Consider the following 57,671-nt stretch of genomic DNA (forward strand, 5'->3'; position numbering starts at 1 on the left):
GATATGATGGATTACCTGCTTTCTAAATCCGCTGATCTTCAAACCACCATTCCTGGCCTCATTTGGGGCAAAGGCTATCCCTGGGAGACGCTTATTGCAGCGGTAAATCCGATCAGTTATGCAATGATGGGATTACTCCCGCAAATGCATAGGGAAGAAATAACAATTATGGATGTTGTTTGCAGGTTACTTAAAGCTGCGTATGGTATTAGTTATGTACCTGGTAACATCCCTAATGTCTATCTGCGTTAGGGTAATACATTTGGATTAACTTTAGTTTTTTCTACTTCCCATCACACTTATATTATACGCTATATCCAAAATTTAATTGATGAATTTGGTAATGGTTTCTTAGCCTTGCCTATTTCACAAACTTCAAATAATTGATATAAAATATTATTATGCCATCGATTCGCCTCAAAATAGCGACCGAGAGTTATAACTGCAAAAAGCCTTTTTTTGAGCGGGGGCTTATCAGCTTAACCTAATCGTCTCCTTGATTTAAAGCATAATGATATAAAAATAACAAGATAAAACTTGAATACTTAGAAGTTCTATGTATATTTGAATATGAAAGAGTTAAATAAGGATCTTATGGCAAGCTCCCTGGCCCCTTTGGTTCTATTGATTTTGAGAAGACAGGAAAGTTACGGTTATCAGATTATCCAGGATTTGAAAGAAAAGACTGGAGGTGGGCTTAATGTGGCTGAAGGCACGCTTTATCCAGTACTCAAAAAAATGGAATCCAAGGAATGGATAGCTGGTGAGTGGAAAAAAGGAATTGCAGGAAGGGAGCGCCGCTATTATTCGATTACCGAAAAGGGACTCCAGGAACTCAGTTCACAATATCAGCAGATCAGTTTTATCAACGAAATAATCACTAAATTATGGAATCTCCCCGTTTCGACCTCGGAAATGCTATCTCCGAGCACATTAGCTTGATCAAAGATCAGGGTAGCCTCACTCTTTCAGATTGCAGGGAACTTAAGGATCATCTTTTCGATTCTGTCGAATCCCTACAAAGGCAGGGTCTCTCCGCCGAGGAATCATTTATTGTTGCACGCAAAAGGATCGGTCATGCCGAGCTTCTAGGTGAGGAATATAGCAAGGTCAACCTTTCGCTTACCCATAATAAACTCTGGAGTTATCTATTGATTGGTTTTAATCTTTTTTATGGTGTCACTTCGTTGCTTTTAACCTTGATCAGTATAATTTATTTTATCATTTACAAGGAGTTTGGGACTTCCAGCCTAGCAAACACAATCGTCATTTCTCTTCATGCACTCTTGATTTTTATGCTTTACCGGATCCTAAAAGCAAAACACCAGATTGCACTTTTTATTGAAAAGCAAGTAAAACGGGGTCCTCTCCGACTGATATTCCTCTCCGCGCTACCGCTACTGGTTAATTCCTTAATGACCTCACAGCTTGGAAAATTGATGCCCGACAGAAGTGTGCTTGCACCTGTAAGGATGTTCGATAACTCTCTTACTGAGTTAAGCTTCAACTTAACCGGCATCTGCCTTATCGGTTTTATGGTTTGCCTGGTATTTAGTTTGCGTAATACCGACAAGCTTACATTAAAGAATTTATTCCGTTCGCCATCTATAACTTTCTTATTACTGCTTGGCTTACTTGTAGAGTTTATTGCGGCCTCTTCAAGGTTGATCCATTTTAAACATATTATCTTTCAATCTTTAAGCTTTGGCCTGGTATATTTTGCTTTTTCTTTTTTCATTGCACGATATAACCGGAAAGAGGAAGCAACCAAATATGTGTTAATTGCTTCCAGTATCGGGTTTACACTTGAAGTAGGTGTGGGTATCAGCGCAGACATCTCAAGGGGAAATACTTACTATACTGTCTATTTTGGTCTTGCGCTACTGTTGACGGCAGCCTTTGGGCGTTATTTTGGAGGATTGTTTCGCCAGCATGAATTAAAGCAGGCTTAATGCTACCTGACGGAAACGCTTATTGCAGCGGTAAATCCGATCAGTTATGCAATGATGGGATTACTCCCGCAAATGCATAGGGAAGAAATAACAATTATGGATGTTGTTTGCAGGTTACTTAAAGCTGCGTATGGTATTAGTTATGTGCCTGGTAATATCCCTAATGCCTATCTGCGTTAGGGTAGATTAACAATAAGCAAAATGCGGTACAATATAGCCGTTTAATACTGTGCTAATCATACTGGTACTTTCTAACAGTATTAGCTAGAATATCAAAAACAGGGAGATACCAGCATCTTTATGGCAAGCAGATGCATAGCATCTGGCATCATGATATACCATACATCCGTGGTAAATCCGTACTAAATCCGCATTTGAGTATAAGAACGCGGACTATATGCGGACTCACTACGGATTTACCCTTAACTTGTCAGCCAGATGGCAACACTTTAGGATACCTAAATATGGGCGCTGTTATGCATCTTGAATTTACTTGTCGTTTTTTGAATTCTGATACTAGAATTAGTTTACATCTGTTAACCCAATGGTGGATGAGGCCATAAGAGAGGGCTATACTTTGTCTTGAATAACACTGGTTTTGGAAAGCTTCTTACTATAAATCTGGTTATTCTTAAGCATTATCTTGGTAATAGCGCCATCTTAAAAAGAAGCTCTGAGTAAAAATACGGAATAAGATAGGTTATATTCAGGGTCAATAAAATCAGTAAAATTATATCTGAGGGTCTGTGAACTGTGATATTGTAAAATGAAAATTCAGTTCCTTTCATAAATACCATCGCGATGAGCAGGATACCAAGAATAACGCTTGCAAGACCGAGGATAATAATCAGTAAAACATTATCTAACTTATGGGATCCGAAAAAGCTTAAATAACCGCTCGCTAATATCATCAAAATTAGCAGCAAGCTTAACAACTCCGTGGAATAGTACCTGTAATCTGAAAAAAGTGGATAGCAAAAGGTAACTAAAGAAACAAAGAGAATAGTATCTCTGAATCTCAAAGGTGCAACACTGTTTCCCAAAAAGGCTATTAAATAAGTCATTCCAGAAAGAATAAAACTAACAATGAGCACTAGGCTTAATGGCCAGTTATTGGTTTCTAAAATGGTATTAACGTTCTCAACAGTTTCCTGAATACTGGTTAATTTTTCATCCATTGTCCCGCCTTCGGCCTGGTCAATGAGTCTATCGGTAAACAGGCTACCCTGGATGGAAAGCGAGTCGGCATATCGGTAACTTCCTGAGTTTTTATGCTGGTAGTAGTAAACTGTCAGGCGTACCGGCTTAGCTATTGAATCTAATGCAATAAATGAACGTGAAAACACTTCAGTTCCATAGCATTTAGCGTATGTTTTACTTTCAGAGAATTGATTGTAGTAAATTCTACGGATCTTCCCGATTTCCTTATTTTTCATGTAAGATACCGGCGAAACGCTGATCCATCCCTTAACGGGATTGGAATCAGGGTGACAGATACTGTAGTTTTCTTCCATGATATGCTCTACTAATGTTTTGTTACTAAGCTTAGTTGCGGTTACGAACCGGTAAGCGAATATCGAATCCGAACTTGAGGCGCTGACATCTGTATATTGCTCAAGGGTCGACAACTTTTTCTTTCCATATATGCTATATTTCTCAGGTCCAAGGCGGCGATTTTGGTTGATTTCTTCGTAGAACTGGGTTGTTTTGAGTTCTGGCAAATCTTTATCTATCAAACGTTCCTGGATACCTTGATTCAAAATTTTGTAGGGTACAATCTGTATGATGATCATAAAGATTAACACCAGGTAATACAGGGAGAAGACTTTTAGGAAATGAACTTTATCGATATCTACTTTTTGAAAGCTGTAACTGAGCATGCCCTGGCTATAAATCCAACCGATGAAAACGATAATCCCGGAAAGTGCTTGAAGGATTTTGATGTAGGTCATATCTGGAAGTATAGTTGTCCAGTAAGCGATTCCAATAGCTAGGCTTGTAGCAAAGAAAAAATATATTATCCCCCAGTAAAATATGTGATGAATTCTACTCGACCAGAGCAGTGGCTGATTCAAAAGCAAATACTTATCAAGAGATGCTAACTGTTGCTTAGGTATATCTATTATCTTATTCATTTTCAAAAAACAATCTACTTGAATTACTGATATTCCTGAAATACTTAAATTCAACTTTGGCGGCTATAATTGCTGTCAAAAGTATATCTTGCGTGAGTTTGTTTGTAGTTTGGATGATCTTTTCCTGTTGTTCTTCCTTAATCTGAATGATTTCTTCCGAAAGGTCTGAGAGGGCTGCACGAAGTTCTTCCAAACTGCAATTGGCATCAAGGAGATAACTCATAGATTCTCCTTTTGCACTTATCCCTTCTGCGCTACCATTATATACTGCTTGTCCATCATTTAGAAAGATGATATTATCTGATATTTTCTCAATTTCGTAAAGATTCTGAGAAGACATGATTATGGAGATGGGATATTTGATCGAGTCTGTGAGGTTGCGCAGGTCACTCAATAACATTGCTTGTGTCTTTACATCTAGATTAGCCAGAGGTTCATCCATTATCAAAAGTTTAGGACTCCAAACTAGCTGCCTGGCAAGTTCAAATCTAAATTTAAATCCGTCCGATAGAATTGTCCATGAACTATTCTGGTACTTGGAAAGTCCAAGGCGCTCCAGGATGTAGGCTACTGCCCGCTCATTTTCCTGTCCAAAGATCCCTTTACTGGAGGCAACGAAATGGAGGTGTTCTTTTAGGGAAATGACTCCTCCCAGATCGGGCAGGGATTGGGAAATGAATGCGATCTTACTTTTTATTTTTTTCCAGTCGAGACTTTGCTCACAAAATTCTGGGAAAGCCCACTTTCCTTCATCGATGGAGATGATTCCCGCAACCATTTTTAAGAGCGTAGACTTACCGTTGCCATTTTTGCCGATGACACTGGTTATCTCTCCCAATTTAAGTTCAAAAGAGATGGGCTTTATTGAAAAACTCGCTCTATCTTTTGTGATATTTTCTGCCCGATATATAACTTTCTCAGATTTCAGTGAAAGGAAGTACGCTCTTACGCTATGCTCTTTGGCTTTTATTTTAGCTAATTCGGCCTCGTTTATTTGTACTTCTGCAGCTGCATCCAGGATTGCAATGGCGCGCCGTGCAAGTTCTTGTTCAATTTCTTTTACGTCTGCGGGAGATTTCTCCAAATCAAAAAAATCGTTTACCTCAGATCCTAGCAACAGTGCCTTTAACATCAGATCCGGATCGGACATTTTTGTCCATACCAATGTCTGAAAAGTACTAAATGAGGTTCTAAAATCAGTTCTGAGCACTTCTTTTAGCTGTCCAATCTCGCGTAGCAAAATATCTCTCTCTTCCATATCTTAGTTCTGATTGGTGTTTTGATTAAATATTTCACGGATTAGCACTAGCATTGCTTTATACAATTCGGTTTTGCGTTTTGTGTACTCTTCCTGTTTTATGCGTTCTCTGCTGGTGGCGAGCTCGGTGCTCTCAGATGATAGCAGAATGGCCTCCATCACAAACTGTTCGGTAAGATCAAAATTCCATACGAAATCCAAAAACTTTTTGGCCAGTGAATCAAAGTTGTTCCTCATCATTTCTGTTTCGATTTCTCTGCGTTTTTCGAGGATGTCGGATTTGGAGTCTTCGTAACTGAAGTTTCTGAAATGCGATATATCGGCTATATCGCCTTCTGATTGATCCGGACTGATAATCTCTGGCTTGACTGCCTCTACTGGATTATGGTCTTTGATGAAAGCATGCGTGAATTCAAGGATTTTCCTTAAAGGCACATATTTCTTTTTATAACTTCGGTCCCCAACGCTTAGCGCATGATCCAGCCCTTCAGTGAACATGGTTATGTTTCTGGTGCCAATTATCCTAGCCCGCAAATCTTTCGAGCTTGCGCAGAGCAGGGTTACTCCTCTAGAGGGAAAAGCATCTTTGAATTCTCTGGACAAGCCTTCATCAGATTCGGACATAAATCCCATGCCTCCGGCTCCTGCGAAACAGCAATCCAGGATCAGGAATGTCCTGATGGATCTAGCTTGCTTGGAAATGGTTTGCCCCAAGGCTTTGATGGGCATGCTGGAAAAAAGTGGACTTTCATGTCTGGTCGTTTTTAAGGATAGATAGAAATCCTCTCTGCTGTATCCTCCATGGCCGACGTAGTAAATAAACAGGTCTTCGATTCCTGCAGGAATCTTTGCTTTAAGGAAGTCGATTATGGCAGAATCCTGCGCGTCAAAACCTCCTTCGGAATCAAAGAGATCGAGTATATTTTGCCTTTCGACTTTTAGCGTCGAGCTGAAATATTTCTCAATTCTGTTCTTTGCTTCTCTGAAAGCGGTATCAGGCGCAAAGTTTTTTGATTTGGGAAAAGACTCTGCTCCTATAAATATTACGGCTGTTTTGAAAGGATCGAGCGCCACTTAGAGAACTATTTTAAGCTGTCAAGGATATTTTTGATATCATCGCTGCTAAGATTTTCTCCTTTGATCTCTCCATCTTTTTTGATGGTTAGCTTTTTGTCTTGCTTTTTTATCATCCAGTTTAACAGGCCCTTTGTGAGCGCGGTAACTGCGGTTGAACCGAGAATGAGTACGATTGTTGCTCCGAAGTCTTGAGTATCTGCGTCATCTTTTTCGATATTAACGTGCAGGTTCTCTGTGGATAAAAGATAGGATTGTAGGTCTAGGGCTAACTTGCCTGCCTCGGCTGGCGTTTCGCCATCGAAGTTGATTGTTAATTTTTCTTGCATGAGATTGCTAATTCATTTTTCATCTACCAGCTCTATTACTGATAGAATAAATGCGAATGTAGTAAAAAAACAAAAGTTATGAAACGCTTGGTAGAGATTTTGATTTACTTACTTTTTGCTATGGTAAAAAACCGGCTTTATAGTAACAAATACCTGCTCCCATCACGGCCCCACTTAGAGTTTAACTGTTTTAATTTAAGTTTTTTTAACATAAATGAAATAGTTATCCAACTTTATCTCAATTTGTATTTGACATAAGACAAAAAAAACGGCTTACATAGATAATTTCTACTGCCCTTTTGGGATGCTGCTTTTAGGCAGCTAGTGTTCGGTAGTAACTTAGGAAATAGCTATATTCTTTGAAAAGTTTCCAAAGTTCGGGATTAATAAACTGCGGCAGAAGTACTTTGATGTCTTCTATTGTTGTAGTGGAATGACTGATGGCATTTTCTACAATATGTTCCTTTAAATTTGTTATCTCTTCACTGGTTATCTTCTCTTGGCTAAGATTAGAAAGGGAAAACAGGTACCATAATCTTCTGATATCTATCAGTATCTTTTTATTGAGGTTTAAGATCTCAAAGTAGCTACGCTCTTGTGGATTGGTGCCATATACGATAGTGCCGTCTGGCAGATAAGCTATAACATCTTTAATGAGATTGAAGGGTGGTACAAAATCATCCGCTCTCTCTCTATTACAACAGGTAAAGGATGCTGAGGTTTCAAATGTCCTTCCGTTACAGGAGGCAACTATATTATGGTATGCGATATGGTGGGGAAATGGAGGGCTATCCTTTTCTATAATTGCATTTTCGAAATCTGACTGTAAGACAACATTATTTTTCAAGGTATCGCTCAAATCATAATATTTACTCAAATCTACTATTTGTGTTACTGACCTAGGGATAACATGCTCGAGCTCGCAGGTATGATCGTCTACGATCTTCCTACTACAGTAACAACAGATATAATTTTGTTCGAGCACGAAGTAGCTTCGAAACCCGCCACGTTTGATGTCGCGGTACCCAATATTGATATATTTATATGCCCCTGATGCCGATACTAGCCAGTTCGCCTTTAGGAATTGAGAAATATGATCAATGGCCGCTTGGTTATTTTTTTCAAGAAAGATCATCTCGCAAGGTTATCTGTTTTTAGCTGTGCGGTTTTCAATCTCTTGTTCAATTAGTTTGTTGTCTTCCCCAACCATTTGCTTTAATTCACGAAGAACGTTATCTGCCTGCTCGTATTTTCCAAGCTTACGCAAGATGACAACTGAGTCTATCAGACTTTCTAGTTCGGTCTCACGGTAATTGGCACCCATGATTTCGGTAAGACCTGTGTTATAGTCTATTCCAAAGACGTTTTCCACTCTTTCGTTACTGTACTGGTTTCCTTCGTTTTCAAGTTTAATAAGCCTATTGTTTTCATCGGCTTTAAAGTTGCTTACGATTAAGGGCGAATGGGTGGTAACGATGAACTGGATATTAGGGAATGTTTTCTTTAGTCTTTAGAGGATGTCCTGTTGAAGGGCCGGGTGCAGGTGTAGCTCGATTTCATCGATTAATATAATACCGTGGCTTTCCTTATTTTCATTGAGGATATAGCAACGGTAGGCGATGTCGATTACCATAGAAAATACTCTGCGGTATCCCATGGGTAATGATTCGAAGGATATGATCCTTCCGTCTTCGAAACTAAATTCCAGGGTATCTGTTTTTTTGTCCTGCCTGTTGACTGCGATCTGGTAAAGCTGGAATTCTTTGTTGATGAAGTTCAGTGAATCAGAGACTGGTCTGGTAAATGTTAATAGTTTGTCCGTAATAAATTCTCTTTCTTTATTAAATGCTTTGGAGCGCTCATCTCCCTGCAAATAGTTTAAGCGCTCTTCCAGCCTAACAAGGTTACCATGGATTGTGTTTAGCTTGCTATCATCTCCCTGTTCTGCATCGGCTAGCCTTGATTTTGCTAGCTTAATCTGAGATTCAAGCGATCTGATATCGTCATGAAGGTTTTTCTCTGCGTTGGAAACTTTATAAAACCGATTCAGCCAAAGCTCTACGCAGTTGGTTCGCTCATCCCAGCCGTAGTAGGCCAGATCTCTGGGCAACAGGTCTTGGCTGATATTTTTTTTGACTTTTGCGCCGATGTTGATCTTTTCATGGGGAAAGGAGTCTGTTATTACAGAAATTACGGGAAGTTCCGACAATAGGTTTTTGTTGTAATATTCCAGAACACTAAACAGCGCATCTTTATAGCCATTGGTTTCATAACCACCCCCGGCTGTTTTCTTGCGCATCCCCCAATTTAGGTTTCCTGTCGGAAAGCTTGCCTGGAAAATATTGCTGATTGGGTAATTGTAACTTCGGGTTATTTGATCGAAATTGGCTTCATTGCGGCCAAATGATCTAACTTGTGCATTGTTAGAAGTGGCTAGGTTCTTGGCTAAAGTGCCTGGTCTAGAAAACATGAAACTTAGCCCCCTTCTGATAGCTGAGAGGACACTTGATTTTCCTGTTCCGTTTTTACCTATAAATATCGTGGTCTCTGTTCCATATTGTATTTTATACTCTTGGAAACAACGGAAATTGTTAAAAGTAGATTCTATTAACCTCATATTTATTTATCGATGCCTGTTATCCATTGCTCTTGGCGAGAATGAATAAGTTCTGATATTATCCTTTATCAAAGAAACTAGGCTTCTTAGCGGATTACCGTTCAAATATAATCTTCTTTATACAATTTTTTGTTTTGTTTAGATAATTATATTGTGCCTTTAATAATCCAAGCAGATGCAATTCGAACTGTAACCTATCTCTTCTGTCAGGCTCTAGTGTGATGAGGATTGTAATGTTATACTTGGGGACTTTACTAAAAGTGTGTGCTTATTCTCATTCCAAACTGTGCACCTCGTTTTTACACTTCTTTAAAGCTGAGCCAATCCTCCCGATTAATTATATATTTAACTAATTTTAAAATAAAAACACATGAAAGCGCTGATCATTGGAGCCACTGGTGCTACCGGAAAAGACCTGCTTGAGGTACTGTTGCAGGATCCTGCCTATACCGAAGTGACTATTTTTGTACGCCGTTCATCGGGAATATTACACCCAAAATTAACCGAAACGCTTACCGGCTTTGATCACCTCGAAACACTTTCAGTCCAGATTAAGGGCGATGTGCTATTCTGCTGCCTGGGCACTACCCTGAAAGCAGCCGGTTCTAAAGATAACCAGCTACATATCGATCATGAAATCCCGCTTCAATTTGCCAAAATGGCCCAAAATAACGGCATGCAAAGTGTTGTACTGCTCTCAGCTTATGGAGCTTCTGCTGCATCAAGGGTATTTTATTCCAGGATTAAGGGCATGCTGGAAGAGGATATCGCCAAACTTGGTTTCAACCAATACATTATATTCAGGCCGGGATTACTTTTACGCAAAAACACAGACAGGCTTGGTGAGCGCCTGTCAGCAAAGTTATTAAATCTGCTAAACAGTATAGGATTGCTCAGCAGGTTCAAACCACTGCCTACAGGATTGCTTGCAGAAAAGCTGGCAAAAGCACCTAAAGTTTTTTCCAGTGGTTCTCATGTGGTTGAGCTTAACGAAATCTTCAGCTTGTAGACCGTTTTCAGCGTTACAGCTAAGCCGGTAGAGCCCTTTTTGCCGGCTATCTGCTCTGGTGGAGAATACAGAACAAAAAACAGAATCCCTTCATTCAGTGCTTTCGAATGCTTTCAGCCTGGAAAATTCCTTTTGAAAAACCAGCAGGTCGTTATTTATATTGAAATGATGTTTCCTTGAAAGTAGCCTGCTTCCTAATCCATAACCAGTTCCGGCAACAAGGCCAGAGGCAGTACAGGCTGTCATCCAGAACAGCTGAACACTACCATCAAGATCGGTAAGGAAAGCGGTTGAACCGGCGGCTACTCCTATACCCGTTCCATAAAGTACACTTTTACCTAACGAAATTACCTTTTTACTTACAATTATCTTATCGATGGTTTTCGCCTTTACGGTAACCAAATTGCCCTTCAAACTTTTTATTGTAATTGCGTCTGACGAGAGTTCTTGCAAAACGCCTTTAATTTTGCCAATTGAGTCGGCATGTACAACAAACTCATACGAATGTACATATTGTCCATAAGCCAAATTGGTCAGCACAAGGAACAAAAATGATAGGTAAAGTTTTTTCATACCTGAATATAGGACATTAAAAGAATTGTTCAAATATAATCAGCCTAAACATCCAGTAAAACCGGTTTGAAATTGCTTCAGTCCGGCTTAATCCTGCCTTTGGAAGCGGCATTTATGGCTTTCCCTGCTAGCTTAGCCTCGGCGGCAAATCCCGTTATCGTTTTTTTGACAGCTTTTTTCACTTTGATCATGTGCCCGTAGGTCATACAATCGATATCCTGATCATCCACACATACTTGTCCGAATTTGCGATCCAGCTTTAAAAATTCCATTTCTTTTTATTTATAGAAACAAAATTCAACGGGATTGGTTTAGGTTGCCAAAAATTTAATTCATACCTCGCCTAAACGTCTGGTCAGTATAATAAGCTGTGGGAAATAGCTGCTAAAGTATGGTTTGAAAAGTATGATCAGATGAGCAACGCATATCTAATATTGACTGAATAAAATAAAAAAGTATTACCGGAGAACATTTTAGCGATTACAATGTTCAAGATCAATATATATTTTAAATGAAACGAGAATTTCCATTCTATATCAAAGCTCCAGCGATACTGCTTGGCATTTTAATTACGGTTTTTATCTTAAGTGTGCTTCGTGACATCCTGGTACCACTAGCTTTCGCAGCACTTATCGCGATACTGCTCAACCCGCTTTCTGTAAGACTTGAAAAACTTGTTCACAAGATAGTGGCCATCACTATTTCTATGCTTATTGCAGTTCTGGCCATTGCCGGCATCGCCTACTTTTTAAGCTCCCAAATCGCCCATTTCTTTGATAATGTAGATGCGATGAAACAAAAATTCTACGAGCTGTTAACTATCATCCAGAAATGGCTGGAACAAACCTTCGGAATAGGTGCCAGAAAACAGGCACAGATGATTAATGAAGCTGCAAACGGAAGCAAGGCAGTGATTGGGCAAACTTTGAGCGGGGCTTTGGGGATCTTAAGCGTGATTTTCCTGATTCCGGTATATACATTTTTGATTATGCTTTATAAAACCCTCGTCCTGAATTTTCTGTATGAGGTGTTTTCGGAGGAAAATCAGCAAAAAGTTGGTGAGATATTAACCGAGACTAAAGCAGCCATACAAAGTTACATTGTTGGCTTACTTATCGAGACAGGCATAGTTGCGGCAATGAATTCGTGTGCATTACTGATATTAGGTGTTCAGAACGCAATCCTGATTGGCGTAATTGGTGCAATATTAAACCTGCTGCCCTACATTGGCGGTATCATTGCAATTGCGCTGCCTGTGCTGATGGCAACGCTCACTACCGACGGTTTTACCACCCAGCTACTTATTATTGCCTCCTATGCGCTCATCCAGTTCATTGATAACAATATACTAGTCCCCAGGATAGTATCCTCCAAGGTTCAGATCAATGCCCTGATATCCATTGTGGTGGTATTATTGGGCGCTGCACTCTGGGGAATTCCAGGAATGTTTTTATCTATCCCATTTATCGCAGTACTAAAAATTGTTTTCGACAGGATTGATGGACTTAAGCCCTGGGGCAAGCTGCTGGGAGATAATATACCCACTGAGCATATGGGCCAGCTAAAAAGGTTACGTAGAAGAAGTTCCAGGAGTTCAGCCTCAGCGGCAAAAAAATAACCAATACAGCTCTCCTGTTCAAAAATGCCTAAGAGCACTTTCCGTGTAAACCAGTTTTACTGAAAAACAATGCCGCAGTTGGCTCAACGCCCTGCTGCATTGTTTTTAGTTCTGCTGCATCAGTCACTACAGGCCTTTGACCTTATTGTTTTTTTAACATCGATATATCAATCTCCTTAGCTAACAGAGTGGCAAAGTAAAATTAAAGGTGCTTCCTTCCCCTACTACACTTTCCGCCCAGATTTCTCCATGGTGCCCGTCGATAATTTCCTTGCAGAGATAGAGTCCTATACCAAAACCTGCAATCAGGTGGTTTCTTTCGCCCCTGTAATAACGGTCAAAGAGTTTAGATAGCTCATCCGGGGCTATCCCGCGCCCCTCATCCCTTACGCTCACCAATAAGAAATGTTCGAGGGTTTTGAAATGAATGTGTATCGTACTTTCGCGCCGGGCATATTTTACCGCATTATTAAGCAGGTTAACCAGCACCTGTGCAATCTTTTCCCGATCTGCCTCCACCATCACCTGCTGCGCCCCTGTAATTTCAAACTTGTGGGTGGAGTATAGTACTTTGATCTCCTCTTCCAGCTCGGTGATTAACAATCTGATATCAAAACAACTCTTTTCAAAAGCAAGTTGACCGGATTCCAAACGGGAAATATGGAGAAAGCCATTGATCATATTGGTCATCCTTCTGGTTTGCTTTAAGGATTGGATAATTGCTTTTTCAAATAACGGATCATTTTTTCCTTTTACCTGGCGCTCCATTAACTGCAGATAGGTGACCATGGAGGTAAGTGGTGTTTTGAGCTCGTGGCTCACCATCCCGATGAAATCATTTTTGCGATGTTCATTTTGCCTGATCTCGGTAATATCACGCGTAGTGCCTGCCACCGCCTCTACTTCGCCATTCTGGTTGATTACCGGAGTAAAAATATAATCGTACACCCTTCTGCCTAATTCGGCATGTGGAAAAGAAACCTCTCCCCTAATAGATTTGCGCGTATCGCGAACCTGGTCAATCTCCCGTTCATGCATTGTGGCGTGCCAGGGTTCATATCCGTTTTCAAGTAATCCCTTGCCTATAGCCTCATCCCAGGTTTTGCCCCACATTGCCAGCAGCGCAGCATTGGCATAAATAAAGCGATAATCCAGATCGAATACATACATCAGGTCAGGTGTATTGCTCACAATTGTCTCGTAAAGCCTTCTTTGCTGTTCTGATTGTTCTTTTGCTTCGCGCAAGGCCTGCTCAACCCGCTTAGCCTCACTGATATCTGAGGCGGTACCAAACCACTCTATTATTTCTCCATTTCCGTCCAGGATTGGTACAGCGCGGGAAAGTGTCCATCCAATATTTCCATCGGCACGCAGTACGCGGTGCTCGAGGTGAAAAATACGCTTCTCCTCCACAGCCGCTGCAATAGCTGCTTCCAGGAAAAGCTTGTCTTCGGGCAGGATGTATTTTTCAAGCCAGCCTGTGATCGGTTCAGTCGTATCCTTCAAAAATCCCCGGCCATCAAGCTCGCGCATCTCCTCCCAATCCGGGCTCATCCTGTATATGATATCTGAGGTTGCACTTACCAGGGCCCGGTAGCGCTGCTCATTTTCAGCAATTTCGTTACTGATAAAATTAGATTCTGGGGGTAAATTTATCTTCATGGTTTGATTGAAAAATCAATTTAGAAACATCAGTGGGGGCATATTGTTTGCCCACCAACTAAATACCTTGACTTAAGTTTTTCGGATCAAAAAACAGTCTTCAATATCGTACAGACCAATTTGTTTTATTAGCGGTGAAGAAAATGGCCTAAAACTTTTTTTACAATACCATTGTTTATCTGCCAATAGTTTCGTTAAAGGACATTGAACAAAGCACAAAACAGTTTGGAAAAGACGACTAAAAGGCCCGCAGAAGGAAAACTTGTTTACCGGATTTTGCTAATTCTCTCCCTGGGCATATTGCTGATTGCCGAAGGTTTTTTCGGTTTCCGCCTGCATGAATTATCCGGTAAACAGGAACAGATCAAACATGATTATTCCCGGGTGAACAACATTACTTATGGGCTGTTTTCGGTTCAGCAATGGAAGGATAAGGTAGCCGATATTGTCCATCATCAGGTTTCAGGCCTTAAAATAACCCGCCAGCAGAAAAAAGTATTGCAGGGCGAAGTGGAGCAGGTTCTTTTGGCGCTCATTGATAAGGCTGAAGCGCTGGTAAACAAGCCTAAAAAAACCATCAGCGGCAAAATTCAAAAGTTCGCCATCAAAAATTTTGTTAACTCAGACAGTATCCGGGCACAGGTACCCACCTTTGCTAAAAAAATTATCGCCGAAATAGATAACCCTAAAAATAAAAAACAACTGGGGCGAATGGCTCTGGGCGAATTTAATGAAATAGCCCGGGAAGAAAGCCAGGATACGGCATTTGTTGCCAACAGGGCCATACTGAACAAAATATACAATAATTACGGGGTGTCTTCCAATCAACAACTCAACCAAAAACTCATTGCCTCGCTGGCCAACATACATAAACAAACCTACTATTATTGTTTTGGCATGTTAGCTTGCGTAATTGTGGTGCTTGCATTCTGGTGGTTCCTGCGTAAACGCACAGATTTGCACACGCCACTATTCATTATGTCGCTGCTTTTCGCATTCATACTTTTAGCTGTCGGACTTACTGCATCGATGATCGAGGTCGATGCCCGTATCCGTTCTTTAGACTTTGTATTACTTGGAGAACATGTGGTGTTCGCAGATCAGGTGCTTTTTTTTCAGAGCAAAAGCATTATGGATGTGGTTAGGGTGCTGATCAGCCAGTCGGCGATAGATTCGGTTCTGGTTGGTGTGCTGATACTCGCTTTCAGTATCCTGTTCCCAGTGGTAAAACTGAGCTCAACGGGTGTGCACCTGCTAGGCGGAAAGCGCTGGGCAGAGAACCGGCTGGTGCGTTACTTTGCTTTTCAATCCGGAAAATGGAGCATGGCGGATGTTATTGTTATTGCGATCCTGATGGCTTATATCGGTTTGAACGGGCTTCTGGAAAGCCAGTTAAAGGCACTGAATATCAACAACGAGTCGCTAACAGTGCTCACCACCAACAATACTGCACTACAGCCAGGCTATATTATTTTTATCTGCTTTGTATTGTACGGATTAATTCTATCTACGATTCTCAAATCCATTACCACCCGCCAGGTGCATTAAACCCGAAAAATTAATGAGCAAACTGCAACAATATATCACCAGCGCTACCAAACCGGCTACCAGCCATTCAAAATCAGTGTCATTCGTCCTGGTCATGGCACTTTCGCTACTACTATTAGCAGCAGCCTACTGTGGATACCGTTTTAGAGCCCTTAGTTATAAACAGAAGCGTATTAAGGAAGATTATAGTCTTTCGAACAATATCACTTTTGGTATCTTTTCGGTTGACCGCTGGGGAGATAAAATATCTGCTGTGGTAGACCGCCGGGTAAAGGGCTTTAAATTAAACAAAACCCAGAAAGCAGATATGCAACAGGAGGTAGAAACGCAGTTGCACCAGATGGTGAACAAAGCCGTGGCAGAGGTAACCCGGCCACAGAAAGGACTTGGCGCAAAACTCAAGAAACTGGCTTTCAACACTTTTGTAGATGTAAAGGAAATCCATGCACTGGTTCCCTCCTTCTCGCGCACGATCGTAAACAAAATAACCAGTCCGAAAAGCATCAAAAAGTTAAAATCTATAGCGAAGGGGAAACTCGATGAACTCGAAGCCCAGACTTATGACCGCAGCGACGGGACCATTTCGTCTCTAGAACGGAGTATTTACCGAAAATACCAGGTGGAAAATGCTGCCGCTTTCAACAAGCTTACTGATGCTAAACTGAAAAGGATTAAAGGGCTTAGTTATAACTATGCAATAGGAATGACAGCTTGTATCGCGATCGCACTGCTGCTTTGGCTGACCTTACGCAGGAAAGTAGACCTGGAGGTTCCCCTTTTTATCATCTCATTGCTTTTTGCCTTCATTCTGCTGGCAGTAGGTGTATCTTCTCCCATCATAGAGGTTGATGCCAGGATAAGTACACTACAATTCGCATTACTTGGAGAAAAACTTGTCTTTAACAATCAGGTGCTTTTCTTTCAAAGCAAAAGTATACTGGGCATTATTGGTACGTTAATAGAACAACCTAAACCCGATGCGGTACTTGTGGGGGTGTTACTGCTACTATTTGTGGTCATCCTCCCCTTGCTAAGGCTGGTTGCCAGAGGCTTGCAGGCATCATGCAGTGAACTGCTGGGCAATTCTAAATTTGTCCGTTTTCTGGCTTTTGACCTTGGCAAGTGGGATATGGCAGATGTAATGGTGGTAGGGATAGCCATGACTTACATTGGGCTTAACGGGATCTTAAAAAGCCAGCTCTCGGGCCTCAATATAAAGAGCGAAACATTAAATGTAGTTACGGCAAATAATTCGGCGTTGCAATTGGGTTTCTTCATCTTTGTAGCCTATGTGGCCTATAATATCATCTTATCCTCGATCCTCAAACGTATAGATGAACAAAATGGTCCCTGCAACTAACAATAGCTTATTAGTTGGAAGATAACCACCTCAGCTTTTGTATGCTCTTCAGCTTTGGGTTTTGGTTATATTTTTACAATCAGTATTTCTGGATAAGCTTTTCCGCTAAGTTCAAAAGAACCAAATTCATGGGAATTAACTTTGAAGTTCCCGGCTTTAAGGTAATCGGTAAAACAAGGGCTACTGGCTTTATGCTGGGTAAGGGTGAATTCAAAACTAACCTCAGTTAAACTTCCCAAAATGACCTTGTAGGTATATTTGCCGGGTTTATTATCCACAAGTGCAATTTCAACCGCGCCGCCTAATGGAGGATTTTGTTCATCTGACAATGTTCTCCAGCGGTTTATAGGTAGCTCTCCGGTAGCGGATAAAACCTTGATATCTGCTGTTTTCAATCCTGCTACTCCGATCAGATTTTTGCCGGTTAGTTTATCTTCGAACCTGATTAAAACCCGCTCGGGAGCTCGTTCAGCAAGTATATTAGCGCAAGCAGGAGTATCGGGTGCGTTTTTACGACAACCGAATGAAACAAGGATCAGTGCAGAGAAAGTTAAACCTAGCAGGCGTTTGGAAAAAGTTTTCATTACGTTAATTTATTTAACGGTTAACTGTATCCGGTTCTATTGATAGCTTAAACGAATATCATATCCCTTTCGCGACAGCATTTGGATTAAAAAAAGAAGGAAATTTTCAAAGGCATTACAATATCCCTTTTCAACTTAATTCATCTCCCCTCTTAGGAATTGGATAATGCGCAGGTGATGTAAGGCACACAATCTTAGCAAGGGATGGTAAAAATGATAGTTGTTTTAGTCTCAATGGGCATTAAGCATTTCCTGCATGCTGTAATGTTGTATTGTTTTTTGTTTAAGCGGGTTGGCGCTCCATTCTTCCCATACATTGGTTGAGGGGTTGTAGCCACATTTTAGCGGTTTGGATATATCAAGTCCTGCCTGGTTTGTATGTGTACGTTCTGTAAATGCCCTGCAATCTGTACAAACATTTCTGAACTCACAATCCCTGCAAACCATGATATCATTTTTAGTGATGTTCCAGTAAGCCTTAAATTCTTTAATATTTATGGCATCTTCTAAAGCAATGTCATTGATGTTTCCAAAACTCTGAGGCATTGCCGGGCAGTTTTTTATATTGCCATTTTTATCAATACCTATTTTTTTATTAAGGCATGAATTATGATTAACGGCTTCTAAAACCTTCATAAGGTTAGTATCAAAATACTTTAAGTCTACTTTTCCACAAGAATTCAGTTTTAAATGTTGATTGGTAAAAACCAGGTTAAACCTGAAAATATCAGTTGGCTCAAACGGAGCATTTTCACATTTATAAAATATCAAACTGTAGATCCTGGTACAGTTCTTATTAAGTGTTTTTATAAAATCCTCATCAACTTCCGGGTGATACAGAGAGAAAATCTCGATGCTTTCTACACATGAGTCGTTGAATGTGGATTCTAAATTTAAAAAAGATGTTAAAGGAAACACAGTTTCACAATAGAATACCAAATGTTTTATCCCTAAATTAGCTATAGATTGCACCAGCTGTGGCGATAGCAATAAATCAGCCGTCTCAATAAATATATTCGAAATTTTGCCTGCCTCTCTAAATTCGAGAGAGAGTAGTGGAAAATTTCTATCCCAATCATGCTCAGTAATAAAGCCATATTCTTTTTCCAACAAATAATCGAGATATTCTTTTACTATTTCTTTTGATTCTTCATCATAAAAAGCAAATACTTCTTCAATAGAATTGGATTTCAACTCCTCAACAATGTTGTACAATTCTAAAGATTGCAACTCAGAATTGTTGCGCTGTAAATCAGAGATCAGGATCCTGTTAACACCTTTGGTTATTAAAATATCGCTAAATAAATTAAAGTACTTCATAACAATCTGCTAATTGGCTTATATGGTTTTACCAGCATCAGAAAGTTGGTCTTGTAGCAATTGCATGTGCCATAAATCACCTCATTACTTTTTTGATTATTTTTTTCACCTCTGTATTCATCCACAAACCTGAATGTAAGCGGCAACTTATTTTTTTCTTCGATTTGGTATCTCATAAATATTCGGCTATAGCTTTCTCTGCAGCATAATTACACATGGCTGAAACCCCTAAAAATTGGCCAACGGTATTTACCTCTAAAAAATAAAATTTCTCTCCGCTCTTAATAAAATCTATTGATCCACAGTTTACATCCAGTAACAGCATTAATTGATGCGTTTTCTCTTCAATTTCAACAGGAAGATTATATCTCACATTTCGGTTAGGCTTTTGAAGATTGTACTTTCTGAAATCGGTTTTGGTTCGCTCATCACTTTGTGACATTATTGCTGTAGAAAAGAACTCCCCGTTCAAATAAAAGCTCCGTATTTCGAAATCTTTCTCAATTTTTTCCTGAAAAAATGTGATAAAAAAACTGTCTTTTTCTTTATGCTCTATTATGTTGGTGTACATAATACTTTCCGCATAATCTTTGTAATTATTGATGGTAATGTTTCCGGTTAATGGCTTTATAATGGTTTTATCCAAAACCACTTCAGCCGTATCTTCAGCCAAATAAAACTCAGGAACATCTAGTCCTAGCTTTTTGGCCTGCTCTAACACCATAAGCTTGTTTACAGCACTGGTGCTTTGCTTATTGACGTGTTTTTTTGATTCAATTTTTTTGATTACATAATCCTGCAACCAATGTTGGTGCTCCTGCATGTGGATATCTACAGCCGGGTTATCGTATTGGATATTTTTAAACCTTAATCTCCCTCTTCTGTACCAAACACTGGTTACTTCATCGATATAAAAGCAGTTTCTATGGCTTTCTATGTAGATGCGTTTTTCTTTCGCTCTTATCTCAAACACTTCATCTTCATCCACCCGAATGAATTTTTTATCCATTGCCAAAAGCCATTTTATAACTTCATTGGTGGTAGTCTCTTGCTTCTTGGATATAATTAAAATCATTGTTATTATCTTAAGCCCTCAATGTTTTTGATATGGTTGCCCCCGGTTTAAGAGGGCAATCCATAACTTTTTCAATAATCGTGGTTAAATGGAATTTTGGCCGGAATTGATCGGCGAAATTACATTTACGCAGATGCTAGTAATTATGAATAGGTTCTCCCGGTGCAAGACGACGGATCTCCCTGTAAAGGTATTGACCTGTACCATTTTCGCCCGAATAGTGGTCATATTCTATACAACCCTCTCCAACAAATACATTAGATTGAATGTCGGTGTAACCTCCCAATGCCCTTCCGCCGTTGATTGACGATAAATCAGTCAGTTTTTGGTTTTCAAGTAAGGAGAAATCCTTTTTCGTTCCTTTTAAATTTTTCATGATATTAATTTTAATTGATTAGGTAAATTCGCCAACATGCCCTGGCGTGTGGGTTTTGTTCGTTTAAAATTCGATACAAACAAAGGGGATTACAAGCGGCAGTTGATATGTGATAGGTTTGCGTATCTTTTCGTTAATTCTGAATGCATATTCGTAAAAACGGATAAGCAGCAACAAAGAGTTTTACCTTTTATATGAAATTAAAGTTTCAACGAATGGCATATTGAAGCAGCACATTGACTATTTTTTGTTTTTTAGGAAGGATGATAATAAGCTGATCCCTTACGCAAATTTCCAAATAATAACTTATTTCCTGCCATCTATAATAATTTAAAACTTCTGCCTGCTATGAGGGGTTAGTTAGTTATGAAATCTAATTTTGTAATCTTAGGGGGCACCGGCCATATCGGATCTGCACTGGCCAAGCAACTTTTAAAACGGGGGGAGTCTGTGCTCATTATCGGGCATAACAATGCGAAAGCAGAACTTTGGAGAAGTAAGGGAGTGGGCTTTGAGACTGCGGATGTGCTGGACAGCGAAAAATTACATGAACTTTTTGGGTTGGCTGATCGCCTTTTTATTTTAAATCCACCTGCGGATCCAGGCAAGGATACTGAGGCACAGGAGCGAAAACAAGTACAAAGTATACTCAAAGCGTTAGCCGGGCTAAAGCCTGAGCAAATTGTAATGGCCTCTACCTATGGTGCAAGAGATGAGAAAGGGATATTTGACCTGGGTACCCTTTATGCGCTTGAGCAAGGGCTTAAAGCCCATGGATCTCCCCTTGCTATTATTAGGAGTGCTTATTACATGAGTAATTTAGATATGTCTGCTGAAATAGCGATTAAATCAGGAAAATTTGATACGCTGTTACCAGCGAACTTTAAATTACCAATGGTATCGCCTGTTGATATCGGTCATTTTGCTGCGCAAATAATCAGTGAGAAGCGGCTGGGAACTTTTTATATTCAGGCGGCGGAGGAATATGCTGCGGCTGATGCGGTGCGTATCCTAAATGATATCCTGGATAAAAACATAGTGGCCAATGAGATCCCTAAAGAGGATTGGGCAGCTTATTTGCAAAAGGCAGGTTTCTCTGCTGCTTCCACCCAATCATTTATCGGCATGACTGAGCTTACTATGAATGAAAAATTTGAGGCTCCCGAACCATATTTTGGAGAAACTACGCTGGAGGATTACCTCGGAGGGCTAGTGCAAAAATTATCACAGAAGCGAAAGGAAGAAGGATAAGCCAGGCTTTGGGAATAACAAAGCCGCGTAAATCAGAATACGGCTGGACTGACGTGTTTAAATTCAGCGATTTTCAGGGTATATATTTTAGGACTGGTGATATTGCAGTTCGGAGTTGAAGTAGCTGCTCCTGTGATGGTAAAATCAAATCCCACCTTTTGCCCGACTTTCTTTAGGCTTTCATGAAGATCTGCTGTTTTGATTGCATTGGTATAGGAGACTCCGTTCAGGCTAAGCTTGTCCCCAAATTGTTGGCCGTGGGATGAGGCGGAGTAAATTTCGATCAGCCAGTAGTCTCTTGTGGTGTCGGTATTACAGGTTTCTTTTGCGATGACGGTTCCCACTGCACCATTGTAGGGCATTTTATAGGGTCCGTGTTCTTTGCAGGCTGATACAGCCAGAAAAGTGGTAAATAAAATTGAATAGATAAGGATTGATTTTTTCATAGCTTTGTTTTACTGGGTTGATCCTGGCTTTGGTAATTATACTTACGCGGCTATCGTTGGCTAGGTTTAACGTAAGGGCCTGGCAGGCTTATTAATTTTTGTTGATCCGGCGGTAGCTCAGACCTCCCCCATCGTATGCATCCTGGCTGATGGAAAGTTGATAGCCGGTAATGGAGAAAAAGCTTTGTGGATCGGTGCCGTCAAATGAGAGAAAATCTTCCTCTTGCCTTGTGATCATGGAAGTTTTACGGATAGTGTTGTATCTTCCTTGCCTGAGTGATTTAAAGTCCCTGGTTTCCGAGTAGGTGTTTTTAGCAAATTCAAGGATGTTACCTTGTCCGCTCTGGTATTTGATGGTTCTTCCTGAAAATCCTTCCTGGACGGATTCCAGTTCCCATTTTCCGCTGAGCTGATCAGAGTTTTGATTGTCTTTTTTACAGGATGCAGCGGTAAGCGAGATCATTAAGAGCAAGATTAGATTTTTCATGATTTGCCTTTCTTTTTTTGTTGGGTTTTAATTGTATGGTAAATCGTCGGTATTTGGAATGAGTTGCTCGTGGTTGACTATTGGATCGGTTCCAAATTTGATTTTTTTATAAGTACCCCTGGTTTTGTAGCCTGGATAATGAGCGACAAACCGAATATAATTGTCCTGTCCGGGTTCGATTTTGAATTCCAGGATGGTGTCCAGGGGTTTTGCTGAAAGTGTCTGCCTTTTGAAGTTTACCGCAACTGTTAGGCTGTCTGCAGTTGTTTTATCTATTTTTAGGTGAAATTTAAGGGTGTTGAACTCGGTTGCTTTGACGATGATTTGGTTGTCTTTCCCTGCATTTAATGGGTAACTAAAGTACTCGTAGGCTGATTTATAGTCATCTGTTTGAATGAGCTGAAGCTCGTAGGCTGAATATTTTCCATTGGAGGTAAAGTTGAGCTGAAAATTTCCGTCGCTTCCAGCGCTTGTAGTGGCTACCTGATCGCTACATATTTCCCCTCCGGAAAATGGGTGGATTTTGCAGCCAAGTATGGCGATTTTTGCGCCGCCAATGCGTTTGTTTTTGGCGGTATCGGTTACGTATCCGTATACTTTGGTTTGGACACCCTTTGGGACTTTCTTACAAGCCAGGGTGAAGAGGGTAATAGCGAGCAAGAGGTAAATGGTAAGTTTTGGATTCATGAGCGTTTTTTGTTTTTAAAGAAACGCAAAGATTGGGCGGTTTGCGACAGGTTGTTAAAAAATTAATAATTAGTTAATACTGGGCGGGGACTGAGAGGTTGGGTAGCGTGTGCAGTTTGTTGTTGCAAATGGTAAACGCTGAACTAGTTATCCCGGCAAGTAAATTCAGGAGGGTACAGTATTTAAAACTACTTTATTTGAAGGCTATTTCCAGTGTATCGATCAGTTTATCTGTATTGTCTGCTGGATTCAAGATACTTCTCATTAAAAAGGATGATCTGCAAATACTATCTGAAAGTGTGGAAGAACCACTTTTGCCAAAATACCCAACTGGGAAAAAAGCTAAAAATACAATGCTGATAAGTCCCGTATTTTGTCTTAAACGACCCCCATCCGGATGGAACGAGTATATTATTTTTGATCTAAAATAATTAGGCAAAAATTTGTCTTCAATAAGCATTAAATATTTAAAGAAACCCAAAATAACAAGCACCAGGATGAGAAAAATTATTTCTTTTATGCATATATCCCTTGATGGTTTTGTTGCAGGTATTAACGGCGAAATGAACTGGATTAAGGTTGATGAAGAACTTTTTGACCATGTAGGCAAACGGATTAGTGGCACAGATACGGCCCTTTATGGACGGAAAACTTACCAAATGATGCAAGGTTACTGGCCTACCGCAGCAGACCAGCCTGATGCGAGCAAACATGATATTGAACATTCAGCGTGGTATAAAAAAGCCCATAAACTCGTCCTGTCAAAAACAATGCAAGGGAGTGATTTGACTAATACAACAATTATCAGCAATAATATTGCAACACATATCAAAGAAATCAAGCAACAGGAAGGTAGTGAAATTTTACTTTTTGGCAGCCCAACAGCAACCCATTCCCTCATCAAGGAAAACCTGATTGATGGGTATTGGTTATTTGTGAATCCGATTATTCTTGGAGAAGGTATTCCCCTTTTCAAAGATATTAAGGACAGGGTAAAACTGAACTTACTGAGCTCCACACAGTTTTCAAATGGTGTAACTGAACTCAGTTATCTTGTAGAAAAATAACAGTGATTATTAAGTATGTGAACTATCAGGATCCCTGAAATCATGCAACCGGGAGGAAATTGATGTATTGTGGCGGTTCCTGAGCGACCAGGATAGGTTTGGAAAATAATGTAGTATATTCAATACTTTTGATCTGAATTTTAAAAAACCAGTTGACAAGAAAATGAAATGAAAACTGACTTTTTTGGTAGAAATGTCAGGACAGTGAAATATTGATCAGCTGTCCTGCCATACAGGCTTACTTGGTTTGATTTTTGAATACTTAACTGTATGAAAAAATATCTTCCTTATTTATTTGCATCTGCGGTTTCGGTAGTAGCTATTTTGTCCTCCTTCACGCTAGCCGATCCTGAACTGGGGATTTCAACCGCCTGCTTAAGCTGGGTAACCTGTATATGGATCATTTCCGGTGATAAGAAAAACCATACCTGTCTTTCCTAAGTTTATTGTGCTAATTGATCCTGATTTACCATGGGATCCAAATGCCCTTTAAAGGGGCTTCTACATTCCAACACAGTTTCCGTTAATTTCAGGTTTTGCTGTCAATTACGCAGCCTGTAAAAATTTCGAAGCTTTTCCTCCATGATTTGAGGTTGTTCGCAAACCTTATGCTACCAGAAAAGAAATGAAGTAATCCTCTTGAACTGTCGTTCTGCCAGTTATATATATTGGTAATATTCCTATCCCCTTTATGATCGCTAACGCTCGCTGAAATTATTACCATCACAAAACACAAGCCCCTCATTGTGAGGGGCTGTTATTGTTCCGGATTTTCTCTACCTAATCCTGGAGTCAATATATAGGCACGCAGGCATCCATATTAACAGAACAACAATCAAATTTAAGCCTTGAGCATATACTGCTCAGGACAAATTAATTTTTAGCGTAATCTGTACTGCTCGAGATACTTTCCCATGCATCTACTTCTTTACCTCCCTCTTCGCTTTTGATACGGAAGGCAGCCACGGCGTCAGAACCTAGCGGCAAATGTATTGGCGGGTTTTCACTTTGGGCTAAATTAACAATTACCTCTGCTAATTTCACAGGATTGCCTGGTTGGTTTCCGTCTATCTGACTGATAAAACCCCTAACATGTCCGACTGTTTCTTTGTAATCCTCAACGATTTTTTCTGCCGCCTGATAGGATTCAGTAGAGGCAAATTTTGTTCTGAAATACCCGGGTGCTGCTGCTGTAACTTGTATTCCCAGCGGTTTTACTTCAAGGGCTAAACCTTCGGTTATACCTTCTACAGCAAATTTGGTAGAACCATAAAGTCCGAAACCAGGAACAGAAGCAGTATAACCAAGCAAAGAGGATATATTGATAATATGTCCTGATTTTTGGCTACGCATTTGGGGTAAAACAGCTCTTGTTACATTCAACAAACCAAAAACATTGGTATCATACTGTTTTCTTACCTCTTCATCGCTCACCTCTTCAGTAGCTCCCAGTAAGCCATATCCAGCGTTGTTCACCAATACATCTATACGGCCAAATTTGTTTATCGCATCCTGAACACCCTGCCTCACCTGATCTTCTTTGGTTACATCAAGGATTACTACCAATGTTTCGTTTTTATCCCCTAATATTTCTTCCAGTACAACAGCATTGCTTCTAACTGTTGCCACAACATAATCTCCTGCTGCAAGTGCTGCTTTGGCGATTTCTAAGCCAAAACCTTTTGATGCACCTGTAATAAACCATACTTTTTTCGTTTTCATAACCTTCATTTTTTTATGCTTTTAATAACACCACCCTGATTATCGATAGCATTCTGCTTGCATTTTTATATTAACTAATCAGGCTGTAAAAGTGCTAACAAGAGCTAAAGGAGTTGCGTGACGTATATCACATTTTTAAGCTGCCCGATTATCGTGACATACATCACATACAGATAGGCTGATGGCGGCTCGAAGAAAATGTTAGCAAAGCAAAAATCTTAGATCTTTATGGTCGGGGCAAATGTGCAAGCCTAACAGGATGTTTAGCATTCAATAACAATTCTTTTCACAAGTAATATATTGGTAAGTCGGTTTAGCTTATGAAAAAATCGCTGCAGATTATTGAAATAGCTCCACCTATTTATTATTGTTTTTCTACTTGGTTATTGATCCGGCTGCAACCAGTCTTGTTTTTTGGTATTAAGTTGGTATTTGAATACTCCTCCTCTCATGCCTACATAAACCGTATTGTTGTGGTAAACGATTGAGTTTGGGGAGAGGTAATATAACCAGTTGGTGTTGCTATACAAGGTTGTGATGTTGAGCTTATCATCTATGGATAGTAATGCGGATGCTGATGCGATGAGGAAATGTTTGTTGTTGTTTACAGTGATTGCCCTTGGAGCTGAAGGTAAGCTCAGGTAATTTGATGCGCTCCATTTTTCTCCTTTTTTTTCGATTTGCAGGATTGAACCTAGGTTTAATGACATGTGGAAAAGGCCTTCTATGGCGTAGATTTTTCCATCGCGCTGTATAAACTGCTGGAGATTTGGGCGAGCGATCAGGTAATTTGCTTTTCCATCGGCGGAGAACCAGTTTAAGCTTCCGCCAAATTCTCCGTTATTAAAGCCGACTAAATAACCGTCATCTAATTGGAGTACGGTGCGGGTGCCGGCAAAAGGGCTATAAAATTCCTGGTTTTTCTCAGGTTTCCGGCTTTCGATTTCAAATGGAAGGTCATTTTTTTTGCCGTTAATTCCTTTTTCGACTTTAACCTGATTGTCCTGGATGTAGACGCGGTAATCGCCGCTATGGCTATAGCTTAGCAGTGTGTCTCTACCGGATGGAAATGAATGGCTTTTCCGGTCTGCGACCAGAGAACTTTCTTTCTGGGCTTTTAGGCCTATGGGGAGGTTCAGCGAGAGAAATAAGAGCGTAATTAAGGTTTTCACAACTGTTAAGTTATGTTTTTAGTTTAAATTAGGGCCGCTTTCGCGAAAAACAGGAATAAAAAATCTATAACTAATAACCAGCTATTTATCTATAAACACCAATCAATCATCTACTAATTCTATAGGATTACTTTCCTATGCAAAAAGTAACCTACCTTTAGGTATCAATAAGTTACAGGAAATAATCTGAAAATTGTATAATAGTCATGTATATAATAGGAAAATATATACAATTTAATATTAAATCAGTACTTCGTACAGTAGTGCAATATCATCTATTTAAATATTAGATTTAGCAGTTTTAAGAATTACAACATTTTTAACAACTCCCTATTACAGTATGTTTAATAAATTATACTCATGTCATCATCAAGCAGTAAAATAAATTAAACATTAAACGCTAAGCTACTAAATTATTAGTATAAATATTTTTTGTATCTTGAGACTTTTATAAATCAATTATCACTCTCAATGAAGAAAAGAATTCCATTCAAAAATTATCGTTACCATTTAGTGCCCGTTAAATCAGACCAACTATCTATATTCAATAAAGAAATTACTGTTGAACAATTAAAAGAAAAGAAAAATCAATTTTTTAGCGAGATATTATTAGCAAATAAATCAATAAGGGGAATCAATACGGCTCAATTACCTATAGAAATAGATTATGCTGAAAATGATATCTTTATAATGAAGCTTGCTGTAGAGAGAAAGACGACATTATATAAGGATTTCAAACCATTGGACTTTAATAATCAACCATTTATATACATTGCGATAAATAATGATTCAGAAGTTCAAAAGATATTAATTGAAGATAATCAAAGCGCTTTTAAAAAAACGAGTACAGTAAGAAATATATTGCAGCATGCATACAGCACTCTGCTCGCCAAATATGAACTTACCATTCACATTGAACCTGTTGTAGATCAAGGATCATTTTGGGATTTTGTTGGAAAAAACCAGAAAAAGATAGAGAAACTTGAATTTGAAATTGTTAAGCCAAATCTTGCTAGCATTTCAAAATCTTTAACAGAGCCACTAAAACACCTCATTGACGTGACAAACAGTCACAAGACTAATATCAGTCTTAAAGCTCCTGAGAATGGTGTCCTTGAAAACATTAACAAAAAAAACACTCATCTAAATAACTTAGTTAATTATAGTAACGAGGGTGGTGGAGATAATATTAAAATGAAACTCAAAGGTATTAAAAAGAAAGTTAGTACTTCAAATATGGTTAAGGAAACCTATATTGATTCCGCAGAATTTGAAAGCACCAACCAGTTAAAGTTGATAGACGTATGGAATAAAATCTTTGAATAGCTTATGTTAAAGAACAGTTGTATATTTTTTGGTTTAGGTATCTTGATGACTGGGTTCTGTTATTCAATTAAAAGTGAGTTTTTAGCCAAATTTTTACATCAAAATATAATCAGCCTAACGATTACCCTAATAGCAATCACATCTGCTGTTAGAGCAATTATTTTGAGCAAGTTAACCGAGATTAAAATAGCACATAAGGAAATTGATTTTTCTGAAACATTCAAAGAATTAAAAATATCCATTTATGAGCAGGTTGCTATGATTGTAATATCGATAGTTACAATAACAATTGGAGACAGTAAAATTATTGCAAATGACGCTAGTTGTACAGCATCATTTGCGGTAGACTCTATTTTAACTGCTGTGCTTTTTTATAGCATATATATTTTATATGATACGGCAATTGCAGTAATTGATATTTTTATAGCATTAAGTAAAAAAAGTTAAACGCGTTTATTTTAAGGTAATCTGTCATTAATCTATGCAATTTAGTTTTTTCAAAGGGATATTTATAATATTAGTTTCTATAAGTAAACTGCCATCCATTCGGGCTTTGTTTTAATAGTTTGTAAAAATGGTCGCTTCAAGAATTTACGGTCTTCAAACATTTCTAATTCATAATCTTCGATTGTGTCATCTAAAATTTGTTCGTATGTCTGCCCTAATTTTCTATCTCTACTCCTAAAAAGTCTGTTTGCAACTGTTCTTAGTTCTGTTTTTGAAAAACCCCTAGTTTCTTCATTGTAACGTTCTTTGATTTGGAATAACCAGTCCCAAGTTGATAATTTATCGGCATCATTATCAAAATCAATTTCGATATCCGCTATTCTTAGTGTTCTGTAGTCTAAGTCGGCACTGTCGTTAATTGAAACTAAAACCCCAATTGGAATATGCGTGGTGTCGTATGCATAAAATGAAACTCGACCTGCATCAAAAGGATTTTTTGTGCTTTTACATTTCTTGTTACATTTGCTGCAAAGCGGAACTAAGTTTTGAAAATTCACTGTAGCGAATGGAAAATCTGCTTTAGGCAAATAATGGTCATTATCCTCTCTATAATGTGTTTCTGCTGATTCTATTGGAGATAAACCACAACATGGACAGAACTTAAATTCAGGATTAGCTGACCTCAATTGATTATAATAATCAAGCTTTTCGCCAGGTACTTCTGCTCTGTCTATTAGATAATCATAAAATTTTACCAACAAAGGTTTCATATCATCTTTTACAACATCCGCTAAAGTGTCTAACTCGATTGGAGTCAAAGTTCCTGCACACAACTCATCAATTCTATTATTCACATTGAAAGCTTCTCTTATGTCTGCTCTTTGCTCGTCAGTTAAGGTTTTACACTTTTGGTAAATTGCATCAACATCAATTTTTAACCAAGCGTATGCGTTATATATTGTTTCAAAATTTGCTTCAAGTAAAGCTGAACAAGTCGATGCGTCAGAAGCATTACACCACACTTGACAAACCAAATGCTCAACGTATGAATGCAAAGTAAATATTGGATGATTTATTGGTCGGTAGGTTCTCAGCATTAGTTTGCGGTTTGAATTTTATTTAAACGTGCTAAAACCATATCTTTTTCAATTGACTCACCAAGCTTTTTAAGTTTGGATTTTACCTTTTCTACATCTTGCTTTGAATTGATGTTCTCGAATTTGATATTTTCCAATTCAGAATTTGACAAATCACCAATTGATTGGTCATAATGAAATAATCTGTCTAAAATTAATTCTACTGATGTTCCGTAAGTATTAAAGGAACTATCTAATTCTGAAACTTTCTTCGCTGTGGTATTTCCCTTCACGTCTTTTTCAAATAGAACAACATTGTCGGGCAAACAATCTGAAATAATAAAAGGAGAGTGAGAAGTTAATAGGACGTCCTTTAATAAATGTACATTATAGCTTCCATTCGGATGCTCTCCTTTATTACCTGCGGTAATACTATCGTTTAATATTTTCACAAATTTGGCTCTCCAACTTGGATTAAAATGTGTTTCGGGTTCGTCCAATAATAAGAGAGAGCGCTTATCTTTTAGCAACAAACAAATTCCCATTGTGTGAATAAATTGATGTTCTCCATCTGAAAAACTTCTTAAAAGTAAATCTTTAATTTCTCCTGTTTTCTTTAACTCCTTTGTAATGTAGAAATCTAAGAAATGAAAAACATCTTGCCTCGGGCTTCCTATTGGCAATTTTCCATCTGTGTAAACGCCTTTAGAACGGTACACATCTTTTTTCGTTTCTTCATCAACAAAATGATTATTCAATTCATACAACAATCTGAAAAACTGAAAACACTCTAACGAGTTATTATGAAAATGTACTTTGAAGGCATCCTTCGTGGCGTCATTCACATAAAAATCTAACCAAAGTGTTTTCGTTTTGTGGTCTAAAAACCAAGAAGTAGCACATTTTTTAAGGTCGTCTAGTTGTTGCTGTTCTATGAGTTTTAAAATTGGAATCGTTGTTTGCTTTTTAGTTTTCTCGTCTTCAAAAACAAAATCGTGTAATTGAATATTCATTCTGAAACTTTTCAGACCCAATATTCCTGTATTGTCTATATCCCTTAATGGTGCTAATGTTTCTTTACTCTCAAACAAAAGACAAGCAAGCAAAACTGCCTGACTCATATTGTTGTCAATATAAATTAGACTGTTTTCAGGTTCGTCAAAGCGTTCATAATTATCTCTTGTTGCTTGTTTATATTCATCTAAGTGGATTAAGCGACTTTTAATGAACGGTAAACTTAATATTTCATTTTCGCCTGAAGAGTAACCAATAATATGTGCAGGTAGATATACTTTTCCTTCTGCCGCACTGTCTCTTAACTTTGGTGGAACTAAAGAAACTTCATTCCTTTCAGTGTTTCCAAATGGAAATGACTGAATAAACATTTTCGGCTCTTTTCCTTCTTCCTTGGTGATAGTTACTTTGTCGAATAATGCGACAACATAACCTTTACGGTTATGCTGCCCAATCAAATATTCTAAAGTGAAAGCATCAGGTGTACATCCATTTCGGTTAAAGTTCTTCGGGTCTTTTATGCTTTCAGGTAAATATTTTGCAACACAAACTTCCAAGTGATAAAATATATTTGCTAATGCCTCTAATACGTTTGACTTACCGCTACCATTTAAACCTGCAAAGCAGAATGGGCGAAAAGCACCCATTGCTTCGGTATCTGCCAAAGTATGAAAATTGATTTCAAAACCTTTTTGCAAGCTTCTGAAACCTTCTTCGTTTTCTATTTTGAGTTTTAATAGTTTCATTAAACGGTAAGCTTTGCTCTTTTAGTTTTTTCATCAAATACTTGTTTCACTTTTCCCTCTTTCAAAAGCTCAAAAACAAATCCTTTAGCTTTATCATATATTTCTTGTTCTGAAAACTTTTTTTCGTTTAATTCGTCTTTATCAAGTCTTTCAAGCAATAGTTGAATTGATTTGGTGTTACTATTTTCATTGAAAAAAGTAAAATCATTTTCAAGCAACACTTCTAAATCTACAGCGGTATTAAAATCCAATTCTCCTTTAAAAGCTAATTGTGAAGTAGCATCTATAAGGATTTGAATATTTTTTCCTGATTCCCGCAGCTTGTTTTTCAGTTTAATTAATTTCAAAATCATTCTTGCAAATAAATTTTGCAATTCAAGAGGAGGGACAATGAATTCTATTTCAATCAAATCTTTAATATTGATTCTTTTTACAGTAGCTCCAATAACTTTTTTACTAATCATAAATTGAGTTCCATCAGAAAGCAATTGAGACCAAAAGAAAACAGGATTAATTAAATTTTCATCAGCTCTAAAAAGCATTACTCTTTGACCAAGGCTAATGTTTAAATTGGGAGGTATAATTGCAGCATCTCCTACACTACCTTCTCTTCCAAAAATAATGTCATTTTCTCTTGGTTCTAATCTTGCTATCCTTGTTATATGGCTTGCCGCTGATATGTATTTCATACTATCCCAAAGAATTTCCCCATTTTTTATTTCAGAAGTTCTAATACAGGGATATTCGGATTTTACTTCTAAATACTCGGGAGTGGAATGTGGACAATCAATAACATTTGTAGAAATATTATTTAGGCTTAATTTCTCCCATTTTTTGTTATTTAAAAATGAGTCCCCAAACATATCTGAAAATGTGGAACGCCTTAATTCATCAAATAGATTTATTGAACTTTGTCTTTTTTCTAGAAGAGATTTTGCTTTATCCAAAATAGCAATAACCTTATTTTGTATTTCAAGTTCAGGAATTGGTATTTCGATATTTTCAATATAATTCTTTGATATATGCTTTAACCCAGCACCTTTAAAACCTTCTTCAAGTATTTGGATATTACTTGATAAATAGTAATAGACAAACTTCGTTTTAATATCATCAATTCTATTTATAGTCACTATACAGTCTGTTGAAGTTGAGAATGGCTCATCAACATAGTGAATGCTCGGACTGCCACCTGTGCCGAAAATCAATGCTTCATCAAAATATTGCTCTGTATCAATCCATTTTGACAAGTTTTGGCTTGATGTGTAAAATGGGAATCGACCTTTTTCAAGACCATCACCTGCCTTTACTCTTGACTTAGGTGCAAACCAGAAAATATCCTTGAACTTTTCTTTTCTCATCCTAATAAGTTTTTAAGTTCCTCCATTTCCTTGCGTATTTCATCTTCTAATTGAAACAAGGATTTAAGAATTTCTTGCGGTGGGTCATAGGTTTTTACTTCATATTCGTACTTCTTGTATTTGTTGTAAGTCAAGTCTAAACCATTGTCTTGAATTTCGGATATTGGAACGAAGAAATGTTCAGTTCTTTCTATAGGTGTATTCGTAAACCTGTTTTTATATGCGTCAATAGCGATTGGAAGAGGATTTTCGGCTAATTTTTTTCTGTTATCATCTAAACTATAACCGTCATTTTTTAATTCATAAAACCAAACCTTTTCAGTATGCCAAGTTTGGCTCTCTTCTTCTGCTTTTGTAAAAATTAAAATCGCTGTTTTAACTCCAGTATATGGTTTGAATGAACCACTAGGTAGTGAAATAACCGCCTCTAATTGATTGTCCTTTAAAAGTATCTCTCTTGTTTGTTTTTGGTTTTTGCTTCCACCAAAAAGTACACCTTCAGGGATGATGATGGCTGCTTTACCTCCCGGACGTAACATTTTGGAAATACGAACTAAAAAGAGCAATTCACTTTGAGTACCATCAATTTTTAATTTGTCACTCATACCGCCTTTGTCAATTCTGCCAGTAAATGGTGGATTTGCCATTATCACAGAATATTCTCCATCTTGATAATTTTGGTCGTATTTTTTTGAAAGTGTATCTGTATTTTCAATTTGAGGAATTTTAATACCGTGAAGCATTAAGTTCATCAAACCAATTCTTACCATTGTTTGGTCAACATCAAATCCATAAAATGTTTTTTCGTGGAGATTTTCCCAAACTTCTTGTTTTGATATTTTATCACCTCCATATTTTTTGAAACGCTTTAGTCCGTTTTCGTCTTCTGTAATTTCTTCGGGACTTGTATATTTTGTCAATATATGCTGGTAAGCTCCTACCAAAAAACCACCTGTACCGCAAGCAGGGTCACAAATTTTGTCTGTCCAGTCAGGGTCTATAATTTCACTCATAAACTGAATCAGGTGTCTTGGAGTACGGAACTGACCGTTCTTTCCTGATGAACCAATTTCGTTGATTAAATATTCGTAAACATCACCCTGTGTGTCTTGAAATTGCTGCCCTGCATCTTGCTGCGTTTTAATGTCTTCAAATATTTCATCAATTGCTTTTACTGCTTCATCCAATAAAGCAGAATTGTTGATGATAAAGATTGCATCCTGCATATACCTTGTATAAGGCTGTGAAGGGTCGTTTAGGTTTTTAATGAATGGAAAAGCCTTTTTAGAAACTACTTCCAGCATAGTGTTGGGGTCAAGCTGTGAGAAGTGCGACCAACGACAATCCTCATTTCCTTCAAAAATGGAGTTGTACTCTTGTTCGGAAAATGTTGTCTTTGCTTTTTCCAAGGAGTCTGCATCATCAATTCTACGCATAAAAAGCAAATAAGAAATTTGCTCAATAGCTGTAATCGGATTTGTAATCCCTCTGCTCCAGAACTTGTCCCAAAGCTTATTGATATTAGATTTTAGTTCGTTTGATAACATTTGTTTTTTCTCTTTTTGTTATGCAGCTATTCTTTGAATAACTGTAATTATTTCTTCAATTTCTTTTTGCGAGAACACACCTAATATACCTAGTGGATGCAATTGTGTAAATGGTGGATTTATCAAGTCCTTCTTTTCAATTTTTCCTTTGTCAATCAAGTACTTTTTCAAAACCGTCATAAATTCAATTTGATTACTTGAAAGGTTGTTGTGCAATTTGATAAATTCATCAAAAGCCAAAGTCACGGTTTCTTCAAAAGAGTGTACTGCTTCAACTTGTAAGATGTGTTTGATAAACTGTAAAAACTTGGCGTGTTGGTTTCCATAAACTCGTTGCAATAGTTTTTCGGTAACGAAAGGGTCTTTTTCGTTCATCATTTCCGCAAGCTCATTCAATTCTTGCTCAGTTATTGATTCCCCTGATTTAATCCTTTTCAAAATCGGATTTTGGTTAGCCAATTGTTGAACCATTGCTTCAACCATTTCTTTGTATCGGCTTACACTCACCAATTCATTTTCAGGACCAAACTCAATCATTTCCTTTTTGTATGTCACATCTTTAAGATTCAAACTTTCCTGTTCGTCACCACCGTCAAATCGTTGGCGGTATCTCATTAATGGTGCAACTTTATCAATGATTAATTTAAGGTCTCTGTCAGTTGGGTTTGTCCAAAAGCTGTTTTTTAAAGCTCGGTTGATGGTTTCTTTTTCTTTCGCAACGACACCAATATTTAAAGGTAATTCTGCAATTTGTGTAACGATTAATTCCTTTAGGTTTTCAATGTCTTGTTCTTCGCTATTTAATTGAGCAATGGTAAATTCAACAATATCTTTTTCAAATCGCATTGCTTTGAAATCAACCGAGGATAAAGCCCTTAATATGGGTGCAATTGTTTGTTCAAGGAATTGAATTTTATCTTCATTCAGTTCATTCCAAAAATTAGGCTCATAAACTTTTTCCAAATCCGTTGCATTGTCTTGAACTACTACATTGTTTTTTGGCAGAGAGTTAATTAGTTTTTCTAATTCTAATTTCTCGGAGTTTGCAATTTCAGAATTTCGTTCACGAGCAACTTTTAATTTTTCCAATCGCATTTTAAAGAGTCGAACAGGCAATGCTGTTTGCGTTGAGTTTTCCTTTCCTTTTGGATTAAGTTTGAAATATTCAAAGTTGTCCCAACAATCAATGATTAGGAATTTGTCTTTGTCGTGACACCAGCTTCTTCTTTGATTCGGATTTAAAACTCTTGTTCCCCTTCCAATCATTTGCCAAAACTTGGTATAAGAAAAAATCGGTTTTGCAAATACCAAATTTACTAATTCAGGAATGTCAATTCCTGTATCAAGCATATCAACACTGATGGCAACTCTTGGAAAGTCGTTATTTCTAAATTGGTCTAATAAACCACCTTTGCCGTAAACTCTTGGGTCGTCTGAAACAATCACTTTGGCTATTTCACCTGCACCTTGCGGATAGAATTGGTCAAACACTTCTTTAATTCTCCTTGCGTGTTTCATTGTCATACAAAAGAAAATGGTTTTGCCTGGCAAAACTCCATTAGGGTCTTTTATACATTCTTCCCAAAATTCACGAACTATCAGAGCATTTGTTCCTTTGTTTGTAACCGCTTTTTCAATTTCTGTTCCTTCAAAATTTATTTCAATCGGGTCTTTTCCTTCTGCAATTAATTTTCTTTGGTCTTCCTCACTTATAGTATTGAGATGAATTCCTTCCTGTTGAAACTTGGTTGTCAATTTCATCACTTCGAAATTTGACAAGTAGGGTGGTTTGTTATTTACAGCATCTTCAAACGTATATGCAAAGGTTGGTAAACCATCTTCACACTCAAACAATTCAAATGTGTTATGGTCAACTGCATCAGTTGGTGTTGCTGTCAAGCCAAGCACAATTGTATTGAAGTAGTTGAGTACGTTTTGATAAACATTGTAAATAGAACGGTGACTTTCATCAATAACAATCAAATCAAAAAAGTGGGGCGATAAGCCGCCTTTTTCATTTTCAATGATGTTTAACATTGTCGGATATGTTGAAACATAAATCCGTCTATCAGTTACTATTTTGGTTTCGCCAGTTTGTGGCCAAACAGAATATTGAGGTGCATTTTCTTTAAAGGCTTCGATTGCTTGGTCTCTTAAAGCAATTCTGTCCACTAAAAATAAAACTCTTGAAATCCAACTTGCTCGCATTAAACCGTCAACCATTGCAATACAAGTTCTTGTCTTGCCTGTTCCTGTTGCCATAATCAAAAGGAATTTTCTTTTCCTTTCTTCCATGGCTTCAAATACAGCTCTGATAGCTTGTATTTGATAAGGTCTGCCAGCAATATTTGTATTTATTAATTCATCTGCCAATGGTTTTTTGTTCTTGCGAATGAATACCATTCTTTCAAGGTCGGAACGTGTCGGAAAAGCAAAAATCTTTCTTGGGGAGTAATTTTCTAAGTCCCAAAAATAAATATCACTTCCATTAGTGTACATACAAAACGGCAAATCACAATTGTATTGTTTTTGAATATTGTAAGAGTATTGTTTTGCTTGTTCTTCACCAATTCTAGCATCTACAGTAGTTTTCTTAGCTTCAATCACTGCTAAAGGTTTACCATCTCTTCCTAATAAAACATAGTCGCTAAACTCGTTATTCTTAATCCTTGTATTGTTCTTCGAGTAACCATTAGAATCTATAATAAAAAACTCTTCAACGACTTGAGTGCGGTCTGCTATATTCCACCCAGCTGATTGTAAACGTTGATCAATGATAAGTTTGCGAGTAGTTTTTTCGTCTTTCAATCTTTGTCAAAATATATGATATCAATAAAAAAGCGTTAATAGCGCTAAAGTATATAATTAATCTAAGAAATGCGAAATCATAAAAAAGAGTTAATGTTTTGGTTGTTACCTTGACAAATTTAGTCTATAGATTTTATGATTTATGTTTTAAGATTCAATTAATAATCGGAAGTAAGTTGGATAAATCATCTTATACTTTTTTTAATCCCGAAAAACTCCCATACTTGTAAAAAGTCAGCAAGAAATGAACAGAAACGAACTTACCAAAATCACATATTCAGCCTGTTATACTGTAAATGGAATTAAGTATAATAAAACTCCGATATCTGGTAAATTTCATAAGTGGGCTGATGATCCCATCTATGAAAATGAGAAATGGTTTGCAAGAACCGTTGGGATTGTTGAAGACGAAAATGGAAAAGTTTTTAAAGCGCCATGTGACGCTATTTGCTTTTTAGATGTTTAGAGGTAAAGTATATTCCTGCATTGTTTAAAGAAATATTCGGAATGATGCTAATGAATACATTCACAGAGGTGGGTTTTCATATATATTAAGATATTTATTATGCCAAGAATAAATTTTGTATTTTCTCAATTTCTGCAACCACCCCTATGATCACCTTAACATTCCTATCTTCTAAACTTTCGAACAGTTCTCTACTAAAGAAAAAGTGTTCTCCCTCCTCAATTGTATCTGACCATTCTTTTAATTCCCCAGTGATAGCTAAATCAAAAATCTTTTGAATAAGCTTATGCTTTATTTCAATTAAAATCTCAACCGTTTCAGAAATATTGGTTTGGTAATCATTCATATATTAAGGAATGGAACTATCATAATTTCCATCTCCCTAAATATAAAAAGAAGTGTCCAGTTACATTGTAATAACTTAAAAAGGCATTAGATTCCTTTGATTTAATACATTTATTAAGCGTAAACGATAAATTACCTTAACATTGGAAAAAACTTGTTTAAAACATAAATTTTAAAATCAGTTGTTTAAACAAAAAAATAAAAACCTTTATATAGTTTAAATACTCCGCAAGCAAATCAAACTATATAAAGGCTAATATTATTTTACCCTCTCAAGCTCCATTTCCTCGTCAGGCATTTCTAAAGTTAAATGATCTGAAGTTAGATCATATTTCAGTCGAGTAGTTGAATCATCAGAATTAACACCGATAAGCGTATTTTCATCTTGTTGTACAAGCCCTTGTTTAACAATCTCAAAATCCTTTTTAACAAGCAAGTATTTATCATCATTTTTAGTAATGTCAAACAACTTCCCTTTACTAATATTTCTTTGTCCCGTAAGCGCTTCCAACTTGCCTTTTGAAGTAATGACAACCCATTCTCCGCAAAACTTTTGCTCTGTTGATAGTGATTCTTTGTTTTCTGATGCCGAAGACTCCTGATTTGTAGCTATTGTAGTGTTATTGCAAGAATACATTAACAATAAGAATGCAGCACAATAAAAGTAATTTTTGTTCATAATATGGTTATTAATTTAAAAGTTAGAAATTAAACCGGCAAGCTTGTTAACCCTCGCCGAATCAATCAATACATAATCTAGTAGCTTCCATCCACTATCTCTTTTTTCAAAATATGCTTTCCCTAGTACTTTGTATCCCCAGCCTACTTTAGTGAAATTTTGATTAGTAATATCCACACAATTTGAAATTTTAAAGCTTAATGGATATGATACCGTTTCAATACCTCTAGACAAATCTGATGAAGAAGTAATTTTTAATGGGGCGTCTTCCCAACAGCAGTTTTTTTCTGCAGAAATAAATCCTTTGAATTCAAGCTCATAAAGACTGTTTGTTGATTGAATTTCTTTGCCATCCAGTTTTTCAAAATCATTGAACTTAAGAAGCCCTTGAGATGCAGTATTTACATCTAAGGAAATACGTTCAAAAACATCATTACCTCTTTTCTGATCGCCTGAGCAGCCTGCAATTAAAATGTAAGTGGTGAGAACGCTAAATAAATAGTTTTTTTTCATTTAATATTTTTCGATAAATATATAAAGAATTTACACATACATGTATGGGTGAATAAAATTTTCTGTGTCCCGTTATTGCGCCTAATATGGCCGACAAAATTATTCACACAAAAATTGAGTTGTTTGTAATCTCCGAAATAAAAAGAAAGCGAGAAGAGATCGGATTGTCTCAAGCAGATTTTGCATTCCAAATGAATGTATCATATGGCTTTATTGGAAACGTAGAAAGTACAAAATACAGAGCAAAGTACAATCTCAATCATATCAACCAAGCAGCTAAAATCTTCAAGTGTTCAGTAAAAGATTTTTTTCCTGTCGATCCATTTTAAAACTCAGTTTTAAAGCATAAAACTTAGGTTACTTTTTAACTTAAAATATAACCTACTATTGATTTTCAATAAGTTACAATAAATTGTATTAAAAACACCAGAAATTACGAGTGTTTTTGCGGTATTTGCATAATTAAACGATCCACTAAGATGCCACAAAACGAAATTGAAACACACCCGTATCTTCAAGATGGACTTATCCCAAATGCAACAAAACTCATTTTAGGGAGCTTTCCAGTTTATGAATGTACAGATGATGATAACCCCTTAAAAAAAGATATGCGATTAAAAAAAGGATCACAACGGTTTTTTTACGGCAGCAGTAAAAACAAATTTTGGGAAAAATACAGTAACAGTTTAGATTCGACCATCCTTCGTCCGTGGGATAGAGACAAAATTTTAATTAGCTTAAAGAAACATCAAATTGCAATATCTGATACAATAATATCCTGTGATCGCTTCATTGTAAAAAAAGGTGTAGAAAATGGCCTTAGTAGTGAAGATTCTGCTTTACATAATATTGTCATAATGAAGACGCAATAATTAACCTTTTTAATCAAGGCGTAACTAAAGTTATGTGTACGTCAAAAGGCGTACTTAGTACGCTTCATAAAATTATGATTAGAAATGGCGGAAAAGTTGACTTAATATTATCTACCAATTTTCAGTATAGCTTCTTAAAAGCAATCAACGGTAATCTGACGGGAGATTTTAAACCAATAACAATTTCGTTTAATATTGCAGAAAAAACCATTACAGCACTTGCTGTCCCATCCCCAGGTTCATTTCAACGGCAACTCAAACATTTTGGTTTTAATAATGGTGAGGCGAAAAATTACGCAGATCAATATTTTAATAGAGCATTTAATTGGCTAAATGAATAACGTGTTTAAACTAATAAATGCCCAAAGTGGTATAATTGATCCGTCAATACAAAAGACTTTGTTAAATACGAAAATAATAAGGTAAAACAAAAAAGGCGAAAGTGTTATCTTTCGCCTTTTAATTAATGAAAATCTTCAACCGCACATTTTGCTGCCTCATCCAATCTTTTTTCTAATTCAAGCAACATCGCAGGTACTTTACTAGACTGTGTTTTAGATGCTATAGCTTTTACAACAGTCTTTAAGTTTGATGATTGAGCTGGGTATTTAAAAACATTTCTTGCTTTCGCTTCCTGAATCATATTTATTATCCTTCCAAAACCACCTAAACTTTTCATTCCGTGGATAGCTAAGAAATCTCTAAAGCCACTCGCTGTATGGAAAAAGCTGTCTTCTGGAATGTTCAGTTCCATATCCTTTGGTATTAGATCAAAACTTTTACGCCAATAATCAACCAATAAAGGATAATTATTGATTATATCAACGAGTTTTGCCCTTTTAACGTCTAATCTCTTCGAGATTTCCATGTTTCGGTTCATTCGAAATTCGTAACGAAGAACGTTTCTGTTCACAAGATCAGCATTTATTGACACTTGGGTTTTCTTCTCCTTAACTACTTTATCATATAGCAGAACAGTTCTGTTTTTATTTCTGAAATACAGTCCATTATCATCCTCTCTTCGTTTTAAAAAGCCACCTTTTATTAATAATGGATAATAACTCTCTGGTTTGAAGTTCATGAAGAGATTATCAGCTAGGTCAATTCTTCTAACTATCGCTTCTTCTAAGTCTATTCCGAGTAGTCCTTCTAATTCCAAAATTGCTTGAACAAAATCAGGGTACGATAATGTTTTTTGATTGTTACCATAGTAGAACTTACAGATACTCCCATTTATTGTAATGGAATTATTATTTATTCGAATGCCAAAGTTCTTTATGTTGCCACTAAAAAATTCATCTCCAGTAATCTTACTTGTTAATTTATCAGGTTTTTGATTGAACAGACTTAAAATATGATTAAACTGTTTCTTGTTATTAGTAAAATCCAATGCTAAGAACAAAATTAATGTATCAATCACTTTTTAATGATCCGTTAAAAGGTTTATATTAATATTATATCCATCACAATCTCGGTATCCCTTTATTGCAGGTCGATAACTCGAGTAATAATACCTGTACCAGAACAAATTAAAATTACAAAGTTCATTTTGTAATTCACCATCGATAAATTCAATAAACAAGCTCTCACGTGATGGATATTGATTTTCGAATATGTAAACTTCAAAAATCAGATCTTTGGTAACCTTAAACAGAATTAAATCATCTAAACCTTTTCTAAACTTGCCACTCCCTAGCCAACAAATATCATTAGTTAGTTCATTACTGAAATAATTTACAATACTCATTTGCCCAGTATCGCCAGTTTGTTGTAAAATACAAATCGGCATTACGCTTTGATGGTATTTTGCTGAAATAATATATTGGGTAGTTTTTCCCAGCAACGCTGCCAAATTAACTCGTTTAACCTCAATATTATCACATTCAAAAATTTCATTAAATGCTATATGGTTATGCACTTTTTCAATTGGAATGATTGAAAAGCTATCTCCCGACTTGGGAAATAGCTCAAATTTGTAGTAAGCATTAACCATTATATCTACCTCCATTAAATGATTTAGAAGTGGTATAATTAATTGCTTCCTGTTCGATATCATCTACTGTTGAAATTTTATTTTTCAAAAGCCATGCATCAATTTCGTCTTTTTTAAAGATTAAGATCTTGCCTGATGGCTTGTAGTGTGGAAGCTGACCAGATGCCGTTTTTTTGTAGACCCACGACTTTGATAATCCTGTATATCTGCTAAGATCATTGATATTGAAAATAGATTTCTGATTAAGGAGCAAATCCTCAATATGTTCTAAAGTGTTTTTCATTTTTCTTCTTTTAAAATTTTATCATTATATCGGGTTAGCTAAGCCCTGTCCTCAATTGAAGCACAATGATAAATAGAGAAAGAAAATGATAGGGTTGGCAAAAGTTTTAAAAAGGGTTATTTTACTTTCAACCCTTTTAATTTTAGTAACAAGGTTTTTAAATGCGTAAAGTTTCTCGGGGCTTTTATAGGTTTTTGAGATTGGGATTCCAAACTTTTATAATCAAATGGCGAACCATTTTCAGTTTCAAAATGATCAATTATTGTTTTCAATTTAGAATCGCTAAATATTTCTAAACCTGTAATTTCTAAGAAAGGTACTCCGAAGAATAAATTTATAAGATTTGCATTTGATCCGATAAATTTGATTTTTTTCCCCTGTTTAACATTTTTAAAATGAGCCTCGAATTCGTCAAATGTATTGTCGATGTAATGTGTTATTAAACCATTAAAAATTATTTTAACGGCATCATCATTATTTACACCATAATTTAATCTAATAAAAACGTTCGACTGAACATAACTAAAAGCCTCATCTTTAATAGGCATTTGGATATGGTAACTATGTGCAAATTCATTTACCAAACCTTCCATTGTGCTAAATGCGAAAATATAGGATAGCTGCATCCCTAATAGGAGGTCACCATCGACTAACACTCGATTATCCACTCCACTATATCTTTTAAGTAAAGTATCAGTTTCTTCTTTATTTTCAACATACAATTTTAAAGCTTGTTTAAATTGTGAAATAAATTTGAATTGCCTAGCGAGCACGCCTTGGCAAAAATTAACATAGGAGTTTTCTTTACTTGAAAACCCCTCTATTATTTCATCTTTAAACCAATTATGAACTGTATTTAATGTTTGATATGTATTCAATTGACTGCTAACTATATCAATGCACCTTTTCTTATGCTCTAGAGTTCTATCAAAAAAAAAGGTATTGTAATGCCTGCGCGATGCAGAAAATAGTTGGTCAATTTTTTTTATATAATGATACGAATCCATAATTAAATACCAATAGTTGGCATCAAATCTACAACCTTTAGTTTTTGTGTGTTAATTATCTTGCCATAAATTTCTGTTGTTTTCAAATCTTTATGGCCTAATATTTTCGAAACTGTATAAATGTCTGCACCCGAAGTGAGTAAAAGGGTAGCTGCCGTATGCCTCCCACAGTGAAACGTAATTTTTTTATTTATCCCTGCATCCGAGACCCATTGCTGTAAAAGATGATTATTCCAAGCACTGTATTTTAACCCGACAAAAACCCTCTTATCATCTTCCTTTCTATCTCCGAGTAACTGATAAGCTTCTTTTGAAATAGGATTGTACTGTAATGTTTTGGTTTTCTTCTGCCTGAAATGAATCTGCCATCTCTTTTCTGCTTCCCAATATACTACATCCTGCCATGTTAATTCATTAACATCCGACCATCTCATTCCTGTTAAACAGCTAAATAAAAATGCTCTTTTAAGCAGCGGGTATGAGCATGGAGTTTTCACCAATACTTTTAATTCTTCTTCCAACAGAAACTGGCGACTAGTTTCAACAGGTTTAATACCTCCAACTCTTTTACCTGGGTTCTCCAGTATTATTCTATCATTAAAGGCTCGTGTTAATGCAGCCTTAAGCTTATTTAAGTACGAGATAGCAGAATTTTTTGCTAAAGGTGTATTGTTTCTAGTAATTTCTGCATTTTCTAAATAATTTTTAAAGCCTTTAATGAATATTTCATTACAATCACTAAACCTTAAAATATCACTTTTGTTGAATGCGACAAGATGCTTGTATGCACTTTTCCAGTTTCCATAATTACCTTCACTTTTCTTTTTTTCTCGTATTAATTCTTTAAAGTATGCTAAGAAATTAGCCTGACTTTTAAATCCAGTATGGATGTTAAAATGACTTTCTTGCATTTCTAAAATCCGTTTAGCTTTTATCTGTTCTGCAATAGCCAAAGTACGTTTATTATGTTCTTTCTCTAAAGTTGTTTTTGGCTTTTCGTAAACGAACATTTTAAGGTTTTCATACTTAGAAACCCCTTGGTAATAGATGTCTAATGATAAGCTGTAGCGATCGTTTTTTAGCTTGTTTTGTTTAATTTTGATACTCATATCGTATTGATTTTTAATGAACTGTAAAGTTACTTTCACTAAAAATTATAAATAAATATGAGGGGTAAAACCTTTGTCAGCAACTATTTTATTTTATTTCAAAAGAATTTAAAAGACAACAAAAGATAAAACCAAAAGAAATCAGTTTCCTACAATTTTCATACTAATTTTTTTGAGTCCGAAAATTCTCGGAAAAACTTAAGGAATAAATACAGTTAAATGAAACCAAAAGAAGTTGAAAACCCAGTCCATCCTAATATATGATAATATATGCAAACATCTGACAATCAACTATTTACCTATGCAAAACTTCGTAAAAATATTCTCCAGTAAATCGTCTGTCGTAACAGTACCCGTTATCTCACCTAAATAATGGAGGGCCTGTTTAATATCCATAGCCAGAAAATCGGAAGTTACCGGATTATCTACATTATCGAGTACCCGTTGTAGAGCATGTTCGGTTTGTTTCAATGCTTCTACATGGCGGATATTGGTTACCAGTGTTTCGCTGGTATTAATATGGTGCAGGTTAACCTGTTCTAATAAAGTGGTTTTTAACGCTTCAATACCTTGCTTCTCCTTAGCCGAAATAAACACAACATTCAGGTCTGCAAAAGCCTTACGTTGTACTTCGGTAATTAAATCAGCTTTGTTTACCAGAATTAAATATGGAATAGCCAATTGTTCTAATCCGCGGAGCTGTTCTTCAATTTCAGATACACTCTGGGCCGCATCGGCCATATAAATAATCAGTTTGGCCTGTTTCATTTTTTCGAGTGTACGCTCTACTCCCAACGCTTCGATTATATCAGCTGTATCGCGGATGCCCGCGGTATCGATAAAACGGAAAACTACTCCGCCGATAGTTAGTTCGTCTTCAATGGTATCGCGGGTAGTGCCGGCAATGTCCGAAACAATGGCGCGTTCTTCATTTAACAAAGCATTTAACAAGGTCGATTTACCTACGTTAGGCTTGCCCGCTATGACTATCGGAACCCCGTTTTTAATTACATTACCCATTTCGAAAGAAGAAATGAGGCGTTGCAGCACATAATTAATCTTGTTAACCAGGTTTTTCAACTGATCGCGGTTGGCAAATTCTACATCTTCTTCAGCAAAATCGAGCTCAAGCTCAATCATTGAAGCAAAATGAATCAATTGTTCGCGCAAACCTTTCAGTTCATTGGCAAAACCACCACGCATCTGCTGCATGGCTACATCGTGCGAAGCCTTCGAATTTGAAGCAATTAAATCGGCCACCGCTTCTGCCTGACTCAAATCAAACGCACCGTTTAAAAAAGCACGCAAGGTAAATTCTCCTGGTTTAGCGGCTCTCGCCCCTTTGCTAATCAACAGGTTAATAATCTGCTGAATAATATAATTTGAACCGTGACACGAAATTTCGACCACATTTTCTTTGGTGTACGATTTTGGTGCAACAAACAATCCAGCCACAACTTCATCTACAATATGATCGCCATCTTTAACCAGACCAAAATGCAAGGTATGCGATGCCTGTTTTTCGAGGTCTTTGCCTGCAAAAACCGCATTGGTAAGCGAAATGGCTTCAGGTCCGGATAAACGGATAACGCCAATGGCGCCTGATCCTGGCGGGGTAGATAATGCGATGATGGTGTCCTGATTGTTCATATATAATGATAAAAGCCGCAAAAATAAGCCTAATCTGTGGGTATATGGTGTATGGGAAGTAATTTTTTTTACAATTCTTGATTAGTTCAATGGTTCATTCGTCATTTGTTCATTAGTATCAACCCACAGTTTAACCCACTCACTGTTAAACTCATTCCTTGATTATTTAGGTTAACTTGTAAATCGCTTGTTTAAAATTGATCCTCAACTAATCGCCCTATGCGAAACTTAACTAACTTTACCATAACAAAACATTTTCCACCAAACGCTGTTTAAACCTCAATCAGAATAAGCTATTTATGACTAACAATTTACCGCTAACCGTTAAGCGATCGATAGAATTACTGGGCCTAATGGCTATTGTAGCCGTTATGGTTATTGGGCGCGACATCATCATGCCCATGCTCATGGCCTTTTTCATCAGCATTATGCTGCTGCCAGTTTACCGCTTTTTAAAAAGAAAAAAATTCCCCGAAACGCTCGCTATTATTGTATCTATTCTATTGGTAGCGCTCTTTGTAGGACTAATTGTCTGGTTTTTCTCTAACCAGATTGGTATTCTTGTTAAAGATTTTCCGCAAATTAAAGCCAATGTTACCCAGCATATTAACTCGTTAAGCGATTGGATTAGCCGCATTACCCATTACGATGATAAACAGCAAAAAGCCTTTATACAAGGCAAAAGCGACGACCTGATGAACATGGGTACATCGCTTGCAGGTGGTGCCGCCGTAACCCTCAGTGGTGTTTTCGTATTTATTGGTCTTCTGCCCATCTATATCTATTTAATGCTGTTTTATAAAGATATTTTGCTTCGTTTTATCTTTATGTGGTTTAAAACAGACGATCATCCGAAAGTGAAAGAAGCCATTTACGAAACTGAATCAATTATAAAAAGTTATCTTATTGGCCTATTGATTCAGATTACTTATATGACCATTTTATTGGGTGGCATATTAATGTTGATAGGTATTAAACATGCCTTGTTAATCGGGGTTATTTTCGCCATCTTAAATCTTATACCTTATGTTGGGGCTTTAATTGGCAACATCATTGGCGTATTGCTAACACTTACCTCCTCGCAAGAGCTTTGGCCTGTAGTTACTGTACTGGGCGTAATTGCATTTGTTCAGTTTTTAGATAATAATATCCTGATGCCGCGCATTGTGGGTTCTAAAGTAAAAATCAATGCCCTGTTTGCTATTTTAGGTGTATTTATTGGTGGCAGTATAGCGGGGGTTTCGGGTATGTTTTTGGCTTTACCAATTGTAGCCGTGTTAAAAATCATTTTCGACCGTACCGAATCATTTAAACAATGGGGTGTTTTATTGGGTGATGAACGTCCGGCCAAAAGCCCCATGACTTTCCCGGCATTCAGAAAAAAGAAACCAGTGGCTGTAAAATCGGGAACGGAAAAGAAGTAGTCCATAGTCCATAGTCCATAGTCCATAGTCCATAGTCCATAGTCCATAGTCCATAGTCCATAGTCCATAGTCCATAGTCCATAGAATGGAAAAGAAAAAGCATCGAAGGTTTAATCAACGATGCTTTTTCTTTTTACTGTTATTTTAAAATATAGCTAAACTCAGATCTCCTGTCCCACATCTTCCATTTCCCATCTCACATTATCCATTTTCCATCTTCCATTGTCCATCTCACATCGTCCATCTTACATTTTACATTTTACATCCGCTCCGGCGAGGTAATCCCCAAAATCAACATTCCACGGTTAATAATGTCAGCTGTTTTTTTGCAAAGGTTTAAACGGAATTGTTTTTCTGCCCCTTCTTCCATTTTAAGAATATGAGGAACTTCGTGATAAAATTTATTAAACAATTTAGCCAGTTCGTATAGATAGTTGGCTAAACTCGCCGGACTATATGCCTTAGCCGCAATAGCAATTTCGGCAGGATATTTAGCCAATAACAGAATCATCTCCAATTCTACAGGCAAAATTTCAGCTGGTATTGTTGCTGTTAGCTCATAATTAGCTTTCGCCAGTAAAGATTTAATCCTTGCATGGGTATACTGAATAAACGGTCCGGTATTGCCCTGAAAATCGATACTTTCTGCAGGGTTAAACAACAAACGTTTTTTCGGTTCTACTTTCAATAAGAAATATTTTAAAGCACCTAAACCGATATTTTTGTACAATTCATCTTTATCTTCCTGCGCAAAATCATTGGTTTTACCCAATTCTTCAGTTTTTTCGCGGGCAGTAGTCACCATGCTTTCAATCAGCTCATCGGCATCTACAACGGTTCCTTCGCGGCTTTTCATTTTCCCGTTCGGTAAATCTACCATACCGTACGACAAGTGATACAAACCTTTTGCCCAGCTTTTCCCCAGTTTCTCTAAAATCAGGAACAACACTTTAAAGTGATAATCCTGCTCATTACCTACCACGTAAATCGACTCATCCATATTGAAATCGTCGTGTTTCATTTCGGCCGTACCCAAATCCTGGGTAATGTAAACCGAAGTACCATCGGCACGCAGCACGAGCTTCTGGTCTAAGCCATCGGCCGTTAAATCAATCCATACCGAACCATCTTCTTTTTTGAAGAAAACACCTTTTGCCAAACCTTCATCAACCGTACCTTTTCCTAAAAGATAAGTATTGCTTTCGTAGTAAAATTTATCAAAATCTACGCCCAGGTTTTTATAGGTAATATTGAAACCGGCGTAAACCCACTCGTTCATGGTTTTCCAAAGCGAAACCACTTCTTCATCACCCTGTTCCCATTTCAAAAGCATTTGTTGTGCTTCTTTAATCAATGGTGCGTTTTTCTTGGCCTCTTCTTCTGTTTGTCCGTTGGCTTTTAAAGCATCTATCTCTTTCTTGTATTCCTTATCAAAAATTACATAATACCTTCCAACCAGATGATCGCCCTTTTCGCCTGTACTTTCGGGAGTTTCGCCATTGCCCCATTTCTGCCAGGCCAGCATCGATTTACAGATGTGAATACCCCGGTCGTTAACCAGGTTTACCTTTACAACATCATAACCATAAGCCTTAAGCAATTCAGACACCGAATAACCCAATAAGTTATTACGCACATGCCCCAGGTGAAGCGGCTTGTTGGTATTGGGCGATGAATATTCGACCATTACCTTTTTCCCGTTTGAGGGATAAACACCAAAATCAGCAGCCAAAACTTCTTCGTTAAACTGCTTTAAGAAATAACTTTCGGCGATGCTCAGGTTCAAAAAACCTTTAACTACATTAAATTTGGTTATATTTTCTACATTAGCCACTAAATATTCGCCAATTTCGGTAGCAGTTTGCTCAGGCGATTTTTTAGAAATTTTAGTAATCGGAAAAACCACAATGGTAGCCTGTCCTTCAAATTCTTTACGCGTTTCTTGTATATTGATTACACTTTCAGCTACTTCTTCTTTATAAAGCTCCAAAATAGCTTTCTGTGTCTCGGTAATAATAAAATTCATGGCGTAAAAATAGAGAAAAAAGTCCGGAGTCGGAAAGTCCGGAGTTAGAAGTATAGAGCAATATTATTTATCCAACTAAAGCCTTCCGCAAGGTTTTGTTTTATGGTTGTCAAAACTTCCGACCGCTGACACCGGACTTCCGGACTATAAAAAAAATGATAGCTTTGTAACAACTAATTTATTTATGAGCGAGCAGAATCTTAATTTTAAAGTGAATGTAAACACCGAAATCGGCAGGTTGCGTAAGTTATTAATTCATAGTCCGGATAGCGGTTTAGGCAAGGTAGTACCTTCAAAAGCGCAAGACTGGCTTTTCGAAGATATTGTACATTTAGATACCATACGCAAGGGCGAATACGATTATTACATCAAACTCCTGATGTATTTTTTAGATCCTGAAAAAATTAAAGGCAAACTGGCCGAAATTGATTCGGAAGCTGCAAACCGAAATTTTTACAAACCCAACCACCCCGACTTTCACAATTCGACTGCAGTAATCGAAATCCAGAATTTATTGAGTGAAATGCTGGAAGATGAATCCATCAGAAAGAAATTGGTAGCCGCAGTTTGTGCCATTGAAGGTTGTACTTATAAAGTGCAGATTGCGCTCACCAACACCCCAGCCAAAGAACTGGCAGAGATTTTTATTTCGGGCACTTTAGCCAACGATACCATGATCTTTGCGCCAGTACCCAACCTGATTTTTACCCGCGATGTGGGTACCACCATTAATAACCACATCCTGTTAAATAAACCTGCAAAAAAAGCCCGCGTGCGCGAAACGCTTTTAATGCGCTATATTTTCTTTAACCATCCATTATTTGAAAGCTACCGCAGCAACATCCTCGAAATTCCGGATGTAACCATGCACTTTTTGCGTCCGGGCGATGAACCTGCTTTCAGCACCACTTTAGAAGGTGGCGACGTAATGATGGTAAGCCCCAATCACGTATTAATTGGCTGTAGCGAGCGGACTTCTGAACATGGAGCCAACGAAGCCATTAAACTGTTGTTTGAGCAAAACGTAGTAGAAAAAGTAACTGTAGTAAAAATACCAAGTAAACGCGATTACATGCACCTGGATACTGTTTTTACCCAGGTTAAACGCAATACCTGGGTTATTTTAAATTCGATTGCACACTCTCCGAAATATAATCCTTACGAGCCGATCAACTTCTTAAAAGAGCCCGAAAAACTCGAAGCTACTACTGCCATTCAGTTTACTAAAGCCAATCCGCAGGAACCGAAACACTTTGAACATGTAGAAGCTTTGCTGAATGACATTAGTCAGAACGACTTAAAAAGTACCGAACCCACGAAGATCATCTATAGCGGAAACAACACATTCCCCTACGACTCGCGAGAGCAATGGACCGATTCGTGCAACCTCCTGGCCATTAAAGAAGGTGTGGTTTTGGGTTACGACAGAAATGATAAAACAGTTGAAGCTTTTAAAGCAGCCGGATTTGATGTGGTAGATGTGAAAGATTTGATCCAGGACCTGGAAAGTGGCAAAGTAGATGCAGAAACCATAACCGATACTTTAATTTTAATGCCATCGGCAGAACTTTCGCGTGCCCGCGGTGGTTTCCATTGTATGAGTTTACCGATACTCAGAGACAATTTATGAGGTGTTGAATATTTTATACATTACAAAACAGTTAACCGATTTAAACAATTTCAACAGCTAACCTAACTATGCAAACTACCAACCATATCCTCATGATCCGCCCTGTCGACTTTAAATTTAATGAGCAGACAGCCGGGAACAACAAATTTCAGGTGGCATCCGAAGCACAGGACGTACAGATTCAGGCCTTAAAAGAGTTTGATGGTTTTGTTGAACTATTAAGGCGAAACGATATTGATGTAACCGTTGTTGATGATACCCTACATCCTGAAAAACCCGATTCGATTTTCCCGAACAACTGGGTTTCCTTTCACGAAGACGGATCGGTTTACCTCTACCCTATGTTTTCTGAAAACCGCCGGTTAGAGCGTAGAAAAGAAATATTGGATGGTCTGAATAATCGTTTTGAATTGAATCATGTAAGCGATCTGAGCTTTTACGAAATGCAATATGCGTTTTTAGAAGGCACTGGAAGTATGGTACTGGACCGCACCAATAAAATTGCCTATGCCTGTTTAAGTGTGCGTACCGATGAGGAAGTTTTAAATAATTTCTGCATGCTTACCGGATATGAACCCGTTGTTTTTCAGGCGGTCGATAGTGATAACTTCCCGATTTACCACACCAATGTGATGATGTGTATAGGCGATCGTTTTGCAGTAATCTGCCTCGATTCGATCCGCAATGCGGAAGAAAGGTTACAGGTTAGTATCAGTTTAAAAGGAAGCGGGAAAGAAATTATCGAGATTAGTTTAGGGCAAATGAACCAGTTTGCTGGCAATATGTTACAACTTTCGAATGCAGAAGGCGAAAGCTTACTGGTAATGTCGGAGCAGGCTTATTTATCGTTAACCCCAGAACAAATTACTGCTCTGCAACAATACAGCAGGATCATTTATACTCCACTTTATACTATCGAAAAAAATGGTGGTGGCAGTGCAAGGTGTATGCTGGCCGAGATCCACTTGCCTGAGAAGTGATCACAAGTTAAACTCAATTATTCCGGCAAGTTTTAGTACTTTCGCCGAAAATTTTCAATCAGATGTCTCTAGTACAACAATTACAAACCCGATCAGGCAATAAATGCGAATTATGTACCTCCGAAACCAATTTGTCGGTTTACGAAGTGCCACCAACCAGCAATGCCAACGCCGACAACAGTATTCTGGTTTGTAAAAACTGTTTGGACCAGGTTGAAAAGAGCGAACAGCTTGATGCCGGTCATTGGAGAATTTTAACAGAAACGATGTGGTCGGAATTTGCTCCGGTTCAGGTAGTGGCCTGGCGCATGTTAAGTCGCTTAAGAAATGAAGGCTGGGCTGCTGATAGCCTCGATATTTTATATTTAGATGATGAAACTTTAGAATGGGCTAAAAAAACCGGCGATCATGAACAGGAAGGCACTGTTGAGTTTCATCAGGATAGCAACGGAGCACGTTTGTTTGAAGGCGACACCGTTGTTTTGATTAAAACACTTGATGTTAAAGGATCAACACTTAGCGCCAAACTGGGTACAGTGGTAAAAAACATCCGTTTAGTGCACGATAATACTGAACAGATTGAGGGTAAGGTAGAAGGACAAACCATCGTAATTTTAACAAAATATTTAAGAAAAGGATAATCATACTTTATCAAGCTGGCATACGTTTCGAAAGCGCGCTTAAATAGCTTGACGATTGTATCTTAAACAATTTCCTTTACCGATGGCACGCGTTTCCAACGCGTGCCTAATTAGCCTAACGATTGTATCGTTACAACGACATCCTTTCAGCTGCTGCTACAATATTACCCAATCCGTTTCTCTACAGTAAAAATATTATCAATACCGTTTAATTCTCGATTTAAAATTACATTTTTGCAAAAATTATTTAAAAGTAAATGCAGAGTTACTCAGAATTTCTCGATCTAAGCGTTGGCTTTCCACAAGAAGGCTTTGATGTTATAGATGATGAATTATATTTTCAGGATTTAAACCTGATGGAAATGATCGAAACTTACGGCACTCCCCTACGTTTCACATACTTACCCATGGTGAGTAAGAAAATTCAGCAGGCGAAGATTCTTTTCCAGACTGCCATTTTAAAAAACAACTACCGTGGCGATTACAAATATTGTTACTGTACAAAAAGTTCGCACTTCAGACACATTGTAGAAGAAGCATTAAAGAACAATATCCACCTGGAAACATCTTCGGCTTTTGATATGCCAATGGTTGATGCCCTGGAGAAAAAAGGCGCCTTAACCAAAGATACCACCATTATCTGCAACGGATTTAAAACCTATCAATACAAACAGTATATCATCGATATGCTGCACGATGGTTACACCAATATTATTCCGGTTCTAGACAACAAAGAGGAATTTAACCTTTTTGATGATGAAGTAGATATCGATACTCCTTGCAACCTGGGAATCCGTATCGCGGCTGAGGAGCAACCCGACTCGCAATTCTACACGTCACGTTTAGGTGTACGTATGGAAGATGTGATCGAGTTCTACAACAATAAAATCGTTCACAACCCTAATTTCAGGGTAAAACTATTGCACTTTTTTATCAATTCGGGTATCACCGATTCGCCATACTATTGGAACGAGTTAGAGAAATACGTAACCCTTTACTGCAAGTTCAAAAAAATCAATCCTGATTTAGATACCCTTGATATTGGTGGCGGTATGCCATTTAAAGATTCGCTGGTTTTTGATTTCGATTACGAGTACATGGTAAACGAAATTGTGAAAAGGATTAAAGAAATCTGTGCCATTCACGAAGTAATGGAACCAGATATTATTACTGAATTTGGTAAATATACAGTAGCAGAAGCTTCAGGTATTTTATATAAAGTTTTAGGCCGTAAACAACAAAACGACCGCGAACGCTGGCTAATGTTGGATGGTTCTTTCATCACCAATTTACCTGATGTTTGGGCATTGAATCAAAAATATATTTTACTCCCAATAAACAACTGGGATGCCGAATACGAACGGGTTAACTTAGGTGGTATTACCTGCGATGGTCAGGATTATTACAACCAGGAAGCCCACATGAACAGTGTATTTATGCCAAAAACGCGTAAAGTGCAGTATTTAGGTTTCTTCCATACCGGCGCATACCAGGAAGTATTGAGCGGATATGGCGGCATACACCATTGTTTATTGCCTAGCCCTAAACATGTCCTGATTCGCAGAAACCGCGACGAAAGTTTCAACTTCGAAGTTTTTGGAGAAGAGCAGAACAGTAAGCAGGTATTGAAGATACTGGGTTACTAGTTTTAAACACAAAGGACACAAAGTTTTTCGCAAAGAGCGCTAAGTATTTACTTGGCGCTTTTTAAGTTTTTAACCATTTATATTAAGCTAAACTAAACACATCGTCATGCTGAATTTATTTCAGCATCTTTAATGCAGAATAAACCCCAAAATAAATTCAGGGTGACGAACGCTTATGCTGAATCCTTTACAATTTTCTTTATTAACTTAGCAGAAAACAAAATACATTTTACTATGAAATTCGGCCAGGTAGAAGACCCCTCAATAATAGATTTTAAACTCCCTGCAGATGCACCCGAAACTGCAGCTATTTTAGCAGCCAATAAACCCAAACAAGCTTTCACAGCCTATGTAGGTTGTGCAAAATGGAATAAAGCAGATTTAAAAGGCTTCTATCCAAAAGGCACTAAAGATGAGTTAACTTATTACGCCACGCAGTTTAATTCTATTGAGCTTAACGCAACCTTTTATGGCATGCCATCCAGCGAGCAGGTCATTACCTGGACTCAAAAAACACCAGCTGATTTTAAGTTCTTTCCGAAATTAACCAATACGATTAGCCATTTTAAAAGGTTGATTAACGTAAAAGAACCGGTTGAGCAATATTGCGATGCCATCAGTAATTTTGAAGATAAACTCGGTATGGCTTTCTTACAGCTGCACGATAATTTTAAACCGAAGGATTTTGAAAGGCTTAAAACCGTAGTAAGCGAATTTCCGAAAGTAATTCCCCTGGGTGTAGAAGTACGCAACGAAGAATGGTTTTCCAACCCAACCGTTGCAAATGAGTTTGCTCAGTTATTTCAGGAAAACGGCGTAGCCAATATTATTGTTGATACTGCAGGAAGAAGAGACATGTTGCACATGCGCTTAACTAGCCCCACAGCTTTTGTACGCTACGTAGGCGCAAACCACGAAAGCGACTATACGCGTTTGGATGAATGGGTAGACAGAATTGTACAATGGAAAGCACAGGGACTTGAAAATCTGTATTTCTTTGTACACCAGAACGTGGAGCTGGCTTCGCCCCTGTTATCAGCCTATTTTATCGAAAAATTAAACAAAGCCATCGGAACAGATTTAAAAATCCCGGTACTTGCAACTACAACACCAACATTGTTTTAATATTTCATCTACCTATCAGGTTTTAGAAACCTGATAGGTTTGGTTATTAATTTCTACGATAAACAGTTTCCGTAGCTTTAGCTTCTTCCCCTTCAGGCGAAACATTATAAGCCGTAAGTACGATTTCATCAGCACTGTTTATCGCCAAAACCGTGCGCCAGCCCCAAAGCTGTTCGCCATATTCCGGGCTGCCATATTCGCCAAACACAGAAAAGCCATTGGCGGTAGCCTCGCCACTCGAGAGCATAATCTGCGTACCCATGTGGAAGCTATCTATCCAGCTTACCGTAAACCTTTGGTAAGGAATATCGAAACCGATAATCATTTTACCTTCAAAAGGTTTTCCTTCCAGGCTTCCATTATAATCGAACGAAATGAACCGTGCACCTAAAATAGAAGTAACTGTTCCATCTGAGGCCGATTCATCTGCCAGAATATCTTTTTCAAACCAGGTTTTGGTATTGCCCTTCCAGCTGCCAACCAAACCTTGGAGTTGTTGATGAGCACCATCTGCTAAAGATTGCTCGAATTTACTTTTCGCCATATCCAAACTTATAAAATATATTTCGTCTGCTATAATTATGAATAGAAAACTGTAAATTGATAACAGAAAACTATCTGCTATATGCTAAAAACGTTAGATCTCAACCAGGTAATGGTGCTCGATATTGAAACCGTTCCGCAATACCCGTCATTTCAGGATGTACCGCCCAATTTTCAGGAGCTTTGGGAACATAAAACACATTACCAGCGCAACAATGATCAGAGTGCAGAAGAATTTTACGAGCGCGCAGGTATAATGGCCGAATTTGGTAAAATTATCTGCATCAGCCTGGGTATTTTCTATACAGAAGAAAAAACAAATAAACTGCGGATCAAATCTTTTTCCGGTCATGATGAAGAAGAAATACTCCGGCAATTTTCGGCATTACTCAATAAACAAACGCCAAACTTAATGTTCTGCGCCCACAACGGAAAAGAGTTTGATTTCCCTTATCTGTGTCGCAGGCTTTTAATTAACCGCATCGAAATTCCGGTACAGTTGCAGTTAGCTGGTAAAAAGCCATGGGAAGTAAGCCACATCGATACCATGGAGCTCTGGAAATTTGGCGACCACAAACATTTTACTTCGCTCAACCTGCTTGCCGCCATTCTGGATATTCCTACCCCAAAAGATGATATCAACGGTAGTCAGGTAAAACAGGTGTACTACGAAGAAAAGAACCTGCCGCGAATTGTTACCTATTGCCAGAAAGATGTAATTACTACAGCACAGGTATTGTTAAAATTTAAAGGAATGGATATAATTCCGGCAGAAAACATTACCATTGTAACCTAATGTTAAACGTTGAGAACTTAAATATCGATTTCTATAACCAGGAGGATAAAAACTGGTTCAGCGCCGTTAAAAAAATCAGCTTTAACGTAAAAAAGGGCACAGTTTTGGGCATTGTGGGCGAATCGGGCTCTGGTAAATCGGTTACCTCGTTTTCAATTATGCGTTTACATGATGAACGCCTGGCAAAAATTACCGGGGATATTGATTTTGAAGATATTAGTCTGCTCAATTTAAACACTAACGAAATCAGGCAAATTCGGGGGAATCAGATTTCGATGATTTTCCAGGAACCCATGACT

58 protein-coding genes (1 of these 58 only partly in view) are annotated in these 57,671 nt (G+C 37.6%); 23 read left to right on the plus strand and 35 right to left on the minus strand.

Annotated elements, in window-relative coordinates; all coding sequences use genetic code 11:
* The first annotated feature begins 3 nt into the window (after nt 1-3).
* From HWV58_RS16015 to HWV58_RS16025, 3 genes are all read left to right on the plus strand, one after another.
* Nucleotides 4-252: a hypothetical protein gene (locus HWV58_RS16015; RefSeq protein WP_175635057.1), complete on the plus strand. Its 249-nt coding sequence runs from the start codon at nt 4-6 to the stop codon at nt 250-252.
* A gap of 318 nt (nt 253-570) precedes the next feature.
* Nucleotides 571-942 (plus strand): PadR family transcriptional regulator, encoded by a 372-nt coding sequence (locus HWV58_RS16020; protein ID WP_175635058.1) that lies wholly within the window; start codon nt 571-573, stop codon nt 940-942.
* On the plus strand, nt 888-1,952 hold the full coding sequence (locus HWV58_RS16025; protein WP_175635059.1) for a permease prefix domain 1-containing protein: 1,065 nt from the start codon (nt 888-890) through the stop codon (nt 1,950-1,952). Before HWV58_RS16020 ends, HWV58_RS16025 begins: the two co-directional genes overlap by 55 nt.
* 638 nt (nt 1,953-2,590) lie before the next feature.
* Here the strand turns inward: HWV58_RS16025 and HWV58_RS16030 are convergent.
* The 7 genes from HWV58_RS16030 to HWV58_RS16060 form a co-directional block, all read right to left on the minus strand.
* Nucleotides 2,591-4,087 carry a hypothetical protein gene (locus HWV58_RS16030; protein WP_175635060.1) on the minus strand — a complete coding sequence of 499 codons (1,497 nt, stop codon included), beginning with the start codon at nt 4,085-4,087 and terminating at the stop codon, nt 2,591-2,593.
* Nucleotides 4,080-5,345, minus strand: coding sequence for an ATP-binding cassette domain-containing protein (locus HWV58_RS16035; protein WP_175635061.1), 1,266 nt, complete (start codon nt 5,343-5,345; stop codon nt 4,080-4,082). The genes HWV58_RS16030 and HWV58_RS16035 overlap by 8 nt, the downstream gene beginning before the upstream one ends.
* 3 nt (nt 5,346-5,348) lie before the next feature.
* A complete protein-coding gene (locus HWV58_RS16040; RefSeq protein WP_175635062.1) occupies nt 5,349-6,419 on the minus strand; it encodes a hypothetical protein in 1,071 nt (356 codons plus the stop codon).
* A gap of 8 nt (nt 6,420-6,427) precedes the next feature.
* Nucleotides 6,428-6,748, minus strand: a complete 321-nt coding sequence (locus HWV58_RS16045) for a hypothetical protein (RefSeq protein ID WP_175635063.1) — start codon at nt 6,746-6,748, stop codon at nt 6,428-6,430.
* 313 nt (nt 6,749-7,061) lie between these two features.
* Complete coding sequence (locus HWV58_RS16050) at nt 7,062-7,883, minus strand: HNH endonuclease (RefSeq protein ID WP_175635064.1); 822 nt, start codon at nt 7,881-7,883, stop codon at nt 7,062-7,064.
* A gap of 9 nt (nt 7,884-7,892) precedes the next feature.
* Nucleotides 7,893-8,072 carry a hypothetical protein gene (locus HWV58_RS16055; protein ID WP_175635065.1) on the minus strand — a complete coding sequence of 60 codons (180 nt, stop codon included), beginning with the start codon at nt 8,070-8,072 and terminating at the stop codon, nt 7,893-7,895.
* Between the two features lie 186 nt (nt 8,073-8,258).
* A complete protein-coding gene (locus tag HWV58_RS16060; RefSeq protein ID WP_175635066.1) occupies nt 8,259-9,365 on the minus strand; it encodes an AAA family ATPase in 1,107 nt (368 codons plus the stop codon).
* Nucleotides 9,366-9,735: 370 nt separating this feature from the next.
* Between HWV58_RS16060 and HWV58_RS16065 the strand changes: the two genes are divergently transcribed.
* Nucleotides 9,736-10,374, plus strand: a complete 639-nt coding sequence (locus tag HWV58_RS16065; protein WP_175635067.1) for an NAD(P)H-binding protein — start codon at nt 9,736-9,738, stop codon at nt 10,372-10,374.
* A gap of 90 nt (nt 10,375-10,464) precedes the next feature.
* Here HWV58_RS16065 and HWV58_RS16070 read toward each other — a convergent pair whose 3' ends face one another.
* Together HWV58_RS16070 and HWV58_RS16075 are read right to left on the minus strand one after the other, a co-directional pair.
* Nucleotides 10,465-10,947, minus strand: coding sequence for a hypothetical protein (locus tag HWV58_RS16070; RefSeq protein WP_175635068.1), 483 nt, complete (start codon nt 10,945-10,947; stop codon nt 10,465-10,467).
* 77 nt (nt 10,948-11,024) lie between these two features.
* A complete protein-coding gene (locus HWV58_RS16075) occupies nt 11,025-11,219 on the minus strand; it encodes a hypothetical protein (protein ID WP_175635069.1) in 195 nt (64 codons plus the stop codon).
* Nucleotides 11,220-11,458: 239 nt separating this feature from the next.
* Between HWV58_RS16075 and HWV58_RS16080 the strand changes: the two genes are divergently transcribed.
* Nucleotides 11,459-12,565 (plus strand): AI-2E family transporter, encoded by a 1,107-nt coding sequence (locus tag HWV58_RS16080; protein WP_175635070.1) that lies wholly within the window; start codon nt 11,459-11,461, stop codon nt 12,563-12,565.
* A gap of 180 nt (nt 12,566-12,745) precedes the next feature.
* On the opposite strand, the gene HWV58_RS16085 is transcribed toward HWV58_RS16080, so the two are convergent.
* Complete coding sequence (locus tag HWV58_RS16085) at nt 12,746-14,227, minus strand: sensor histidine kinase (RefSeq protein ID WP_175635071.1); 1,482 nt, start codon at nt 14,225-14,227, stop codon at nt 12,746-12,748.
* Nucleotides 14,228-14,452: 225 nt separating this feature from the next.
* Between HWV58_RS16085 and HWV58_RS16090 the strand changes: the two genes are divergently transcribed.
* On the plus strand, nt 14,453-15,775 hold the full coding sequence (locus HWV58_RS16090) for a paraquat-inducible protein A (protein WP_175635072.1): 1,323 nt from the start codon (nt 14,453-14,455) through the stop codon (nt 15,773-15,775).
* Between the two features lie 13 nt (nt 15,776-15,788).
* Complete coding sequence (locus tag HWV58_RS16095) at nt 15,789-17,135, plus strand: paraquat-inducible protein A (protein WP_175635073.1); 1,347 nt, start codon at nt 15,789-15,791, stop codon at nt 17,133-17,135.
* 65 nt (nt 17,136-17,200) lie between these two features.
* Here the strand turns inward: HWV58_RS16095 and HWV58_RS16100 are convergent, their stop codons facing one another.
* The 4 genes from HWV58_RS16100 to HWV58_RS16115 form a co-directional block, all read right to left on the minus strand.
* A complete protein-coding gene (locus HWV58_RS16100; RefSeq protein WP_175635074.1) occupies nt 17,201-17,719 on the minus strand; it encodes a hypothetical protein in 519 nt (172 codons plus the stop codon).
* Between the two features lie 231 nt (nt 17,720-17,950).
* A complete protein-coding gene (gwsS, locus tag HWV58_RS16105; RefSeq protein ID WP_394354252.1) occupies nt 17,951-19,045 on the minus strand; it encodes a grasp-with-spasm system SPASM domain peptide maturase in 1,095 nt (364 codons plus the stop codon).
* A gap of 166 nt (nt 19,046-19,211) precedes the next feature.
* On the minus strand, nt 19,212-20,114 hold the full coding sequence (gwsG, locus tag HWV58_RS16110; RefSeq protein ID WP_175635076.1) for a grasp-with-spasm system ATP-grasp peptide maturase: 903 nt from the start codon (nt 20,112-20,114) through the stop codon (nt 19,212-19,214).
* Nucleotides 20,115-20,250: 136 nt separating this feature from the next.
* Complete coding sequence (locus tag HWV58_RS16115; RefSeq protein ID WP_132395641.1) at nt 20,251-20,490, minus strand: TIGR04139 family peptide modification target; 240 nt, start codon at nt 20,488-20,490, stop codon at nt 20,251-20,253.
* Nucleotides 20,491-20,856: 366 nt separating this feature from the next.
* Here HWV58_RS16115 and HWV58_RS16120 point away from each other — a divergent pair, with 366 nt between their 5' ends.
* The gene (locus tag HWV58_RS16120) at nt 20,857-21,741 is read left to right on the plus strand and encodes an NmrA family NAD(P)-binding protein (RefSeq protein ID WP_175635077.1); all 885 of its coding nucleotides are present in this window, start codon (nt 20,857-20,859) and stop codon (nt 21,739-21,741) included.
* Nucleotides 21,742-21,773: 32 nt separating this feature from the next.
* Here HWV58_RS16120 and HWV58_RS16125 read toward each other — a convergent pair whose 3' ends face one another.
* The 3 genes from HWV58_RS16125 to HWV58_RS16135 all read right to left on the minus strand — a co-directional run bounded on the left by HWV58_RS16125 (nt 21,774) and on the right by HWV58_RS16135 (nt 23,361).
* Nucleotides 21,774-22,187: a hypothetical protein gene (locus tag HWV58_RS16125; protein ID WP_175635078.1), complete on the minus strand. Its 414-nt coding sequence runs from the start codon at nt 22,185-22,187 to the stop codon at nt 21,774-21,776.
* A gap of 91 nt (nt 22,188-22,278) precedes the next feature.
* On the minus strand, nt 22,279-22,674 hold the full coding sequence (locus HWV58_RS16130; protein ID WP_175635079.1) for a hypothetical protein: 396 nt from the start codon (nt 22,672-22,674) through the stop codon (nt 22,279-22,281).
* 27 nt (nt 22,675-22,701) lie between these two features.
* On the minus strand, nt 22,702-23,361 hold the full coding sequence (locus HWV58_RS16135) for a hypothetical protein (protein ID WP_175635080.1): 660 nt from the start codon (nt 23,359-23,361) through the stop codon (nt 22,702-22,704).
* 497 nt (nt 23,362-23,858) lie between these two features.
* Between HWV58_RS16135 and HWV58_RS16140 the strand changes: the two genes are divergently transcribed.
* Both HWV58_RS16140 and HWV58_RS16145 read left to right on the plus strand, forming a co-directional pair.
* Complete coding sequence (locus HWV58_RS16140) at nt 23,859-24,428, plus strand: dihydrofolate reductase family protein (RefSeq protein WP_175635081.1); 570 nt, start codon at nt 23,859-23,861, stop codon at nt 24,426-24,428.
* A 270-nt stretch (nt 24,429-24,698) separates the two neighbouring features.
* On the plus strand, nt 24,699-24,869 hold the full coding sequence (locus HWV58_RS16145) for a hypothetical protein (protein ID WP_175635082.1): 171 nt from the start codon (nt 24,699-24,701) through the stop codon (nt 24,867-24,869).
* A 432-nt stretch (nt 24,870-25,301) separates the two neighbouring features.
* Here the strand turns inward: HWV58_RS16145 and HWV58_RS16150 are convergent, their stop codons facing one another.
* Both HWV58_RS16150 and HWV58_RS16155 read right to left on the minus strand, forming a co-directional pair.
* Complete coding sequence (locus HWV58_RS16150; RefSeq protein ID WP_175635083.1) at nt 25,302-26,150, minus strand: oxidoreductase; 849 nt, start codon at nt 26,148-26,150, stop codon at nt 25,302-25,304.
* 383 nt (nt 26,151-26,533) lie between these two features.
* The gene (locus tag HWV58_RS16155) at nt 26,534-27,322 is read right to left on the minus strand and encodes a hypothetical protein (RefSeq protein WP_175635084.1); all 789 of its coding nucleotides are present in this window, start codon (nt 27,320-27,322) and stop codon (nt 26,534-26,536) included.
* Between the two features lie 471 nt (nt 27,323-27,793).
* Here HWV58_RS16155 and HWV58_RS16160 point away from each other — a divergent pair, with 471 nt between their 5' ends.
* Nucleotides 27,794-28,648 carry a hypothetical protein gene (locus HWV58_RS16160; RefSeq protein WP_175635085.1) on the plus strand — a complete coding sequence of 285 codons (855 nt, stop codon included), beginning with the start codon at nt 27,794-27,796 and terminating at the stop codon, nt 28,646-28,648.
* 3 nt (nt 28,649-28,651) lie between these two features.
* A complete protein-coding gene (locus tag HWV58_RS16165; protein WP_175635086.1) occupies nt 28,652-29,095 on the plus strand; it encodes a hypothetical protein in 444 nt (147 codons plus the stop codon).
* A gap of 77 nt (nt 29,096-29,172) precedes the next feature.
* Here HWV58_RS16165 and HWV58_RS16170 read toward each other — a convergent pair whose 3' ends face one another.
* Genes HWV58_RS16170 through HWV58_RS16190 form a run of 5 tightly spaced genes read right to left on the minus strand, consistent with a single transcriptional unit; the run spans nt 29,173 to nt 37,644 of the window.
* Nucleotides 29,173-30,192 carry a hypothetical protein gene (locus HWV58_RS16170; protein ID WP_175635087.1) on the minus strand — a complete coding sequence of 340 codons (1,020 nt, stop codon included), beginning with the start codon at nt 30,190-30,192 and terminating at the stop codon, nt 29,173-29,175.
* The gene (locus tag HWV58_RS16175) at nt 30,192-31,931 is read right to left on the minus strand and encodes a restriction system-associated AAA family ATPase (RefSeq protein WP_175635088.1); all 1,740 of its coding nucleotides are present in this window, start codon (nt 31,929-31,931) and stop codon (nt 30,192-30,194) included. The genes HWV58_RS16170 and HWV58_RS16175 overlap by 1 nt, the downstream gene beginning before the upstream one ends.
* On the minus strand, nt 31,931-33,289 hold the full coding sequence (locus HWV58_RS16180) for a restriction endonuclease subunit S (protein ID WP_175635089.1): 1,359 nt from the start codon (nt 33,287-33,289) through the stop codon (nt 31,931-31,933). The genes HWV58_RS16175 and HWV58_RS16180 overlap by 1 nt, the downstream gene beginning before the upstream one ends.
* Nucleotides 33,286-34,836 carry a type I restriction-modification system subunit M gene (locus tag HWV58_RS16185; protein WP_175635090.1) on the minus strand — a complete coding sequence of 517 codons (1,551 nt, stop codon included), beginning with the start codon at nt 34,834-34,836 and terminating at the stop codon, nt 33,286-33,288. Before HWV58_RS16185 ends, HWV58_RS16180 begins: the two co-directional genes overlap by 4 nt.
* Before the next feature lie 18 nt (nt 34,837-34,854).
* On the minus strand, nt 34,855-37,644 hold the full coding sequence (locus HWV58_RS16190) for a type I restriction endonuclease subunit R (RefSeq protein WP_175635091.1): 2,790 nt from the start codon (nt 37,642-37,644) through the stop codon (nt 34,855-34,857).
* A 244-nt stretch (nt 37,645-37,888) separates the two neighbouring features.
* Here HWV58_RS16190 and HWV58_RS16195 point away from each other — a divergent pair, with 244 nt between their 5' ends.
* A complete protein-coding gene (locus HWV58_RS16195; protein WP_175635092.1) occupies nt 37,889-38,110 on the plus strand; it encodes a PH domain-containing protein in 222 nt (73 codons plus the stop codon).
* A gap of 97 nt (nt 38,111-38,207) precedes the next feature.
* Here HWV58_RS16195 and HWV58_RS16200 read toward each other — a convergent pair whose 3' ends face one another.
* From HWV58_RS16200 to HWV58_RS16210, 3 genes are all read right to left on the minus strand, one after another.
* On the minus strand, nt 38,208-38,456 hold the full coding sequence (locus tag HWV58_RS16200) for a hypothetical protein (protein WP_175635093.1): 249 nt from the start codon (nt 38,454-38,456) through the stop codon (nt 38,208-38,210).
* Nucleotides 38,457-38,714: 258 nt separating this feature from the next.
* Nucleotides 38,715-39,134, minus strand: a complete 420-nt coding sequence (locus HWV58_RS16205) for a hypothetical protein (protein WP_175635094.1) — start codon at nt 39,132-39,134, stop codon at nt 38,715-38,717.
* 15 nt (nt 39,135-39,149) lie between these two features.
* Nucleotides 39,150-39,647: a hypothetical protein gene (locus HWV58_RS16210; RefSeq protein WP_175635095.1), complete on the minus strand. Its 498-nt coding sequence runs from the start codon at nt 39,645-39,647 to the stop codon at nt 39,150-39,152.
* A 479-nt stretch (nt 39,648-40,126) separates the two neighbouring features.
* On the opposite strand from HWV58_RS16210, the gene HWV58_RS16215 reads away from it, so the two are divergent.
* Nucleotides 40,127-40,519, plus strand: coding sequence for a uracil-DNA glycosylase family protein (locus HWV58_RS16215; protein ID WP_175635096.1), 393 nt, complete (start codon nt 40,127-40,129; stop codon nt 40,517-40,519).
* A gap of 74 nt (nt 40,520-40,593) precedes the next feature.
* Nucleotides 40,594-40,860 (plus strand): hypothetical protein, encoded by a 267-nt coding sequence (locus HWV58_RS16220; protein WP_175635097.1) that lies wholly within the window; start codon nt 40,594-40,596, stop codon nt 40,858-40,860.
* A 122-nt stretch (nt 40,861-40,982) separates the two neighbouring features.
* On the opposite strand, the gene HWV58_RS16225 is transcribed toward HWV58_RS16220, so the two are convergent.
* The 6 genes from HWV58_RS16225 to mnmE all read right to left on the minus strand — a co-directional run bounded on the left by HWV58_RS16225 (nt 40,983) and on the right by mnmE (nt 46,561).
* Nucleotides 40,983-41,939 carry a hypothetical protein gene (locus HWV58_RS16225; RefSeq protein ID WP_175635098.1) on the minus strand — a complete coding sequence of 319 codons (957 nt, stop codon included), beginning with the start codon at nt 41,937-41,939 and terminating at the stop codon, nt 40,983-40,985.
* A gap of 3 nt (nt 41,940-41,942) precedes the next feature.
* Entirely contained in the window at nt 41,943-42,527 is a 585-nt protein-coding gene (locus tag HWV58_RS16230; protein ID WP_175635099.1) for a hypothetical protein, read from the minus strand.
* Nucleotides 42,505-42,795, minus strand: a complete 291-nt coding sequence (locus HWV58_RS16235) for a helix-turn-helix transcriptional regulator (protein WP_175635100.1) — start codon at nt 42,793-42,795, stop codon at nt 42,505-42,507. Before HWV58_RS16235 ends, HWV58_RS16230 begins: the two co-directional genes overlap by 23 nt.
* 116 nt (nt 42,796-42,911) lie before the next feature.
* Nucleotides 42,912-43,802, minus strand: coding sequence for a hypothetical protein (locus HWV58_RS16240; RefSeq protein WP_175635101.1), 891 nt, complete (start codon nt 43,800-43,802; stop codon nt 42,912-42,914).
* A 2-nt stretch (nt 43,803-43,804) separates the two neighbouring features.
* A complete protein-coding gene (locus HWV58_RS16245) occupies nt 43,805-44,911 on the minus strand; it encodes a site-specific integrase (RefSeq protein WP_175635102.1) in 1,107 nt (368 codons plus the stop codon).
* A 291-nt stretch (nt 44,912-45,202) separates the two neighbouring features.
* The gene (mnmE, locus tag HWV58_RS16250; protein WP_175635103.1) at nt 45,203-46,561 is read right to left on the minus strand and encodes a tRNA uridine-5-carboxymethylaminomethyl(34) synthesis GTPase MnmE; all 1,359 of its coding nucleotides are present in this window, start codon (nt 46,559-46,561) and stop codon (nt 45,203-45,205) included.
* Nucleotides 46,562-46,860: 299 nt separating this feature from the next.
* Between mnmE and HWV58_RS16255 the strand changes: the two genes are divergently transcribed.
* Entirely contained in the window at nt 46,861-47,985 is a 1,125-nt protein-coding gene (locus HWV58_RS16255) for an AI-2E family transporter (RefSeq protein WP_175635104.1), read from the plus strand.
* Between the two features lie 259 nt (nt 47,986-48,244).
* On the opposite strand, the gene argS is transcribed toward HWV58_RS16255, so the two are convergent.
* Nucleotides 48,245-50,011 (minus strand): arginine--tRNA ligase, encoded by a 1,767-nt coding sequence (gene argS, locus HWV58_RS16260; protein ID WP_175635105.1) that lies wholly within the window; start codon nt 50,009-50,011, stop codon nt 48,245-48,247.
* A 184-nt stretch (nt 50,012-50,195) separates the two neighbouring features.
* Between argS and HWV58_RS16265 the strand changes: the two genes are divergently transcribed.
* The 5 genes from HWV58_RS16265 (at nt 50,196) to HWV58_RS16285 (ending at nt 56,033) form a co-directional block, all read left to right on the plus strand.
* Nucleotides 50,196-51,641, plus strand: a complete 1,446-nt coding sequence (locus tag HWV58_RS16265; RefSeq protein WP_175635106.1) for an arginine deiminase family protein — start codon at nt 50,196-50,198, stop codon at nt 51,639-51,641.
* A gap of 68 nt (nt 51,642-51,709) precedes the next feature.
* Nucleotides 51,710-52,621 carry a citrulline utilization hydrolase CtlX gene (gene ctlX, locus HWV58_RS16270; protein ID WP_175635107.1) on the plus strand — a complete coding sequence of 304 codons (912 nt, stop codon included), beginning with the start codon at nt 51,710-51,712 and terminating at the stop codon, nt 52,619-52,621.
* Nucleotides 52,622-52,683: 62 nt separating this feature from the next.
* Nucleotides 52,684-53,262 carry a PhnA domain-containing protein gene (locus tag HWV58_RS16275; protein WP_175635108.1) on the plus strand — a complete coding sequence of 193 codons (579 nt, stop codon included), beginning with the start codon at nt 52,684-52,686 and terminating at the stop codon, nt 53,260-53,262.
* Between the two features lie 257 nt (nt 53,263-53,519).
* Nucleotides 53,520-54,908 (plus strand): arginine decarboxylase, encoded by a 1,389-nt coding sequence (locus HWV58_RS16280; protein WP_090764474.1) that lies wholly within the window; start codon nt 53,520-53,522, stop codon nt 54,906-54,908.
* A gap of 234 nt (nt 54,909-55,142) precedes the next feature.
* Complete coding sequence (locus HWV58_RS16285; RefSeq protein ID WP_175635109.1) at nt 55,143-56,033, plus strand: DUF72 domain-containing protein; 891 nt, start codon at nt 55,143-55,145, stop codon at nt 56,031-56,033.
* A gap of 46 nt (nt 56,034-56,079) precedes the next feature.
* On the opposite strand, the gene HWV58_RS16290 is transcribed toward HWV58_RS16285, so the two are convergent.
* The gene (locus HWV58_RS16290; protein WP_175635110.1) at nt 56,080-56,577 is read right to left on the minus strand and encodes a DUF1579 domain-containing protein; all 498 of its coding nucleotides are present in this window, start codon (nt 56,575-56,577) and stop codon (nt 56,080-56,082) included.
* Nucleotides 56,578-56,658: 81 nt separating this feature from the next.
* Between HWV58_RS16290 and HWV58_RS16295 the strand changes: the two genes are divergently transcribed.
* A complete protein-coding gene (locus HWV58_RS16295) occupies nt 56,659-57,372 on the plus strand; it encodes a 3'-5' exonuclease (protein WP_175635111.1) in 714 nt (237 codons plus the stop codon).
* Nucleotides 57,372-57,671: the beginning of an ABC transporter ATP-binding protein gene (locus tag HWV58_RS16300; RefSeq protein ID WP_175635112.1), read on the plus strand. Its footprint extends 1,407 nt past the window's final position; 300 of the gene's 1,707 nt are visible here — the first part of the coding sequence; its start codon is at nt 57,372-57,374; its stop codon lies off the right edge, out of view. The genes HWV58_RS16295 and HWV58_RS16300 overlap by 1 nt, the downstream gene beginning before the upstream one ends.

It is taken from the genome of Pedobacter ghigonis (genome assembly GCF_903166585.1).
Classification (GTDB): domain Bacteria; phylum Bacteroidota; class Bacteroidia; order Sphingobacteriales; family Sphingobacteriaceae; genus Pedobacter; species Pedobacter ghigonis.

Bases quoted from the DNA above. Each gene is read 5' to 3' on its own strand.
- HWV58_RS16170 (WP_175635087.1), bottom strand. From the start codon at position 30,192: ATGCTGAGAACCTACCGACCAATAAATCATCCAATATTTACTTTGCAT.
- HWV58_RS16120 (WP_175635077.1), top strand. From the start codon at position 20,857: ATGAAATCTAATTTTGTAATCTTAGGGGGCACCGGCCATATCGGATCT.
- HWV58_RS16240 (WP_175635101.1), bottom strand. From the start codon at position 43,802: ATGGATTCGTATCATTATATAAAAAAAATTGACCAACTATTTTCTGCA.
- gwsG (WP_175635076.1), bottom strand. From the start codon at position 20,114: ATGATTTTAATTATATCCAAGAAGCAAGAGACTACCACCAATGAAGTT.
- HWV58_RS16235 (WP_175635100.1), bottom strand. From the start codon at position 42,795: ATGAAAAACACTTTAGAACATATTGAGGATTTGCTCCTTAATCAGAAA.
- HWV58_RS16200 (WP_175635093.1), bottom strand. From the start codon at position 38,456: ATGAATGATTACCAAACCAATATTTCTGAAACGGTTGAGATTTTAATT.
- mnmE (WP_175635103.1), bottom strand. From the start codon at position 46,561: ATGAACAATCAGGACACCATCATCGCATTATCTACCCCGCCAGGATCA.
- HWV58_RS16220 (WP_175635097.1), top strand. From the start codon at position 40,594: ATGATTAGAAATGGCGGAAAAGTTGACTTAATATTATCTACCAATTTT.
- HWV58_RS16130 (WP_175635079.1), bottom strand. From the start codon at position 22,674: ATGAAAAATCTAATCTTGCTCTTAATGATCTCGCTTACCGCTGCATCC.
- HWV58_RS16145 (WP_175635082.1), top strand. From the start codon at position 24,699: ATGAAAAAATATCTTCCTTATTTATTTGCATCTGCGGTTTCGGTAGTA.
- HWV58_RS16135 (WP_175635080.1), bottom strand. From the start codon at position 23,361: ATGAATCCAAAACTTACCATTTACCTCTTGCTCGCTATTACCCTCTTC.
- HWV58_RS16125 (WP_175635078.1), bottom strand. From the start codon at position 22,187: ATGAAAAAATCAATCCTTATCTATTCAATTTTATTTACCACTTTTCTG.
- HWV58_RS16030 (WP_175635060.1), bottom strand. From the start codon at position 4,087: ATGAATAAGATAATAGATATACCTAAGCAACAGTTAGCATCTCTTGAT.
- HWV58_RS16100 (WP_175635074.1), bottom strand. From the start codon at position 17,719: ATGAAAACTTTTTCCAAACGCCTGCTAGGTTTAACTTTCTCTGCACTG.
- HWV58_RS16015 (WP_175635057.1), top strand. From the start codon at position 4: ATGATGGATTACCTGCTTTCTAAATCCGCTGATCTTCAAACCACCATT.
- HWV58_RS16020 (WP_175635058.1), top strand. From the start codon at position 571: ATGAAAGAGTTAAATAAGGATCTTATGGCAAGCTCCCTGGCCCCTTTG.
- HWV58_RS16160 (WP_175635085.1), top strand. From the start codon at position 27,794: ATGAAGAAAAGAATTCCATTCAAAAATTATCGTTACCATTTAGTGCCC.
- ctlX (WP_175635107.1), top strand. From the start codon at position 51,710: ATGCAAACTACCAACCATATCCTCATGATCCGCCCTGTCGACTTTAAA.
- HWV58_RS16205 (WP_175635094.1), bottom strand. From the start codon at position 39,134: ATGAACAAAAATTACTTTTATTGTGCTGCATTCTTATTGTTAATGTAT.
- HWV58_RS16070 (WP_175635068.1), bottom strand. From the start codon at position 10,947: ATGAAAAAACTTTACCTATCATTTTTGTTCCTTGTGCTGACCAATTTG.
- HWV58_RS16025 (WP_175635059.1), top strand. From the start codon at position 888: ATGGAATCTCCCCGTTTCGACCTCGGAAATGCTATCTCCGAGCACATT.
- HWV58_RS16165 (WP_175635086.1), top strand. From the start codon at position 28,652: ATGTTAAAGAACAGTTGTATATTTTTTGGTTTAGGTATCTTGATGACT.
- HWV58_RS16050 (WP_175635064.1), bottom strand. From the start codon at position 7,883: ATGATCTTTCTTGAAAAAAATAACCAAGCGGCCATTGATCATATTTCT.
- HWV58_RS16295 (WP_175635111.1), top strand. From the start codon at position 56,659: ATGCTAAAAACGTTAGATCTCAACCAGGTAATGGTGCTCGATATTGAA.
- HWV58_RS16210 (WP_175635095.1), bottom strand. From the start codon at position 39,647: ATGAAAAAAAACTATTTATTTAGCGTTCTCACCACTTACATTTTAATT.
- argS (WP_175635105.1), bottom strand. From the start codon at position 50,011: ATGAATTTTATTATTACCGAGACACAGAAAGCTATTTTGGAGCTTTAT.
- HWV58_RS16085 (WP_175635071.1), bottom strand. From the start codon at position 14,227: ATGAAGATAAATTTACCCCCAGAATCTAATTTTATCAGTAACGAAATT.
- HWV58_RS16060 (WP_175635066.1), bottom strand. From the start codon at position 9,365: ATGAGGTTAATAGAATCTACTTTTAACAATTTCCGTTGTTTCCAAGAG.
- HWV58_RS16080 (WP_175635070.1), top strand. From the start codon at position 11,459: ATGAAACGAGAATTTCCATTCTATATCAAAGCTCCAGCGATACTGCTT.
- HWV58_RS16185 (WP_175635090.1), bottom strand. From the start codon at position 34,836: ATGTTATCAAACGAACTAAAATCTAATATCAATAAGCTTTGGGACAAG.
- HWV58_RS16290 (WP_175635110.1), bottom strand. From the start codon at position 56,577: ATGGCGAAAAGTAAATTCGAGCAATCTTTAGCAGATGGTGCTCATCAA.
- HWV58_RS16265 (WP_175635106.1), top strand. From the start codon at position 50,196: ATGAGCGAGCAGAATCTTAATTTTAAAGTGAATGTAAACACCGAAATC.
- HWV58_RS16140 (WP_175635081.1), top strand. From the start codon at position 23,859: ATGAGAAAAATTATTTCTTTTATGCATATATCCCTTGATGGTTTTGTT.
- HWV58_RS16275 (WP_175635108.1), top strand. From the start codon at position 52,684: ATGTCTCTAGTACAACAATTACAAACCCGATCAGGCAATAAATGCGAA.
- HWV58_RS16150 (WP_175635083.1), bottom strand. From the start codon at position 26,150: ATGAAAACGAAAAAAGTATGGTTTATTACAGGTGCATCAAAAGGTTTT.
- HWV58_RS16230 (WP_175635099.1), bottom strand. From the start codon at position 42,527: ATGGAGGTAGATATAATGGTTAATGCTTACTACAAATTTGAGCTATTT.
- HWV58_RS16255 (WP_175635104.1), top strand. From the start codon at position 46,861: ATGACTAACAATTTACCGCTAACCGTTAAGCGATCGATAGAATTACTG.
- HWV58_RS16175 (WP_175635088.1), bottom strand. From the start codon at position 31,931: ATGAAACTATTAAAACTCAAAATAGAAAACGAAGAAGGTTTCAGAAGC.
- HWV58_RS16115 (WP_132395641.1), bottom strand. From the start codon at position 20,490: ATGAAAAATTTAAAAGGAACGAAAAAGGATTTCTCCTTACTTGAAAAC.
- HWV58_RS16285 (WP_175635109.1), top strand. From the start codon at position 55,143: ATGAAATTCGGCCAGGTAGAAGACCCCTCAATAATAGATTTTAAACTC.
- HWV58_RS16095 (WP_175635073.1), top strand. From the start codon at position 15,789: ATGAGCAAACTGCAACAATATATCACCAGCGCTACCAAACCGGCTACC.
- HWV58_RS16195 (WP_175635092.1), top strand. From the start codon at position 37,889: ATGAACAGAAACGAACTTACCAAAATCACATATTCAGCCTGTTATACT.
- HWV58_RS16035 (WP_175635061.1), bottom strand. From the start codon at position 5,345: ATGGAAGAGAGAGATATTTTGCTACGCGAGATTGGACAGCTAAAAGAA.
- HWV58_RS16245 (WP_175635102.1), bottom strand. From the start codon at position 44,911: ATGAGTATCAAAATTAAACAAAACAAGCTAAAAAACGATCGCTACAGC.
- HWV58_RS16075 (WP_175635069.1), bottom strand. From the start codon at position 11,219: ATGGAATTTTTAAAGCTGGATCGCAAATTCGGACAAGTATGTGTGGAT.
- HWV58_RS16065 (WP_175635067.1), top strand. From the start codon at position 9,736: ATGAAAGCGCTGATCATTGGAGCCACTGGTGCTACCGGAAAAGACCTG.
- HWV58_RS16045 (WP_175635063.1), bottom strand. From the start codon at position 6,748: ATGCAAGAAAAATTAACAATCAACTTCGATGGCGAAACGCCAGCCGAG.
- HWV58_RS16280 (WP_090764474.1), top strand. From the start codon at position 53,520: ATGCAGAGTTACTCAGAATTTCTCGATCTAAGCGTTGGCTTTCCACAA.
- HWV58_RS16055 (WP_175635065.1), bottom strand. From the start codon at position 8,072: ATGGGTGCCAATTACCGTGAGACCGAACTAGAAAGTCTGATAGACTCA.
- HWV58_RS16180 (WP_175635089.1), bottom strand. From the start codon at position 33,289: ATGAGAAAAGAAAAGTTCAAGGATATTTTCTGGTTTGCACCTAAGTCA.
- HWV58_RS16215 (WP_175635096.1), top strand. From the start codon at position 40,127: ATGCCACAAAACGAAATTGAAACACACCCGTATCTTCAAGATGGACTT.